Below are 57,671 nucleotides of genomic sequence, written 5' to 3' on the forward strand. Positions count from 1 at the left end.
AAAGGCTGTTAACCGAGCCACTCGATAAGGTGAAGACAAAGCAAGCACGACAAGACAACCAATAACAACAATCACCAAACCTATATAATAACGCAATTTTACGCCAGCCAAAAATAGCATCGCCATTACTGTACCGGTAATAACCACGGTAGCACCAAAATCAGGCTCCCTGAGCAATAAAACAGCAATTACACCTAAAATAATCATGGGCTTAATAAAACCTAAGATACTTCTTTGGACGCTCGCTTGTTGTCGCACTAAGTAGCCGGCCACATAAAAAATCATTGTCATTTTAGCCAGCTCAGATACTTGGATGCCTATTGGCCCTAAAGCAAGCCAGCGTCGACTACCATTCACCGAGCGACCAATACCAGGCACTAAAACAATCAATAACATTAATAAGCAAATCAACAATAGGGGCGTGCTTATTTTTTCCCAAACCGCACTGTCAACACGCATCACCGCAAGAGCTACTATAAATCCAGCAAATAAATAGCAGGATTGGCGAATTAAAAAATGAAAAGGTTGATGATAATATTTCGTTGATATCATGACAGAGCTTGAAGCAACCATCATTAGCCCAATAATTAATAAACCCAATACAGCACCCATTAACCATTTGTCATAGAGTGCGATGGGTTTATTCGTTGGTTTACCGCGTTGATTATAATGACGAGGCTGCATAAATACTCACAATTGCCCTACTAAGTTAGCGAATGATTCGCCACGATGATTAAAATCTTTGAACATATCAAAACTAGCACAAGCCGGTGATAATAAAACGACATCACCAGGCATTGCTTGCGATTTTGCGAGATTAACAGCGCCATCAAGTGAGGGCGCTCGCAGCACTGGTACAACATTGGATAAAGCAGCTTGAATTTTATCAGCATCTTCGCCAATTAACACGACCGAACGGACATAATCAGCCATTGGGGTGCGCAGTTCAGTGAAATCAGCTCCTTTTCCAATTCCCCCGGCGATTAATACAATCTTTCCTTGCATGGAACCTCCTATTCCAGAAATAGCAGAGATAGCTGCTCCTATATTTGTTCCTTTTGAGTCATTAATCCAATCCACTCCATTTAAATTTCGGACCCATTGACAACGATGAGGTAAACCTGAAAAAGTCTCTAATACTTTAATCATAAACTCAGGCTTAACACCAACCGCAGTTGCCAAAGCACAGGCAGCCAACGCATTTTGCCAATTATGTTTTCCCTTAATGCGCAATTGATCGACAGCTAATAAAAGAAAGCTTCCTTGAGCAAGATAATTAACACCCTGCTTTTCAGTGATACCCCATTCCCCTTCTGCGGGCGTATCTAGACCATAACTGATCGATAAAGCTTCATTTTTAGGATAGGTAACCCGATCGTCTCGGTTATACAAAATAAATTCTGCGTCTTGGTAAACCCGATGTTTTGCCTCGATATAAGCAGCCAAAGTACGATGTCTATCTAAATGATCAGGAGAAATGTTAAGAATAGTCGCAGCTCTAGGTTTTAGAGAATGCGTTAAATCCAGCTGAAAACTGGATAACTCTAGCACCCACAAATCATATTGAATTCCATTATCCAATAAATCCAGGACGGGTAAACCAATATTTCCAGCAACCGCAACGGATAACCCAGCGGCTTTTGCCATTTCCCCGACTAAGGTGGTGACGGTTGATTTACCATTTGTCCCTGTAATTGCTACCACAGGTACTTTTAGTTCACGCGCTAGGCATTCAATGTCTCCGTAGACAGGAATATTAAGTTGAAAGGCTTGTTGCAAAAAGGGCTCGTCAAGCGACACACCAGGGCTTGTAATGATGCCGTCTAACTGGTCAAACAGGACGGTAGGAAATGCGCCTAAAAACACTTCCACCCCTGGAAATTCGCTAGTAAATTCGGATAATCCCTCAACTTCACGCCGCGTGTCGAACACTACAAAAGGCTTATCGCGTCGGCGTAAATAATTGGCAATGGAATGTCCTGTTTTGCCTAAACCTGCGACTAAATAAAGTGGTTGGCTCATGATCGCACCTATCTTAATTTTAGAGTTGCTAACCCGCAAAGTACAAAGACTACCGTCATAATCCAAAAGCGCACAATGACCTTGGGCTCAGACCATCCTTTTAATTCAAAATGATGGTGGAGCGGGGCCATGCGAAATAAACGCTTACCACCCGTATATTTAAAATACCCCACTTGCAAAATAACGGACAGAGTTTCGATTACAAATAAACCACCCATGATGAGTAATACCAATTCTTGCCGGACTATAATCGCTACAATCCCGAGAGCAGCTCCGAGCGACAAAGAACCTACATCGCCCATAAAAACCTGTGCAGGGTAACTGTTATACCAAAGAAAACCCAGCCCCGCACCAACCAATGCTGAGCAAAAAATCGTAAGTTCCCCCGTGTTGGGTACATAAGGAATGGCTAAATAATGAGCGTACAAGGCATTAGAACTTGCATAAGCAAAAACACCCAGCGCACCAGCCACCATAACAATGGGCATGATTGCTAAACCATCTAATCCATCCGTTAAATTTACTGCATTAGAGCTGCCTACAATGACGAAATACGCGAGCAAAGGAAATAATGGTCCGAGATTAATCAATAAGTTTTTGAAAAAAGGGACTGTTAATTGTGAACTAACAGGAATATCGGGGCTTAAATAGAGGAAAACCACCGCAGCGAGCGCAATCACCGATTGCCAAAAATATTTCCATCGCCCAGGTAACCCTTTGGAATTTTTTCTTACTACTTTACGATAATCGTCAATCCAACCGACAAGACCAAAACTAGCGGTAACTAACATGACCAACCAGAGAGCAGGTTGGTGGAGATCGCCCCATAGCAAACTACTCACTAGCACAGCTAGTAAAATCAATACGCCCCCCATTGTTGGGGTTCCTGCTTTTGATAAATGAGATTTCGGCCCATCATCGCGTACCATTTGACCGATTTGTAAATTTCTCAGCCACTTAATCATCAAAGGACCGCAAAACAATCCGACAAGCAGCGCGGTTAAAGCTGCCAAAATAGAACGAAAAGTCAAATATTGGAACACTCGAAATGCATGATACTGCCCTTGTAATAGCTGTGTTAGCCAATAAAGCATCTTTTTTTACCTCTCAAAAAAGTTAAGTTATGCAATTAAAGTGTTCAGCACACCAATTGATGTACTATTTTTTCCATCGCAGCAGAGCGCGAACCTTTTACTAGAACCGTAGTGTACTTATTTAGTTCGGGGAGCAAATCTCGCGCCAACTCTTCTTGATTTTTATAATGTTTTGCTGCAGAACCAAATGTTTGAGCACTATATTCACTGTGCGTACCGCAAGTCATTAATCGATCAATACCGCGCTGCTGAGCGACACGCCCGATCTCTTCATGATGCTCTCTTGTCCAGGCGCCAAGCTCTCCTAAATTTCCCAAGACGAGAATTCGCTGCCCTTGTCGTTTTGCAAGCACGTCAATCGCGGTAAGCACGGAACGCAGATTAGCGTTATAAGTATCATCAATAATAAGAGAATTATTTTTGCCAGCAAGAAACGTCATTCGTCCCGCTACACCACGAAATTGGTTTAACCCTTGAACAATATCAGTCAAGGAAATACCTACCGCATGACAACAGCTGGCAGCCGCCAAGGCATTACGCACGGAGTGTTCCCCCGGAACTTGTAAACTGACTTGTGCGTGCCCGGTGGGTAATACAAGATCAAAGGAGGCATAACCTGCTTCATTAAACGAGAGCTCTTGTGCATAAACATCAACTGGTTTTGTTAAAGAAAATCGTAATACCTTTTTATCCCCTAGCGACTCATCCCAGAAATGAGCATAGTTATCATCATCATTAACGACTGCGGTACCATCAGCGCTGAGACCTTGATAAATCTCACCTTTAGCGCGCGCGACACCCTCAATGGAGCCAAAGCCTTCTATGTGGGCTGGCGCAATATTATTAATCAGCGCCACTTGAGGTTTAACCACCGCAACAGTATGAGCAATCTCTCCGATATGATTAGCGCCTAATTCAAAAACTGCATAACGGTGTTCGGGTAATAATTGCAGCACGCTTAAAGGAGCTCCGATATGATTATTTAAGTTTCCAGGGGTTGCGTGAGCAGGTTTAGGCAAAATAGAAGAAATCATTTCTTTCACAGTGGTTTTACCATTACTTCCTGTCAGTGCAATGACAGGACAGTGGAGAGTTAAACGATAATGAGTGGCCAATTTTGCTAATGCTTGTAGCGTATCTGTTACTTGGATTTGGGGAACATTTAGTTCAGCATTCGCTCGACTACAGATCACCGCGACAGCACCTTTTGCAACTGCATCTTTAATAAAATCGTGACCATCAAAATTTTCCCCTTGCAAGGCAACGAATAAATCGCCTGATTTTACCTTACGGCTATCAATGCAAACCCCATTAATTAATGGATCACTTGAAAAGGAACTATTAAATAGTTCAGCAATATTATTTAAGTTTAGGTTCATGATGTTTTTAATGGTTAAAAGAATAGTTTACTGATTATTCGCAAAACTCACCAGCGTAGAATTAAAATGAGTTATTGGCTCGCTCTAGTCCTTCGCCCGCGTGCGAAATTTAGGTAATTGATGATGTCTTTCGAGGGCACTGTCATGGGTTAAGCTCTTCGTTCGTTATCCTTCAGCTTGGCTGGAGCTATCTAGGTGCTGCCCTCTGCCGGTCAAGCCGGAATTAGTCGTTTCTCGTAACATTTTTACTCCCTCTCCCTTCAAGGAAGAGGGTTATGGAGAGGATTTTTAACTACCTGCCAACAACTAAGCAGGTTCATGCTCACGAATATTTAGCAAATCCCTATATCGGTCTAAACTTGCTTCCACTAAAGGTTTTTTTTGCTCATCGAGTAAATAAGTATCTAAGCCGTCTCGGAGTTGTTTTGCAGTTTCGTACATGATTGTTAACCGCTCAGCATCGATAGAGGGATTACCCGAAGACTGCATAAATAAGCAAAGTCCGCGGACACTAAAAGCACCGATATTCTGTAAATCGAAAACTCCGCTGGCTGTCGCTGCGGCTAAACTACAGAGGATAGGTCCCTGACCGTTAGCATATTGATGTCGGTGAAATAAATTTCCTTCTCCAAAACGCAAACCCGCCGCAAGAACGGTTTGCAGCAATTCATAACCTGCTAATTGGCGATTTTCTTTCGCTAGTAAAAACATCATTACGGATTTGCCTTTTTCAGCATGAAGAATCGGATCATTGTTTTCTTCAACCAGCCTATTTGGAATAGGATTTGCTTTGGTATTTGCCATAAGTGCATCGAGATGGTTATCTTCTGGCTCGGCTTCTGAATTGACTTTTCGAACAGCAATAATGTCATCAAAATGCTTGTTTTCAGTTTGCCCTAAAGAAGGTTGATAGCCTGCAGGAGTTAAACTGCGGCGTCTTGCTTTCATCAAGCGACCGATAGTAATCACAACCCCAATGAGTAAAAGAACATTAAGGATAAGACTCCAGTTTGCCTGCATGTTTACTCCTATATAGTTTGTCTGCCAGATTGGGAGAACTTAGACCCTGTTCCCAATTTATTTTAAGTCTCGGTCATTGCCAAGGCTTGCTCTACATCTACAGCAACAATACGTGAAACACCCGGCTCCCGCATTGTCACTCCAATGAGATGTTCTGCTAACTCCATTGTCACCTTATTGTGAGTGATAAACAGAAATTGCACGAATTGTGACATTTCTTTTACCAAATCACAAAAACGCCGGACATTAGCATCATCCAAAGGAGCATCCACTTCATCCAACATACAAAATGGCGAAGGATTCAATTGGAAAATCGCAAAAACCAAAGCCACAGCGGTCATTGCTTTTTCCCCGCCCGACAATAAGTGAATGGTACTGTTTCGCTTACCCGGGGGCTGTGCCATTACCACTACACCAGCTTCCAACAGATTATCACAAGTTAGCTCTAACAAGGCACGTCCTCCTCCAAAAAGACGTGGAAAAAGCGCCTGAAAAGCAATATTCACCTCATCAAACGTCGTTCTTAATCGTTGATGAGTTTCTTTATCCATTTTTTCAATGGCCGCATCTAATGTTGCTAACGCTTCGGTCAAATCGTTGTATTGCTCATCTAAATGCTGCCTTCGCTGAAATTCACTGTCATATTCTTCTATAGCAGCTAAATTGATAGCACCTAAGCGTTTGATTTTATCAACAATATCTTGTAATTGTTGTTCACGCAAATTTTGATTAACATCGGCAGGAATTGCGGCAAGCACTTGGTCAACTTGTTCATCTAATTCCGCTAAGGATTCGAGGATTCCACCGGCTCGAACAGCTAAAGCCTGCTCTTGCATTTGCTCTTGCTGAATTTTTTCTTGGACCATTTTGGCTTGTTTTTCTTCTGCTCGCATCCTTGACTCTAAAACTTCCAACTCGTTGGTCAATTTTCCTAGGTCATCACGTCTCAAACTTAATTCAGCTTCTAATTGCCCATGCTGGTTAATTTTCTCGCTTAAGGATTCATTCAAGGAGGCATCGGGCTTATCGAGTTCAACTAAGCGGTTTGCTAACCCCTCCATGCGCTCATTTAACGTTACCAACCGTGCTTGCTCACGTCTCAGATTATCAGTTAATTGTTGAATTTTGAGTTTTTCGCGATCCGCTTGTAATTGGCTTTGATGGAGAGCGTCTCTAATGTCTTCAAGGGCTAATTGGCAACTTTGCAGTGCGGTTTCTAGCGCTGTTTTCTCTTCCCTTAGATGTTGCTGTTCCTGTTCATATTGTTTTGTCTCTTGAGTCGTTCTCTGTAGCAATTGCTCCGTTTTTTCCTGTTGAATAATAAGATCTTCGAGATTGAGGTGAAGTTCTTCGCTTTCGTCTTCTAAGGCATTTTTCCGCAGTTGCAGTTGCTGTAGACTGCGTTCTTTATGACTGATCTCAGCTTGACAAGCGCGTAAATTGTCCCTCGTTGTTGCTAGTCTTTGCTTTATCGTTTCAAGCTGCTTTTCGTTTTCTTTGACCTGATTATGTAATAGATCACGTAAATCTTTTAAAGCACCTAATTCATCTTGAGCAACAGTGAGCGCCTCTTTGAGCTGAGTTAATTGTTCCTGACGCAGCAATAAACTGGGTTCATCTTGGGTTTGTTTGCCTGGAAATTTAATCCATCCATGGCCTAACCAATGTCCTTCAGGAGTGATTACCGACTCATCTGCATTGAGATGACTTAGACAGTCGCGCGCCTCTTCCAAGGAGGAAGCAGTATAAATCTTATCCAGATTGTGAATCCAATTTGGCTTGTATCCAATGATTTTCCCCGATAAGCGAGGATAGCTCATTTTGTTTTCAGTCGCTCGACTCGGCGTTAGAAAAAGAGCCGCCCTGTCTTGTAATTGCTTGATTTCAGGCCATAAGTCGTTAAACGAATCAAGGAGAATGGCCTGTAATCCTTCGCCTAAGATCAGCTCGCAAGCAAAGAGCCAATCTTTTTCGACTTGAATGGTTTCGACTAAACGCGGCTTTTCATCCCATTGGGCTAGTTGAGTCGGGGCGTTTGTATGTCGGCCTAAAGCGGTTTGTTGTGCGGCAAGCAAACTGGCCTGTTGGGTATTGAGGCGATGTACTTTATCTTGGGCTTGATGCAGCAGTTTTTCAGTTTCGGTCAATTTGTCGCGCAAGGTTAAACCCGTTTCTTGGAATTGCTGATGCTTTTCTTCTTCAGCGCGCAGGGTGGTTTGCAAATCCAATGAAGACCTTTGCTGTATTTTCAATGCCTCGCTGTCATTATCTTGTTCGAGTAATTTTAATGCATCAGCAATTTTTTCTAAGCGCGATAAAATCTGCTGCCGACGCTCGTTGAGATGTTGCAACCGCACTTGTTCCACTTGCATTTCACCCAAGCTTTTAGTCAAAACGGCTTGGATCTGCTGAGTTTTGCTATTCCAACTACTCTGCTCGGCTTGCTTTTCCTGCAATGCTTGCTGTTTGAGTTTGAATTCTTCTTGCTGGATGTGGAGCTCGCTTTGCAACTTAGCCAGCAAGCCCTCACTGATTGTTAAGGCTTTCTGATCCTGCTGCAGCTGATGGTCTGCTTGTTGCCAATCCACCTGCATTTGCTGTTGATCAATTTTTAAACGCTGTTTCTCGCGTTGATTTTGTTGAATGCTTTCTTCCAAACGAGCAATATCGGTCGCCAGTTGATAAAAATGGGCTTGCTGTTGTTGGAAGGCTTCGTTATTTTCATGAAAAGTTTCACGAACGGTCGTGCTTTGACGATAAGCTTCTGTCGCATTTGCCTGATGTTTTTCATATTCAAGCAATAAGGATTTGATGTCGACTTGTTTTTTTTGTTGCTCTTCGGTTAAAGATTGCCATTTCAGAGCTTGAATTTCTGCTTTATATAAACGTTCTTCCGTTTTGAGCTGCTTATAACGTTCAGCGGCTTTTGCTTGGCGCTCCAAGCGTTGTAATTGTTTATCCAATTCATCACGAATATCAGCGACCCGCGCTAAGTTTTCACGTGTATGTTCAATCCGCGATAGGGTCTCACGTCGGCGTTCTTTGTATTTTGAGACGCCGGCTGCTTCTTCAAAATAAGCTCTTAGTTCTTCAGGTCTTGCTTCAATGATGCGGGAAATAGTTCCCTGACCAATGATGGAGTAACCACGGGCACCGGCGCCCGTTCCTAGAAAAATATCCGTGATGTCTCGACGACGGCAGCGACTACCGTTGAGATAATAAGCGGATTCCCCATCGCGGGTCACCAAGCGTTTAACAGCAATTTCTTGATAACTAGCATATTGGCCGGTTAAACGCCCTAAGCTATTATCGAAGACTAATTCAATCGAAGCCTGCCCCACGGCTTTACGTTGGGAAGAGCCATTGAAAATGACATCCGTCATCGATTCGCCGCGCAGATTTTTGGCCGAACTCTCGCCCATCACCCAGCGCACTGCATCAATAATATTCGATTTCCCGCAACCATTAGGACCAACCACTGCCACCAATTGACTTGGGAAGGGGACGACGGTCGGATCGACAAAGGATTTAAAGCCTGCCAGTTTTAACTGTTTTAGATGCATTAGGAGCTAAGACAATAAAAGAGGGAATTATAGCTGAGAAAGCCGGTAAAGGAGAAGTTTTTGCGTCCCTGCAAAAATAAGTGGTCTAATTATGCTGCATGCCTAACTCTTGATTCATTGCTTGAGTTAATTCGGGATCAAATCCGAGTGATATTGCGAAATTATCGATTAAACTTATAGTGGTTGTGCGTACTAACGGAGAAAAAAGTCTCGTAAACCAGCCTTGTCCGGTATTCAAAACCTCATAATCTGATTTAGTCCAAGTTCCCTGATCGTTTTCGATAATTTTATTTTTACCAGCATAAAATTCTTGCAATACTTCTATAAGCTGTTCCTTTGTCTGTTGGCCTTCCAATTTTTTAATTAAATCTTCTAATGGTTTTACCTTATTCACTCTCAAATCAACGCAACAAAGGAAACTGTGATCTCGAGGATCATTCCTCAAATACTCAAGATACTCTTTTAATTTGCCTATCTCAGGGCTATCTAAGAAATCACCAACCACTTCCTCTTGTAAAAATTCATCATCAGAGTCTAAATTCAGGAAACCTCTTATTCCACCCTTTTTAGGAGCTGTTGCCTTAAGTTTTGCGTTGATCATTACCGCTTTTGTTCCATCAGCAAAACCATGCCCAAGTGGAACAGGATTTCCAATTGGGTTGGGAGCATAGAACTTTCCATTAGGATTAAGTTTTTTATAGGTAACTTTAAGTACATCCACATACTGGGTAATAGCGTCGTTCTCAGTTGAACTACATTTTTCGTTCCTGGCGTGAAGAAATGCTGCGAGATGTTCCACCGCCAGTGCATATTTTATTAAATTAGCCTGATTTTCCTGTTTCCTTAAAGCGTCTAGAAACAAATCAACTTGCTCTTTGTGTTGTTTATAAGACCATTTTTCACTCACCTTTACATCAAGGGGTCTCGCTAAACCTACTATATTGCTCGCATATTGGCGCACACTTTTTAATCGATAAGTCATCTTTATTACTCCCGACAGGTAAAAACACGACCATTATACTTTATTAAACTCCTATTTGTTGGGAAATTAAAAACAAAAAATATAGGAAAAGAGTAAAACTTTTTTTCATTTGAGAAATAAGAAGTTGCTTTTAGACTCCACACCCACTATTTATAAGTTATAAGTAGAATTGACGAAAGAGTATAAATCACGTGAAAATAGATCAATTATGCCCTTCAGGAGTTAGGATGACCCAGGATACCGAGCTTAGCGAAATCATGCGCTCAGTTGCTGAAAAAAGCATGCGGATTTTACAAGAAATTAGCCAGCAACCCGCCCAATTATCGAAACTTGTGAAGCAATACATGGACTTAACCAAAGACTTCCAGTTACTGGTTTCGGTTATCTTAAAAAATCCCGAGCAAGTATGGCAAATGCAAATCGCCTATTGGCAAGACGCGTTAAATCTCGCCCAGGAACAATTGAATCATTGGATGGAAGGCAAAGCCATGCCTATTACCGATCGACGTTTTAGTGGTGATGAATGGGTCAATAATCCCTTTTTCAATTTCATGAGTCAGCATTATTTGCTTGCCAGTGAACACATGAATTCTTTGCTAGAGCATATTGAGTACGGTGATAAACAACTGGCCAGAAGAGTTCAATTTTTTACCAAACAGTATTTGGATGCCCTCTCGCCTGCCAACTTCTTGCACACTAATCCCCAATTGATGGCAGAAACTGTCCAAAGTCATGGTAAAAATTTATTACGCGGCTTACAAAATCTCCTCACCGACATGGAAGCAGGATCTTCGCGACTAATCATCAAAATGACCGACACCGACGCCTTCAAAGTCGGAAAAAATCTTGCCACAACACCTGGCAAAGTTGTTTTCCGCAATGAGATGATGGAACTGATTCAATACACGCCTCAAACTGAGAAAGTCAGATCGATTCCCTTATTAATGATTCCACCCTGGATCAATAAGTTCTATATTCTTGATTTGAGCGAAAATAATTCACTAGTTGGTTGGCTGGTTAAGCAAGGAATTACGGTATTCATCATTTCCTGGATTAATCCTGATGCAAGCTATGCCCAAAAAGGATTATTTGATTATTTAAAAGATGGCCCGATGGCAGCAATCAAAGTCATGCAAGAACAACTTAATGTGAAGCAAGTAAATACCCTGGGTTTTTGCATTGGCGGAACACTGCTTGCCTGTATGCTCGCTTATCAAAAAGCTCATCATGAAAAGCCGGTACGTTCTGCAACTTTTCTTGCTTCCATGATTGATTTTAGTGATCCAGGCGATATTTCAGTGTTTATTGATGAACAGCAGATTGTGCGTATTGAAGAAGAAATGCATTCCAAGGGCTTTTTAGATGGCCGCTTCATGGCCAGTACCTTTAATTCTTTACGTGCCAATGATCTAGTCTGGTCATTTTTCATTAAGAACTACCTGCAAGGGCAAAACCCGGTACCTTTTGATATCTTATTTTGGAATGCCGACGTCACCAACATGCCAGCGAAGATGCACTCTCAATATTTACGCTGGATGTATCTTCATAATGATTTGGTTAAACCGGGGAAAATCCGTCTTAATCATGTTCCTCTGGATGTTAGACAAATTGATATCCCTACATTTTTCGTTTCGACTAAAAAAGATCATATCGCGCCCTGGAAAACCACTTATCTTGGTTTCCAGCACATGAGTGGCAAGAAACGCTTTTTGTTGGGCGGCTCGGGGCATATCGCTGGTATTGTTAATCCTCCTAGCAACGATAAATATGGTTACTATCACAATACAAGTGCGACACAAACACCTGACGAATGGCTAGAAAAAGCGAAAGAGCGTCAAGGCTCTTGGTGGCCTGAATGGTTAAAATGGCTGGAAAAAGAATCGGGGAGAATTGTTGATGCCCCTAGTTTTGCTCAATTACCCTATAAAGGGCTTATGAATGCTCCTGGAAAATATGTTCATAAAACTTACAAAAAACCTCCTGAGCCAAGCGAACCGGAGGGCGAAACTGCAGCAGTTGAGAAAGAAATTTCGACGCAGAGCAATAGCTCTGTTAATACGGCGGCTTAGCCTGATAGACTGCAAGCCCGCAATACACAGGCATGGTTATTGTAGGATGGCATTGTTTTAACCTTCAATACAATGATGAAACCTCTAGCAGGTTTACAGTTCTATCAATTAAGAATTAAGAATTAAGAATTAAGAATTAAGAATTAAGAATTAAGAATTAAGAGATAATACACTTACTATCAACCCCTCCGACAAGTCTAATTCCTGCCTTGCTTTGACATACTTATGGGGTAGGACAAGGCGGCCACGATGATACTAATTACATAGCAACGAGATCAAACGGCAAGTCTAAATAATATTAATTTAGTCGTCTTTTATTGGTTATTTAGGAAGGATTGATTAAGTACTAATAAAAAGGCTACTGCGAGGTAGCCTTTTTATGTTGAATCAAACTCAGTTGCCAATCATTTATATCTACTGGCTGCCGTCGGACAGACTGCGGCACGTACGCGGTAGGTGAAATGTCAACAGAACCTAGTGTTCGGCTGGATTTTGCTTTACTTCTTGCACAATAGAATGCATTGCTTTTTCAACGATCTCAAAAGACTTTTGCATATAATCTAAAGCCTTGTGAGCATTTTCAACAGCCAAGTTGATTTGTTTTTCCCATAATTCTTCAGGTTTTTTTAGGCTTGTTAGTTCTTCTGGTTTTAGATAATTAAAACCTTGTAAAGTTCTAACGTTGAGCTCAGCGATCTCTTGAAAAGGGGCTTGGATTTTTTTAGCGACATCGTTCAATTTTTCAAATGGTTGTTTCATGTTAATCTCCTCAAATGTTGCAATGCACAATAATAGATTAGTACTCGTGGGTCGACGTGTCAAGGGAGTTAAGCAAATTTTTTTTGCACTGCAACATGCATGGCTTAGGGAGATGCCTGAATACTGGGAGATAAGTTGGATTAAAGGAGCCAACACCTAAAAAAAAGACTACCTAGGTAGTCTTAGATTGTGGAAGTAAGATTAATGTTTTACTTCGGTATTGTTTTTAACTTCTTGGACGAATGAAAGCACCGCTTTTTCTAAAATGTCGAATGACTTTTGCATATAGTCCAATGCTTTATGGCCATTCTCAACAGCTAAACTTATTTGTTTTTCTAATAATTGTTCTGGTTTTTTTAAATTAGTTAACTCTTCGGGTTTTAAATAATTAAAACCTTGCAAAGTTCTCACGTTTAGCTCGGCGATTTCTTGAAAAGGGGCTTGCAATTTTTTGGCCATCTCACTCCACTTTTCAAAAGACTGGTTCATGTTAATCTCCTCAAATGTTGCAATGCACAATATTAGATTAGTACTAGGATTGTACAACTGTCAAGTGTTTTAAAATATTTTTTTGCGTTGCAGCAAAAATCTTGGTCAGGGTTTAAAAAAACCTTGCCATTGCTTCATCAGTTGTTGCATTTGTTGATTCCAGTCGTCTGCTGCTTTTTGATAATCATTGAGATAAACATTTTTTCCTAAAGATTTTTCCATCCCCGAAAACATTTGTTCCAGCATGCTCTTAAATGACTTGCTCATGGGATGATGCGACAAAATAATTAGCTGACGTAACATTTCATGAGTTAAAAACTGAGTAGGCCCACTTTCCATTTCCACAAAAATTTGTAGAAGCGTAGCAGTCGTTATATCGTTGCCAGTAGTTGAATCCTCTACGCGAAAGGGAAGACCATCAATGACATAAGTTTGCAATTCTTCGACCGTAATGTACTGGCTTTTCTCGGTATCATAAAGCCTGCGATTTTTATATTTCTTAATTAGTCTTGACATTATAGTCTCACACATGGCTCAAGCTGACACGCTTAGGCGAAGTAGCTGAATAATGGCAGCAACCTAATGACCTGTTGCTGCCGTGGATTTCACATTATCCAATTTAATACATATGCAATCCACCATTAACACTTAAATTAGCTCCAGTGATGTAACGACTTTTGTCATTGACCAAAAACTCCACTACCCAGGCAATCTCTTCTGGCTCAGCTAGTCGTTTTGCAGGAATGAGGTCGATGATGGATTGTAAAATATCCGGTCGAATTCCCTGCATCAACCGGGTATTCACATATCCTGGAGAAATACTATTGACAGTAATATTTTTTGCCATCAACTCTTGAGCAAGGCTTTTTGTGAATCCATAAACACCTGATTTGGATGCAGCATAATTCGCTTGCGAGTATTGACCCTTTTGCGCATTAACCGATGAGATATTAATAATGCGACCGCTTTCTTGATTACGCATGTATTCGACCACGTGTCGAGCGACATTGAACATGCCATCGAGATTCACACGCAAAACATCATCCCATTGCTGTTTAGTCATTTTATTAAATACAGCATCCCGCGTGATACCGGCATTGTTAATTAATACATCAACACGACCGAACTCTTGGACAATACTATCGATCACCACTTTGCACTGCTCAAAATCGGTGACATCCATTCGCCGATATAAAGATTGATGATAACCATGCTCGTTGAGTTCAGCCTGCCATAGCGACGCTTTATCACTAGCAATGACATCAAGGGCAATCACTTTGCCGTAAAGCGGATCTAATTGTTTCACAATGGCAGTACCGATATCCCCAGTACCACCAGTAATGAGTGCAACCTTATTTTTTTCCATTATTTACTCTCTTAGGTCACATGTACTGTCCGCCGTTAATGTCTAAATTAGCCCCTGTAATGAAACCAGCTTCACTTGCAGCAAGAAAAGCAACTGCCTCAGCAACTTCCTCAGGTCGCCCTAAACGTCCAACCGGAATATTTGCGATGATGCCTTTGAGTACTTCTTCTTTTACGCCTGCTAACATAGGAGTTTCAATATAGCCGGGAGAAATCGTATTGACCGTAACGCCTTTGCAAGCTACTTCTTGAGCTAGACTTTTAGAGAAACCGTAGAGAGCTGCTTTCGAAGCAGCGTAATTGCATTGTCCAAACTGTCCTTTACGACCGTTAATTGAGGAAATATTGATAATTCGTCCGTATCCTTTCTCTAACATGGAAGGGAGTATGTTGCGTGTCATATTAAATACTGAATTTAAATTAGCATCGATAACTTCTTGCCATTGCAGAGGAGTCATTTTTTTCAAACTCACATCAGCGGTAATTCCAGCATTATTCACTAGGACTGCAACCTGCCCATAACGCTCCATCACTAAGGCAGCCAGCTTTTCACAATCGGCAAATTTTGAAATATCGGCATAAACAATATCAATGTCATATCCTTCTTCTTTTTGCGCTTCTTGCCAACGCTTCGCTTCCTCATGCCTCCCATCCTTAAAATAACAGGCTACTACTCGATACTCCGCCGCAAGACGTTTACAAATAGCAGTACCAATTCCGCCCGTACCTCCAGTAACAACGGCTGTCATTCGCTCCATAAATAACTCTCCTCATAATGTAACTGGTTTACTATTACTTCAAAGCAAAACCAAACTAAAGTCAATCTTAATTTTAGTCTGTTATTTCATGATTGAAGTAATAATTGTTTTGAGGGCGTTTACTAAGCGAAATTTGAAAATTGTGGTTTTACCGGACTGAGCAGGTTGGGCCAGGACCCAACCTTCATTGGGATGGTTTAAACTTTGACAGGCTTCGGTACAAAACCTCTCATTTGCAAAGCAAATTGCCGCAAGACTTCTAAGCCAGATTCCTCAGCTTGCTTGCACCACTGCTGCAAAGCTTCCACTAATTCTTTCTGTGAACTTGCCGTTTTAAGCCAAACGTTTTGTAAAGACTGACGATAGTTGTAAACCAGACGGATTTGTTCATAACGCTCTAATAATGCCTGTAGACGAGTTTGCGCTCGTGGTGATAACAACGAATCTTGGCGACGTAATAAACTCCCAGCGCGCTGGAATAGACGCTTATCATCTTTATTCACTGTACTTGAACGCTCATGTTTTAGAATAGGACGTACAACTCGATTATAGTAATAAGACATAATTTGGAAACGATTACTCACGACAGCTTTCACTGTGTCGAGATCAATGTTTAATTTACCCGCGTCAAGCGCCAATTTGGGTGGTAATTTTTTAACTTTCGCAAGACCCAAAAAGGAGAGGCAACGAATATAGAACCAACCGATATCGAATTCCCACCATTTCACAGAAAACTTAGCAGAAGACGCAAAGGTATGATGATTGTTATGTAATTCTTCACCGCCGATCCAAAATCCCCAGGGGATAATATTGGTCGCAGCATCTGGGCATTCAAAATTTCGATAACCGAAATGATGTCCCACACCGTTAATTACACCGGCAGCGTGTATAGGAATCCACATCATCTGAATCGCCCAAATGGTTATACCTGGAAGACCAAACAGTACAAGATTAATGATGAACATTAATATAATGCCTTTGGAAGAAAGACGAGTGTAGATATTACGCTCCACCCAATCTGTAGGTGTACCATGAGAATACTTCTCAATCATTTCTTGATCTTGAGCAGCTTGCTTATAAAGCTCCGCACCTTGCCAAAATACTTTTTTCAAACCCAACACTTTAGGACTATGCGGGTCGCCTTCAACATCGCAGGTTGCGTGATGCTTGCGATGAATAGCTACCCATTGGGCGGTGACCATACCCGTGGTTAGCCAAAGCCAAAATCGAAAAAAATGGCTAACGATAGGGTGTAAAGTTAAAGCGCGATGTGTTTGATGGCGATGCAAGTAGATAGTCACTCCAGCGATAGTAATTTGTGTCAACACGAGTGTCGCTATCACATAACCCCATACCGATAGGTTTAGAACACCATAAATCATAAGCTACTCCACTATTAATGAGTTGACTTTGATGATAATAGACTAAAATTGGGTAAACGAGCCATTTGCAATCTAATCTTAGACTATTACAATCAGTTATCTGAAGCCTAATCATATCACAAAATGCACAATTCTCATTGCATCAATTTCACTTGTGAACGATAATTTTAGTATAACCTATAAATAGGACTCTGATCAGTTCCTTTAGGATTCTAAGCATGAATGGCAAAATAGAACGCTTGTTAGGTAATTTAATCCCTTTCCTGATAATAGGAATTGTAATCGCCCTTTCAATTGGATTGTTTATCATGTTTTCCTATGTCTTAATGTGGGGAATCTTAATTGGTGGTGTACTCTGGGCAATATATGCAATCAAAAATCTTCTCTTTCCACAAAACAAACGAAATAAAACACCTGTTAAAACAAAGAAAGGGCGAATTATTGAACATAACGATCAAGACTAATGCCTGAATTACCCGAAGTAGAAATTACCCGACGCGGTATTAGTCCGTTTCTGCTTAATCAAACAATTATGGGTACTATTATTAGACAGCGGCAATTGCGTTTAGCGATTCCGTCTGAGTTAAACAAACTTTGTGTCGGAAAGGAAATAATAACAATTCGCCGCCGGGCTAAATACCTATTATTGCAACTATCCGAAGGCTATTTACTTAATCACCTTGGCATGTCTGGGCATCTGCGGATAGTTTCGCAGGGTCTAGCACCCGGAAAACATGACCATCTTGATATTTTTTTAAATAATGGCCATACCCTGCGCTATAACGATCCTCGTCGTTTTGGACTGTGGCTTTACATTGAGAAAAATCCTGAGCACCATCCCCTTTTAGCCCATTTAGGTCCAGAGCCACTATCCGAAGAGTTTAATAGTGCGTATTTACTCAACCGTGCCCAGCGAAAAAATCAAAACATCAAAGCGTTTATTATGAGAAACGATATCGTTGTCGGCGTTGGTAATATTTATGCCAGCGAAAGCTTATATTTAGCTGGGATCCATCCGCAAACCCCGGCCGGTAAACTAAACCAACATGATTTTGACAAACTTGTCCCCATTATTAAGCAAGTGTTGCAACAAGCAATTGATGTTGGGGGTACAACGTTGCGGGATTTCTATGCGGCTGATGGTAAACCAGGATATTTTGTGAATCAACTACAAGTTTATGGGCGCAAAAATCTACCTTGTTATCAATGCAGCACTCCCATCCAAACGATAAGGCTAGGCGGTCGTAGTTCGGCTTTTTGTCCTAACTGTCAATCTAAAAGATAAATAACCTCCTCTTTCTCTTCGCAAGGTTAAACTCTTGCAGTATTATCAAACCATTATTTATTAGCCCATTATTATTACTATGAAAATAAGCAAACTCCGCACACAGTGGATTATGATTCTTTCTGCCCTCTATACTGTCAATGCGTGTGGACGCTCTGTGGTCAAATGGCTTTTTGGTAAAACGGATCGTGTTTGGGTTGATTCAACTATTCAAAGCTGGACCAATCGTATTCTCAATCTTGTAGGGGTACAATGTAAGATCATTAATCCTTATCAGGTGGAACCTGAGCCGGGTAAAGCAACGATTATCATGTGTAATCACAGTAGTCTTTACGATATTCCTATCAGTTTCAAAGCATTCCCCAATCATTCTATCCGTATGCTGGCCAAAAAAGAGTTGTCAAAGATCCCAATTATGGGCAAGGGAATGGCAGCAGCTGAATTTCCATTTATTGACCGACAAAATAGACATAAAGCGGTAAAAGATTTAGAAGCCGTCCGCAACCTTCTGGAAAGTGGCATAATTATGTGGATCGCTCCTGAAGGAACACGCTCTAAAGATGGCAAACTCGCTCCCTTTAAAAAAGGCGGCTTTATTACCGCAATTGCAGCAAAGGCGACGATTATTCCTATTGGTATTCGCGGTGCTTACGATATCCTTCCGGCTAGAACCACGCAATTTAATATTAATCAAACGGCCGAAGTTCATATCGGTAAACCGATTGATGCCTCTCAATATACCTTTGAGACTCGAAATATGTTAGTTCATGCAGTCTATCAATCCATGAAGAATTTAGTGGGTGAGAAATAGCCCAACACCTTGCTGATAGAACCCGTCCCTCCGCAAAGACCGGGGGCTCATAGGGTTAATCCTCAGAAATTCGCTATAACATAAAGTCTAAGATAGATTAGTATTTAAAACCATAACCCTCTTGCCGCTCAGAGATTGTAGCCGCTAGTCCAATACTTCTTGGGTCAGAAGCGGCAGTAATGATATTGTTTTCTTTGTCCCAAGTTATCGCTTGCATATTGCCATAATACTGTTTCAATAACATTAATTTGTATCCCATTGCCTTTAACCCTGCTTGTAAAGAAGGAGAAAAAGTTTCTGGCTCAACTTGTATCCAATCAGGTAAGTATTGATGGTGAAAACGCATCCTTGAAACCATCGTGATTGCGCCGTGGAAATCATGAAAAGCCAAAGCGGCAAGTAACACCATGGTAGGAATACGACTACCCCCCGGTGTTCCCACAATAGCCAAACGACCGGGCATCTCAAGAAAAGTAGGTGTCATGCTAGACAGTGGCCTTTTGCCGGGTTGAATGCGATTCACATCGCTCCCGACTATCCCGTAGACATTTCTCCCCCCTGTTTTTGTGGAGAAATCATCCATTTCATCATTCAATAAGACACCCGTACCCTCAGGAACCACGCTCGAACCGAAAATAAAATTCACTGTCATTGTCGCTGAAACACAATTTCCTTCTTTATCCAGGATAGCAATTTGGGTGGTATTTTTACTTTCTAGATTTGTTTTGTCGCCGCCGTTTAACACTTCGCTAGGTAGAGCTTTGTCTGCAGGAATTAATTGACGTAATTGTTTTGCATTTTCAGCAGAGAGGAGATGTACCAATGGAATTTTAGTGAAATCGGGATCCGCTAAAAATTTAGAACGCTGCCAAAATGAAAGTCGCATTGATTCAACTACGTAGTGGACCCATTGTACTTTTGTAAGTGACTGCAAAGGATAATCCGCTAAAATATTTAGCATGGTTATTAAAGACACACCACCTGCCGAAGGAGGTGGAGAAGTGATGATTAGCATGTTATGAAAAGCACCTTGTAAAGGCTCACGTTCCTTCACTTGATAGCGCTCCAAATCCTCTAGAGTCCAAATTCCTCCAGCTTCCCTTACTCCTTTTACAAGACGATTAGCTATCTCACCACGATAAAAACCGTCATGGCCCTTTTCAGCTATTATTTTCAAAGTGTTGGCCAGATCGGGTTGTTTTAAGCGCTCACCGATCTGGTAAGCTCTACCTTCATGTAAAAAAATAGTTGCAGTGTGCGGATAGCGCTTTAATATTTCAGGACGATCAGTCATGGTAGAATAGTAATTAAATTGCTTATCTATAGTAAAACCTTCCTCAGCCAAGCGAATAGCCGGCGCTAAGGATTTTGCTAAGGGAAGACGTCCATAATGCTGGGCAACATAGGCAAATGTTGCTGGCTCACCGGGAATCGCCGCCGCCAATCCGCCGTTTAATGATAATCCGGGAACAGGGTTTCCATCTTTTCCAAGAAACATATTTTGATGGGCAGCAAGAGGAGCTGTTTCACGTCCATCGATAAAAACGTTTTTTTTCTCTTTTTCAATATGCAATAACCAAAATCCTCCACCGCCTATACCTGAATGATAAGGTGCCACGACAGCAAGTGCTGCAGATACGGCGATTCCAGCATCAAAAGCATTTCCCCCAGCCGCTAAAATTTCTAATCCTGCATTAGTTGCTAGTGGATGAGCCGAAGCGACAGAGTAAGCTGGTGGTGTGGAGGGATAGTCAGCCCTACAGATTGTGTTGAGCCCAAAAAAAATAATGAGTACAAATAGAAAGCGAGTAAAGTTCATAAATTTTGCTTTCTCCTTTGATCAAGTGCACGAACGACTGCTGGAGGAACAAATTGCGAAACCTCTCCACCAAGAGAGGATATTTCCCTCACTAGTGTTGAGGAGATAAACATCAGATGCTCAGAGGGCGTTAAAAACAAGGTTTCGATTTCTTTTGCTAATTTACGATTCATGCCCGCTAACTGAAACTCATACTCAAAGTCATTAACAGCCCTTAAACCGCGCAAGATGATGCTTGCTTTTTGCTTATGAACAAAATCAATTAATAAAGTATCGAACCCAATGACTGAAACGCCAGCTAATGAGCTAACGGCCTCTTGTATTAAGGCAATACGAGTTTCCAAAGATAAATAGGGGCGCTTTGCGCTGCTGCTTGCTACAGCTACGACTACTTCTGGAAATAGTCTAGATGCGCGGGTAATAATATCAATGTGACCATTGGTCACTGGATCAAACGTTCCTGGATAAATTGCTTTATGTTTCATGATGACAAGCTTTAATTGCAAGTTTTGGCAGTCTAGCGTATTGTGGTAAGAAAAACTATTGTCTAGGGTCTGTAGACCAATTGAAGACACAACTCCAATGGGTCGAAAACCCTCCTAACATGGATGAATCGGAGGATTGCAATGATTGCCATTCGCAATATTTATATTGTTTCTTTTTTACTCCTCAGTGCCTGTGCTTCTCGTTCGGTGATCACTGAAGCACCGTTGAATCCCATTACACCTGCCACACCGGAAGCATCAGCAGAAGCTACCGAATCAACGCTTAGCAACCAACCATTGAATAATGGCAAAACTCTGACTGAGCTTAGCACCAATGAGAAAGGAGTTGCCGATGCGCAGGGTAAAACTGCTGAGAATAAAAAAGGGGCCAAAGACGCGTCCTCCACAGACAAAAAACAAGTTTCGGGAGCCTCTTCTGGCGCTTCAAGAATATCATCCTGGGATATCTCTGGAGCAATGGCAGCTCGCAGTAAAAACAAAGGTTGGAGCGCAACGGTCAACTGGGTACAGCGTGGGGCAAGCCAATATCAAATCCGTTTATCAGGTCCTTTAGGAAGTGGTACAGTACTTATTAGTCGAAGCGGGGGGGTAGTTACCCTTCGTGATGGACCGAAAACAGCAAGTTCGTCCAATGCCGAATCCTTATTAAAACAACAGACTGGCGTTAGCCTACCAGTTTCTAACCTTTATTATTGGGTAAGAGGCATCCCAGCCCCCGGTTCTGTTCAAGGGGAGAAACGTGATGCGGCAGGTCGCTTAGTCCAATTAAGACAAGGCGGCTATACTATTCAATACCCCCAATATAGTTCTGCTGGTGGGACCTCACTTCCAACAACCGTGAGATTACAAGGGAATGGAATTTTTATCAAAATGATTATTAAAAGCTGGAGAGTATGACGCTGCTTTTTAACTATCAGCCATCAACTCAAGAGAAAACTTGTTAATTGATGGCTATGGTAGATAGGTTAAGTCATATAAAACCTAGGTGAATAATTGCAAAAATAAATTTACTCCCCGTTGACAAGACTTTAAATACTCTGCAAAATACGCAGCACGTTACAGCTCTGCTGTACGAAAGTATTCATGGAAGAGATTAAGAATCTACAAAGCTTATTGGGGTGTCGCCAAGCGGTAAGGCACAGGGTTTTGATCCCTGCATACCTAGGTTCGAATCCTAGCACCCCAGCCACAATTCTTGTTGATTCAAGTAAACAGACGGCAGAAGATACCCGGGAAGGATGCGTTCACCGGATCGCTCAAATAATAACTATATCTTTCTGGCTGTCTTCTGCTATGTGTTTATACCTGATTAAACCCCTTTGAAGGCTATACACATGTCGACAATGATGATCTTTACCGGCAATGCTAACCCAGAGCTGGCACTTAAAATAGCTTCTCACCTGCAGATTCCTATCGGTCAAGCAACTGTGGGAACATTCAGCGATGGTGAAACCATGGTTGAAATCCTTGAAAATGTCCGTGGTCGTGATGTCTTTGTCATTCAATCGACTTGCGCTCCAGCAAATGACAACCTGATGGAACTTATGATCATGGCAGATGCCTTGAGACGTTCCTCCGCAGGGAGAATCACTGCTGTAGTTCCTTATTTTGGCTATGCACGTCAAGATCGACGCGTCCGCTCAGCTCGTGTGCCTATTACAGCCAAAGTGGTAGCCGATATGATGGCCTCTGTTGGTATCTGTCGTGTTCTTACAGTGGACTTGCATGCCGACCAGATTCAAGGCTTTTTCTATATGCCGGTTGATAACGTTTATTCAACTCCCGTATTACTTGAAGACATTAAGCAGCAAAACCTACCCAATCTCATGGTCATTTCTCCAGATGTAGGGGGGGTAGTTCGAGCAAGAGCGATGGCAAAATTGCTTAATGATGCAGAATTGTCCATTATCGATAAACGACGCAGCGGCCCAAATAAATCAGAAGTAATGCATATTATCGGTGAACCTGCGGGTAGACATTGTCTCATTATTGATGACATTGTTGATACAGCAGGAACCTTATGCTCAGCAGCACAGCAATTGAAACGTAATGGCGCAACGAGTGTAAGAGCCTACATCACTCATCCCGTCTTGTCTGGACCCGCTGTGGAAAACATTAAGCACTCTTCTCTGGATGAAGTGGTTGTTACTGACACTATACCTCTCACTGATGCTGCAAAGCGTTGTGAGAAAATTAGAGTGGTTAGTTTGGCAGATATGCTTGCACAAGCGATCAAGCGCGTTAATGTCGAGGAATCTGTCAGTTCTATGTTTACTGAATAGTAAGCACGTTGGGCCTCGGTGCAACCCCGAGGCATCTCAACAGGCTTTATCTGTTTTTTCGCTTTATATTTAATTCCCACTAAGTCGGGAATCTATTCATCAATTGCGTACTTCCCTTGAAGAATCCCCGCTTGCGCGGGGATTCGCTTGAGTATCTAGAGAGGAAAATCTATAAGGCAGTTCCAGTTCAATTAGCTTATCTACACATCTGCTCTAAAAAAAGGAAGCATTTAGCTTCCTTTAGATTTATCGACCGTGTCTGTGTAAGACATTAATCGCGTGTACCTACATATTTATCATCGAAATAACGACGCAGTTTAGTTCTTAATGTACCTCTGCTGATACCAAGCATGATTGCTGCGCGTGATTGGTTATACTTACAATGTTCCATGACAGCGCGAAATAATGGTGTTTCAATTTCTTCAAGAACAAACTGGTACAGATCAACAGGATCAGTTCCCTTCAGCTCGGCGAAATATTTCTGCACTGATTGAGTGACACTCGCGGCCAGCGATGCAGTTGTATCCCCGGCTTCATTACTGATTGTTGTCATTCTTATTCACTCCTCCTTTAAAAAGCTGCATCTTACCCAATTGAGTAATTCCTGACAAGTCTACTTTCAGAAATTTGACTTAAAAATCAGGAATTACCGAGTAGGTTAAACCCACTCAACTCATTCAATAACCTCTATTAAAACTCTTCTAAATAATTATTGAAACTTTAACATTCCAGGATTAAAAGGTTTACCATTAACCATTAATTGGCCTTGGTTAAGGTTCATTTCAATCACATAATCATTACCTTGTACCGCTAGCACTCCCGACTGAATCATGGTTGCTATTTGCTTATCTGCGGCCTCGCCTGCTTGTTGAGCCACAGCATTCATATCGGTTGTAGTCGCAGGCGGCGTAGCATTATTAGTGCTTCCAGTAGTTGTTACGCCTGTTTGTTGCTGCATTTGTTGCACTATACCTTGCTGAATAGTTTGCGGCTGCGGTGGTGCCAGCATCTTTTGTCTTATCGATTCAGAAATGAGATCTTTGACAACTACAGCGGGTACCTTCAACTTACCCTTGCCTTGAATTTTCTGGATTAGCTCAAAAGGATTCGATGTTTCAGACTTGGGTAGAGAAACAAGTAAGTTTCCTTCTATGGTTCCCTGCGGCATTACAAAATTGAGCTCTGTTACCTCAAACTCTGCTCCTTTACTGAATAACTGGGGTAGTTCTGGCAACATCGCTAACAATGCTTGCTGACGCTGCGCATCGGGGCCCTGCTGCAGTTGATTTGCTTGCTGATTAATTTTAGCTAGCGCATCTGCATCAAGGTTCCTTATTGCAACTTCCAAACGACCAGGACCATAAGCTTTATCGTTAGTCGTTATTTTCTCGATAGAGGACTTGAAATGCGAGTTAAATAAACCTTCTTCAATATTAGTGTCAGAATGGACATCAAATTGAGCAAGCTCAAAAATTTTCTTATCATTATTTGTGACAACTAATGATGGGAAAGATAAACTCGCATCACCAAGATACAATCCAGAACTTGTCTTATGAAGATTGTATTCACTGGTCACAGAGGACATATTCGTCTTTATCTGTTCTTTAACAATTCGCAAACCATCTACAGTAATATTACCAGTCACTTTTTTCATATCAGGTGAGAGATTAGTAGAAGAAGTCATACCCAACCAATCTAATTGTCCATTACCTTGCTTGGCGATTAATTTAAACGCTGGAACGGATGCATCGATAGTCGTATTTTGGAGATAGCTTACAAATAAGCTTAGGTCTAATTTAGGCTGAGTTGATTCGCCTGAAAAAGCATTATTAAACTGCTCAGCAAATTTCTCAGGTAGCAATAATTCCGTATGCGCATAACCTAAACCAAATTTGACAGTTTTATCAGCAAATATTACCGGTCCATGATGAATATTAAGTGGCATTTTCATTTGAAAATCTTGAGCAGCCACGGTTTCTGATTGACCGTCTGCTACAGTAACCACATGCTCAGGAATATGTAAGCCCCAATTAAGAATTGCTTTGGAGGTAAACCAACCTCGTTTGTATTCTTCAAGATTTGCAGTCAATCCGTTGGATTGATTCACTGCTCTGAGGTCTTCTTTTACTTGCTTTTCAGTGAGATACCCCATGCCATAATATGAACCGAGGACTAGAGCTACTAGGATAATCACTAATCCTGTGAATTTTTTCATTATTATCTCCGAGTTAATGTCAGACCACTGCAAAAACTAAAGCTGATTCAAATTTTCTGCAGAGGCACCGCACCAATTAAAACACGAGATTCACTAACTAGCAAAGAAATATGTGCAAAAAAATGTTAACTGACAGCGACTTACTATGATTTGCGAATAGGCTTACAGTAAGTCTCTTTAACAGTAAATGCGAGAAACAATGCGACTAATGAGCAGAGCGGTAAAATTTTTAATCCCGCTTGGAAATCTGAAAGCACCAAGGTTTCCACATTGTAAGCACGCGCGCCAGATACGGAGTCTACTAAATAGCCTACTAAAGGCTGCATAAGCGCTCCAACAAAAATAGAAATCATATTGGTAAACGCTATAGCGGTTCCGATTACATTGCCCTCATGAATTTCAGTCGAAACTGCATAAGCAATGGCGACTCCTGTATTGGTTAACCCAAAAATAAAAAATAGAATATAGGCGCTTGTCTTGTCTATCCCTGGGTAAAAAACATAGATCGAGGTTAATATGACTCCACACAACGCTGAAAAGATCATTATAGGCTTACGGCGTCCAATTTTGTCTGATATCCAACCTGAGATGGGGCCACTTATCCCCCAACCAATAAAGATTAATCCTGTTGCGAAAGCAGCAGCGTGAGCGGACAAACCTCGTCCATATTGCAAATAGGCAGGACCTATTGCTTCGCCAATTACAGCTGTGGGACCAAAGAGAAAACCAGCATAAAGTGCATTAAGCCAAGTCTGGCGATGTGACAGAATAATCTTCAAACTAGCAAGGATACTTATACTTTTTTCAAAGTGAATTTCGCGTCGCTTCGTGCCAGGCGCATCTTGGACAAATTGATATAATAGACCGGCCAGTGCGATAAACAAGAAGGCTATAATCAACATGCTATGACGCCAACCAACATTGGCAACTAAAAAGGACACTGGAGCTTCACCCGCTGCAGCACCCAACATGCCTAAGGCTTGGGTTAAACCTGCTAATAAACCGAGCATGGCTGGAGGGAACCAAGACGTCGCTAATCGCAAAGAACTCACAAACGCAAACGCCGCACTAAAACCGATAAGCATACGACCAACAGAAGCCATCATCAAACCATCGGCTAAACCAAAAACGCAACAACCCAAGGCGGTGATTAAGGACATCACTGTTAAAATTGCGCGAATACTTAGACGATCGACAGTTAATCCAACCGGAATTTGCATGAGGATGTACGGGATGTAAAAGGAGGCAGTCAGAATTCCGAATCCTGCTTCATTAATACCAAAATCCATTTGCAAACTGCGATGCATAACTCCTGGAGCCACGCGTGCAAGATAGTCAGAGAAATAAAATGCCGCTGCTAGTCCCCAAACTACCCAAGCAAAACCTATTTGGCTAATACGCCCTGTTTTTTTACTCTGAGACATTGCTACCATATTCATAAATTCACTACTCAGTTACTATTTCATCCTAGCTGAAGCTGAGACACGCGATCCGCCCGTAATCCAAGCAGAGCAATTGACTAATAAATTAGCAAAAACCAAACTATATTATACTGCTAGCGATGATTATTTCAACACATTGAACGATCTGAAACATATCATTTTTCTCAACCTCTGTACACTATTTAGAGGTAACTCAACAGCAAATCAGATATAATTCTGCTTTTTTATAGGTCTTGACTCCATGAATGCTCTCGAATTGGCAATAAAAGATGCACTTGATACCGAAGGAAACAGTAAAGAAGCGAACAAAGCCTATTTGGAATTTATAAAAGCTAATTTTATTATTCCTATTGATAAAAACTCCTCGGAAGAGCTGCCCGAGGTCCTCTATTTAGAAGAGGGCGGCTTATACTATATGCCGGTATTCACTAATATGGAGTACTTCGATAGTTGGGCCAAAGAGATTACAGGGGAAGTGCTACTGCTCAAATTATCAGGCGTTGACTTGCTAAAAGGCATTGGAGAGAACGTGAATGTTTGTTTGAATATCGGAGCAGATATATATAAAGAATTTAACCCAGCTGAGCTTGGAAGAATGAAATCAATGGTATTGAAATTGTTTAAGTAGATTGTTGAACAACAAAAGGATAGCTGATTTTTCTGTTTCCATCATGAAATCAGCCATCCTTCTTAAATTGCGTAAAGTCAAAATGAACCCCTGTTTTATAATTAAGCAACAAGTTCAAATACCTGATAACCTACTACAGCTGTCGCTGCGAGTGCACCAGTTATTTTCAGCATATTCGCTAAAAAATTGCTGCTTACTAAACTTGTAATGAAGTGATAGGTTTGATCATTCGCCGCTTCAGATTCACCTGTTGGCAAAGTCTCAGCCTCGATAGTCGGCTCATATAAAGGTTTCTCACCATAAAATCCAGCCCACCAGCCTTCTTGCCATTGCTCATGTTCAATGCTGCCTTCACGGAAAGGATTTTCATCTTCCTCCACCTCAGCTAAGGCGCACTCATAGCCATAAGAATAGCATTCTTCAAAACTTGGATGTTCAATATTAAAACGCAATTTAATATGTGGTAACAACTCTGTTGTGTCATTCATATTAGTACCCTCTCGTTAGCGTCTTAAAACTTATTTAAGTTAGATCTCACAAAGCATTTATCCTGCCAAGAAAATAAAATGTTTACTTTCGTCAATAAACGCCTTATTTAACATCATTCTACGACCATAAGAACGCTTATGCCTCAGAGTGGTTTTTTTTTACTCTTTCTTGACAATATGGAATCTTTCTTGACTTTTTTTGGACTTCCGTGCAGGGATAACTAGTTGATTTTAAGTAATTAAAATTAAATGGACTTTTGGGCAGAAAAACCCTGATAAAATACAAATTTGCGAGTTAGCAATGCAATAAGAGGCAAATCTTGTTTTCCGGCCATTTAAATGTTGTCATCAGCCACGCTTGCTAAGGCGCTAACTGGCAGTGGATCCAATGTCCTCTTTTTTTGTAAAAAAGAATCCGATCATGCAAGCGATTATCACGGCCTTGCCAAAACTCTATTTCGTCCGGAATAACCTTATATCCTCCCCAATATTTTGGTCGTACGACAACCTCTTGGCCGTATTGCGCGATTAATTGATTGAGTGCTTGCTCTAAAACATCGCGATCAGCAATTTTTTGACTTTGAGGGGAGGCAATCGCTGATAACTGACTTGTCACCGGCCTGGAGGCAAAATAAGTATCCGATTGTTTTTTTGATACGCGCTTAACTCGTCCGCGCACCCGCACCTGACGCGATAGCTGGGGCCAATAAAAATTTAAAGCGACATAAGGCGTATGCTGTATTTGTAAAGATTTTGTGCTTTGATAGTTGGTATAAAAAACAAAAGCGCCTTCATCTAGCCCCTTGAGTAAAACAACACGCGAGTCAGGACGCCCTTTCTGATCAACCGTTGAAAGCACCATTGCAGTGGGATCACTTTTCTCTGTCTTCAGGCCTTCTTCAAACCAAAGCTTGAATTGAGCGATCGCAGACTCTTGAAGAGTTCCTTCATTGATCTGCAAATCACCGTATTCGCGGCGAATATCCGCTATTGTTTTCCAATTACTCATAGTTCTATAAGAGATTAGATAAATGCTGCGATTATAATGCGAAAGTCCAAAAGATACCTAGCCATCTTCATAAAATAAAAACTTAGCAAAAAATTAACATCAATTAGTTGTGTTAATATTGCCTTAATAAAACTCCAGGTATAATGTGCACATTTTACTAAGGCTATTTAAACGTCAATGCTGGAATATTGTTTAAAAATGCTTGATGCATTTAAAGAGCGTCAAACTTCGAAATTCTTACTGAATATTCGCCAACAAATCCTTGCCAAAATTCAAGGTCCGCATTTTAGCGCGGAACTTCAGCCTTACTTTAAAAAAATCAACCGGTTTGGCGAGCCGTTTACGGATTTTTCGACCGAGCCCCTACAAGTCATTCAAATTAAAGAAATTATCAATGGAATTTACCATGCAGAACTTGCTTTCAATGATCTAGAAACCGTTAATTTACGTGATAAATTAAATTGGTTTCAAGATTTACAGAAGCTTTGGTTCCATACGGTTAAGCATGGCTATCATGCAAGTTTTCTTTTAACTCATCTTGGCATTGATTTAACTAATATTTTTTCTGAAGAAATAACAGCTGCGATTAATTTACTTAGTGTATTTAACGAGTTTACTGATCAACATGCTGACGATGCGGCTGCTTTTGCCGCCAAATTAAAAGAATATCCTATTTCCTATAATGGCGGATTGTTAGGTGGAATTGCTGTCGATCAAATGAGGGCAGGTAGCGGTAAAATTGATTATCATTTTTTAACACAATTTGGTGCTGCTTTACCTGGATATATTCAACAAATTACGAATTATGTTCAACAATTTTCACCACAATTGGCTTCTGTAAACTCTACCTTAGATCAAGCCCAGTTAGATAGGTTGCATAGAGAAGGACTAAGATTATTAGACTCATTAGATGTCTTGCAAAATGATAATGACCTTTTATTACCCGCTAAAGTAGTTTATTACGTCGATATACTACGCCGTGTTATTCATCTCTCACAAACTACTTTAGAGCAAGCTAAAAACTTTGATGAATCTTCCCAAGAAGTAATTCGCAATAATTTAGCTGAACTAAAATACAAGTGGTTAGTACTTTTATTCAATTTAGTCGACCGCATTGAAGAAGAAGGCTTACTCACCCCAGGTGAACTCTCCAATCCACTTTTGGGACAACTAAGACCGTTCTATAAAACACTAATCCATTATACCTCGAGTATCGTTAATTTTTCCGTGAAAGGAAAAGAACTTTTAGCGATTGAAGATGACCATTTTATGGAGTTACGACTCGAGCCAATACGACATAAAATTAACCAAGAAAAACGATGGTTAATGCATATTGGGCAAACCGAAAAAGCTTATAATCGCTTTTTCGGTTTACTTAGAAAATACTCAGATCAGGACTTGCAGAGTTTATCCGAATCGACACGAAAATTACTGGTACAAGATTATAAATTTTTACATCCTTTCATTCATCATCTTGACAAGAAACTCAACAACAAAATCATCAATATTTTAACAAATGACAGTCCTTGGTTGTCTCAATTGCCTTTTATACAGAGTAAAGTAAAAGTAAGTCAGATATTGTCATTAAAAGACAGCGTAGCAACATTAATTGCTAAAGATAAATCAACGCAACAATTTCATATTAAACTTCAAGAAGCTCAGATTGCATCTATCTATGAAAGCGCTGAAACGCATTTTTTCCCCTATGACGGTAAGGCAAATCATTTTTCGGTCGATGAAGCACAAGTTTTAGCAAAATCTAATCTGCAAAAAAGATTACAATTTACTGAAAATCCTCCGAATCAATTAGTGCTCCGCCCAGAAGTTTTAAGTGCTAATCAAAGTTTTATACTAGCTGAACATTATGCTGAAAGAATTGAAAAATTAAATAGAGCGGAAAAAGCTTATGATAAATTTTTTGTGATAATTCGGGCTCAGCATCCAAACCCTCTCAAGGAGCTAGATGACGAAATTAAAAAGGAATTGCTTGATTTATATAGTGTATTTCGACCTTATCTGATTGATCTTATTGTAGCCGCTCCTGATCTTCCTAATCGCGACCAAGAAATCATTGATGCCCTACAATCAACCAGTCCAGAAAAATTAAATGACCCAGAATTCGAAACTGTCAGTTCTATTTCAACAGGATATTTTCGGGGCGAAATTTTAAGAGGACAACCATCACTTAAAACCTGGTTTGCAAATACCGCTCCTACTTGGCAAAATAGAGCACAACTGCTGCAAAAATTAGCGCAGCAAAAATTAACAGTTGAAACGAAAGAATCTACACTCATTCCCTATACGGGCGAATCAGAAGAAAGACCAGATTTTTTAATTAAACATCGAAACTACTCTCAGGCGGTTGGCGAATTTAAAGAATCATTAATCAAACTCACCTCTTTATTTAATAGCACAATCCAAAAGGAGCTCGAGCCTGCTTCACCCTGGAGATTACCTTTTATCGATGCGGGAGCTCCCTTTCCAGAGTTACAAAACCACAATCAGGTACTTGCACAAGGTCAACAGGTTATAGGGATTAAACGCCTCATTAACTGCTTATATCATTTGGAAAAAATTTGCCAACAGCTAGAAAAATTAAATAATAACAATTGGGAAAGTACTTATGTTTTTCACTTAGTTCAGGCTAACAACCATGTGGGTGAAATTCTCGAATTATCAAAGAGCTTATATGAAGACCCTCTTTTAAGATTGCTAGCTGCTGATTTGGTCAGTAAAGCAAAACACATCTCAGAAACATTAATCACTAAAAGTGAACCTTACAGAAAAGACCCAACTACTGTTCCTATTCCAGAAAATAATAAAAAACTGCAGTATGGTTCAATCTGGTATAGTCTTAACGCATTAATGTATGCCCCTACTCATATTGCTACTCTTTTAAGGCAAGGAGAGGTACCTACTGAAGAACAAGAAAGAATTGCTGCACACACAAAGCAAGTCGCTCTCAATATTGAATCAATCATTGAAAACTCCGACTCTTATTTCAAGTTATTCCTTAAAACGCCAATGATGTACCAGTTGTTTAAAGAGCTCAAACACAAGGTTAAGCACTTTACTACTCTTTCACATGGCACAGTGATGAATCATTTGGAAGAAATCAATACAGGCATATTTGCTCAAATTTTACTTGAAACCGATCAGTGGGAAGATAGAGTTGGATTAAAACCTGGTCAATTATCCGGCCCCATGAAAACGATACTTGATGAGTTTTATAAAGGCTTAGTGGAACCCTTAGGATGTGTCTCCCAAAAACATATAGCACTTATCACTAACAGCAAACCAAACACTTTACGTCTTGATGCAGTAACAAAGAGAAAGGTGAATGCTCAAGAACAAAAAGTAAGCTGCATGGGTGACTTTGTTTGCTTAAAAAAGTTAATGGAATGCATTAAAATATATGAAGACCTTAGTACTCCCCGATTTGGCCACTCTCCTCAACCTGCCAAAATTATCGAATCAGCAAAACAGAATTTAGTTACAGCCTATAAAATGGCAATACCCGCTCTTGAAAAACAGAAAACACAGTTCTCTGCCCCCCCCCTGTTAAGTGAAGTCAAAACAAGCTCACAACTTGATGAATTGCTGACCTCTGAGACGCCCATTCATCTGATTCCACCAACAAAACCTGAAGCAGTGCGAAAAGAATTTTCAGCTGAGGAAATAAAGCAAACCTCGGAAAATCATGCCAAACTAAAAAATTTAATGGAAGTACTTGAACTCTATGATGAGCTCATGAATGGTTACCTCTTACCTCCCAATCATATTTTAGAGGAGATGCGAGCGAAATTACTCTCTGCATTTGCTGAAGCAATTCCTATTTTAAAGCAGCACAAAGAGCTAATGGACAAGCTGGCAGGTGAGATTAAAGTCAGTCCTCAGATTGATGAAATCTTGGGGCCTAAAGTCACAGAGCTATTTCCGTCTGAAGTTGATTTACCTCCTAGGGAAAAAGACAACGTTTCTGGCGAAAATCTAACTAATGAGTTCATGGCGGATACTCATATTTTGGCCCAATGCCGGTTTGTTTTTGAATATTACGACAAGTTAGTCAAGTCTACCCAATTAGAAGAAAAACCCACAGCTCAACCAAGAAAAATTGACCTTAAAGCACGATGTGAACTTGTCTATAGTTACTATAAAGGTGTTGTCAAAACTTGGGAATTAAGAGAAAAAACAGCCGAGGAAAAAGAAAGATTTTTAGCTGCTCAACGTGATCAGCAAACCCTAGTGAAAGAAAGAGTTACTTACAATTATCTTAACCATGTTTTCAAGAAGCAATTCGATTTGGCGTTAAGCAGAAAAACGGATTTGCATCTTATACATGACGAATATAATGATAAGTTGAAACACCATTTATTACACTGGAAACCTACTATTTTAGAGAACGCTAAAAATGCTCCCAATATCGATGAACTGGTTAAGAATATCGTTCAGGATAGGGTCAAAAATTTTGATAGGGAGTTTTATAAAAAATATGCACATCTCAATGAAATAATGGCAGAGCTTTCGAAATTTGAGTCTTATTTAAAAAAAGCTGAAATTGATGTCAAAAAGCAAACTTCTCGCTTTGAAACCAAAGAAACTTTGCAAAAAAAACAGCTTATCATTTCCAGACTGAAAAATATTGCTACTAATCCGCTAAAATCCACCAAAGCCCGAATAGAAGAGATGCGAAAAATTGTGCAGACTCCTCTGGAGTACAATGGTAAATCATATACCTTTGAACAAATTATGCTTGAGCATTCCAAGCCCTATCCTTTAACCTACAATTGGCTTGTGCATGCATTATGCTCTTTCTTGAAGCTTTTTGACCTTCTTAAGCCTGAGTATTGTGCAGAATATGAACAATTAAACGATGCCATTATAAATCCACCTAATCCGCATAGTATAAATCGCTATCGAATATTTACTTATACCCGTCCTAAGTATGAATTACCGAAACCGGTTGCTGCGAATTCTTCATCCTCCGAAAACGATTCGACTCCAGCTAGTTCACCACCATAACCCGTACTAAAATCACTAACTTTACTTGTGGGTAGCTTATGTTAGGGAATTTCTATAAACTTTTGCTCTCTTTATTGCTTTTAGGATTTCTAATGACTGAACAGCAAGCCTATGCCCTAAAAATTATTAGCGCTGAGCAACCAGCACACAACAAAGTTTTACAGACCCCAGCACAACTAGTCCTTTTCCCTCTAAATGAAGAGGATAAAGCGCTGATTGCGGCAATGAAAGAGAAACTCTATGAACTGAAGGGAGTTGGATTAGCTGCTCCACAGGTCAATCATCACAAACAGATTATCGCAATCTATATCCCAGAAGAATCGGCCTTACTTCGTAATAATGCCAAAGCCTATCCTATGCATATGCTTATTAATCCCTCCTATTTAGGCATCGATTCTGCAGGAGTGGATTCTGATTTTGAAGCCTGCTATTCGGTATCAAATAAAGCTGGGAAAGTTCCTCGATTTAATCAGATCTCCGTTCAGTTTTACGACGAACAAGGGCAGCATTATAACCGCATTGAAACTGGATTTTATGCTCGAGTTTTACAACATGAAATTGATCATATTAATGGGACCTTAATTATTGATCGACTTACACCGGAATGTGTGCAGGGTAGTATGGAGGAAATGACCAATTTGCGGCGTCAGGAACTTTCATCTATACAAAGGGAACTTTTCGATAGGTTAATGAAAGAAAAACAAGTAAAATCAAAGCAATGAAACCCTTCAGGTTTGCTTAAAATTTTCCTCTTAACCCTTTAATTTGTATATTCTTAAGATACTGAATTTTAGCTAAAAAAGTCTCGCTAAAAATAGCATTTTTAAATGGCTTGAGTATATAATCGGTTTCCCTATTTTTAACCATAATTAAAAACATGAAAAAAATTCCTCTATTTTTACTCAGCGGTTTACTTGCTTTCAATGCTCAAGCGAAAGAAAACTTTTCTTGCGGTTATAAAGATTATTTTCATTTAGACGATCAAATTCATCCTGGAATTTACATTGTTAGCGCCTATGCCAACGCAGAAATGGACTTACGTGTCATTAGTCCAAGGAGCTTTGAAATAAGAGATACTGACCGTTGTGAAACGGGTTATGGGCATGTCACAGTAGCTTATGATACTTATAATTGGTGCGTCCTGGATGTAAAAGACGGTCCCTATATGATGCACCCTACTATTAGTGCTTCCTGTAATGGTATGCGTTATGAGGGATTAACTTATGATGGATTCAATTCTTATTCTTACACTATTCATCTGAGTTAAATTTCCTGGCTCAGCGCTTTCGCCGAGAGTGACGGAAATCCTGTTCGCTTGAGGCGTTTACACGAGGTTCGTCAATCTCCGCCAAAGCAGGGAGTCCAAAGCGCTGGTCAAACCTTAGCGATTCGCTTGGCTAAGGTATTACCAAAACAGAGTCAATTTAGTAAACTAGGCGACCTGGAATTTAGATGGATAGGTTTTTCATGGAACAAAAAACAATTTTTATCACCGGCTGCTCCACTGGAATTGGTCATGATGCAGCACTTAGTTTATCTCGTCGCGGCCATCGTGTGATTGCTTCTTGTCGCAAAGCAGAAGATGTTAGCAAGCTTATTGAGTTAGGACTTGAGGCTGTAAGAATGGATATGAATGATGAACACTCCATTGCTTCTGCGTTTACCGAAGTTCTAGACAAAACATCTGGTCATCTTGATATACTCATCAATAATGCTGGTTATGGTCAAGCTGGTGCCTTAGAGGATATTTCTCGAGACGCGTTGCGCGAGCAATTTGAAACTAATGTTTTTGGACTGATGAATCTCACAAAATTAGCTATTCCTGTCATGCGTAAACAAGGACGAGGACGCATCATTAATATCAGTTCTGTTTTAGGCTTAATTTCCATGCCATTTCGCGGCGCTTATAATGCCTCAAAATATGCAGTAGAGGGTTTAAGTGATACTTTAAGACTTGAGCTTAAGCCCTCAGGAATCGAGGTGATCTGTATTGAGCCAGGCCCTATTGCCAGCAATTTTCGTGATAATGTAATCGATAATTCTCTGAAAAAGATTGATCAAAACAATAGCCATTTTCGTCAACAATACCATAGAATGCTGAATGGCTATCGCGAGCAAAAGGAAGACTCGATGTTTACCAAAGGTACAGATGCAGTCATTAGCAAACTAGTTCATGCTATTGAGAGCAAAAAACCTAAAGCTAAATACCCTGTTACTTTCCCTGCTCATTTATTTGCGATACTTAAACGTATCCTAACTGTAAAAATGCTAGATCGCTTTATAAGTTTTCTGTCTAAAAAAGAATTAGGGACAGACACTAATTAAACTGTCCCGATATATAAGAATCTTCCTGAACTGCAGAGCAATTAGCGAGCTCACCATTCTCGACCTTGAAAAATTTAGGCTGATAGGAGGAGGAATTTGATGCTGGCTTTTCCTGCCTAGCACCCTCAGATGAAGCGCTTCTCGGATAAACTTTTTCTTTGCCTTTGCCCTCTACTTCACCATCAATTTCCTGCTCGATAGTGTCACCCGATTTGGTAAACGTGCTGCTCATAAGTAATTCAAAATCAGTCGAGCACAACATGGCTTCTGACTCCGTCATCGTTGTAGGAACTCGGGGTGACGCAGCCCAGGGTCTAAGCCGATGCCAAAAATCGCTAACAAGACTCGGCTTTTCCTGGGCATTAGTTTCTAATGAAGCTTGAGCAGCAATGCCAAGCTGCAACTTATAAGCGTAGAGATCAATCGCGACAGCTTTTACTGTTGGCTCAGTCTCTAATTGGGCCTCTGCACTTACCAATGGTTCTGGGGATTCCTCAACAGCATCTAGTTTTAGAAAACTCATCTGAGCCTTTTGTAGGTTTTGTAAGGCCGCTACTTCTTGTTGTAAGTTTGCAAAAGCGCTTATTAAGCCCTCAAGTGAACTTGTGTAGCTATCCAAAGTTTCTCGTGCATCGTTAAACTTAATTTTTAAGATAGCATCCACTTTAATCATTTCTTCTTGCAATTGTTTTACAGTTTGCTCAATCGCTTTACTCTGATCAGTAATTGTTTTCTCATCTGCTTTTTTCTCAATAAATTTAATCTGCTGGTTGAGCAATTCTTTTAAATGGGTTAAATGTTCGTTTACCTTGTTTAACTGCGTTAACTCTTGTTCAACTGTTTCGCGTTTAGGCCAAAAGCGAAATGCATTGCGAATAGTTTCGAAAGTTGAAAAAGCTAAAAAAGTACTTAGTTTGGCAACGATAAAATCCGTAAAAATAGTTTTGGCTAGTGCTAACCCGAAACATTTAAGCACTAATAAGCTCATTTTTCCCATTTTCTGCGTTAAGGAAGGATTTTTATTGAGCTCTCGTAACTCATCCTTATGTTTATAAATTTCCATTCCAAATTTATAGGCTAGCCGCATTAACGCAACCGCTCCCACCGCTGCAGCTCCAATACCCGTTGCACTCGTCCCGACACCTATTGCAACCAAAAATCCTTGTAAAAAGCCTCCTGTCATTAAAGGAGAAATGATGGATACCCAGGTTGTGACAAAACTAAAAAGTTCAGCTAGTAAAAAAAATAGGTTTACAATTTTTCGAGAAGTAAACGATTTATGATATTCCCACTCCAGCACACTAAGACCCAATCTCGGCTCTGGTGATTTTAACAGCTCTTCATGATGAGCTTTTTGTGTTGCAAACGCAGCTTCCGCTTGCTTTAGTTTTGCTTGAACGCGGCGGAGCTGCAATTTGTTCGCACGATCATTAGCTCCCTTTAATGCCGAAATCATCGCATCCGAAGTTGCTTGATCTCTTTCCTCTTGGGTCTCCTCTTGAGCTGTATTCAACAGTTCAATTTTATTGAGTACCTTCGCTACCTTACTAATCGCTTGTTGTTGTAATTGATCTTGAACGGCAGAACCCAATTGTGATGAGGTATCCATCGTCATAATTAATAATCGATTCACTAACGCTAATTTAATTAGCTTATCGTTAGCTGGATCAGCCAGTTCGATGTGATCAATTAAAAATTGTAATTGCTGATTCGTTTCTTCAAGGGGTTCAGCAGTAGGAAAATCATCCTGAAATAAGTCATCAACTCTTGAAAAGGCTTCTGCAAGAGTGCCAATTATTATTTGCCTTTTATCCTCTTCTTTTTTAGCTAAGAGCTCAGGAAAAAGAAATTGAATCACCCCGTCTCTGTCGAACTCCATTCTATTTTTTCTGATTTCGCGATATTGCAAATAATACATAGCAAAAGAATCACGCTCTGTTTCATTTGCTTCGGCAGGATTCGTTGCATAATGAAAAGCATTAGCCTCAATTGTCTTTTGAATTTCTATTCCCAAAATGGGGTAAAGACGATTTTTTGCCAACTCTTTAAACTCTTGCGCTTTTTCTGATAGAGAGTCGCCATATTGATTCACCAAATAATTCATCACTGGCGCCATTTGCGCTTGCACAGCATCGCTTTGGATTGCTTGTAACGCTAATTCAACTAAAAATGGATAGGGTAAAAATCGAATAAGTTGCTCGCGAGTCATCTGAGCAGCAATTTTCTTTAAAAAATTGGTTCCCCAGGAAAAAGCTGTTTTACCACTAATTTCGATGAAACTATCGACAATAGCATCCATCATTTTTTCTTGACTAGGAAGAATATTGGCAATGGAAAGAGGATCATTAAGTTCCTTCATCAATGCAGGAATAGGATTTTGATTTAAATTGGCGGAATAGACGGCCTCTGCACTTCTGACTTCTTCTATTTCAGCATTACTTAGGTAGAAAGAAATTAGTTTGACTAAAAATTTCTCATCGATATCTGCCATATCCGGTGGCAATATATTCCAAACAAAATTGAATAGTCCTTTGGCAACGGATGAGATGGATAAATTTTCAAGTTTGCTTTCTATTGATTTTTGGGCAATCTCAGTGACCTTACCATTCAATAAAAGAATGAGGTAATTGTTTAACTCGGAACTTGAATCTTTTAAATCCATTTGAAAACTGAAAATTAACCCCGATAATGCAGCAATATATCGAAGCTTGCTATTACATAACTCAGTGATTTTTTCGTTCTCTGCAAGTTTTTTCAGTTCATTACAAGACTCCTCTTGCTTCATTAATCTTTCTTGTACTTTATTAAGAAAGGCATTAATCGTAGGCTCAACGTTTTTTATAGTTGCTCGAGCGCCTTCTTTACCTTTTACATTTGGAGTCTCATGATCTTTGGCAGGTTCTTGTTCTTTGTTATTTCCCAAGATTGTGGTTAGCTCTTTTACACTTGTCATTTGTTCTTTAAATTGATGAGCCGTCTCTTCTTCTAAATTGTTGTATTTTATCCAAGCCTCTTCAACAATGGTCAAATCAGAAACAGAAATCGCCAAATTTTCTTTATATTTCGCATAAATTTTACGCAGAGAAAAACCTTTTGAATTCAGCCTAGGATCCCGCGAATCAAGCATCTGCTCCAGTAAAGGAGCCAATTGATCGTTTTGATATTGAGCGAACATGCGCTGCATTGCCGGTTGAAAAAACTCTTGACGGAACACTGCATGAACAGAATGAGGGGATACAGCCAAGGCTTTAGCCGCTTTAGTTAACTCCAGAAAAACGGCTTTGGGTTCTTTGACATCAAGTTGTCTTTCTAAAGTCTGTAATCGATTGATTAATGCAAGAATATCGAGTTGTTGTGGTTGAATATTAAAAGCATCTTTTGTCGCAAGAACAAATGAATCACTAAAGCCATCTTCTCCTTCAGCAGCATATCCTTCAATGCGATCTGCAAGCGTTTGATAGACATCAAACTTCTGCTCATCTATTTTTTCTTCTAGACGCTGATAATGTTCAAAATTAAACGCCTCAAGTTTAAGTCTTCCTTCTGCTGCTTTCACGACTTCTTGCATGTAAGCCTGAAAAAACTTCGCTTTAAGTGAGCCTTCAATCTTTCCGTGTTTGGTTAATTCATAAAATTGAAAATAAGCAATTATTTTGTCAATTGGAAATTCATGTACGATAGCAATCTCATTTAATACTTTTGTCAATGCATCAGTTCGTGATAAATAATGAGAAACACTTTCCGGTATATAAGAAATTGCGTAATTAAAAAATGCGCCTAAGCCCTTTTTAGTCGCTTCTATAACAGCCTGAACTTTAGATCCACCCTCTTTTAATCCGATGTAATAACCATTTGCTTGCTGTAACCAAGCGGGGATCACATCCGCTTCTTCTAAGCTAGCACATAGAGATGCAATTTTGTCAAAATCCTTGAAGGCTTCGCTGATATAACCTAGTCGATTAAATAAATTATCATCTTGAGCAGCATTAGTAATTGCTACAGCGACATTCCTACCATTAGCGACTACTTCGTTACATTGCCTAATAGGCTCTAGTATGGTTTTGGTTAAAACATCGGTTAACGAATCAAAATCAACTTCTAATGCGGCCAACATTTGTTTGCGTGCCACCGCTACTTCTGAGTCAGAACCGTCATGATTCTTTGGAAAGATGACCTTCTTATGTTCTTCAAGTCTGTTCGTATTTTCTATGATTTTATTAAACCTAGGTAACTCCTCTTGAATTGCATCAATTAAATCGCTGTCCATAGGAACATCAGGCATAGTAATTTTAACAGCGAGTTTAAGTCCCTCGGTGAGTACATCTCTAGCAGTACTTTTATTATTAATACTCAAAGCAGCATTTATAGTGTCCAAGGACGCCGCCAGCATCTCGGCTGCTTTTCTTGGTTGATAGTTAATTCCTTTATTGTTCGCTAGTTTTAAACAGATTTTTTCCAGGACGAATGGCAATGCAGATAAGGAATCTAAATAGGCCGCCTGTGCTTCTAAGGTAGCTAGATATTGCTGAGCCATTTCTTCGTCAGCAATCATTGAGCCAATTGATGTTGAATTCTCTTCCGAGTTTTGATCTGTTCTATCTTTAATATGAGTTATTAGACGTTCACAACTCACGTAAACTCGATCTAGATTGTTTAGATAACTTGTTTTTATGAGCCTTACTGCCCAGTTATCTTGACTCGCCTCACTCACTTCGGTAACTATTGTCTGAGCAAATGCCACAATCCTGTCATGCAAAACTTTATTTTGTTCATCCCAATTAAGTGGGTTTCCAAATTCGCTTGCTAGTTCCACATCTCTGCAGATAGCATCCCATTCTTCCTCGCGCCAAATGGCTTGATGACGAAAAGCCACATGCAGATAAAATCTATAAACTAGAGGATCATAGCCCGCTCTATCCAGAGTAAAACCACATAAATCAAAGATAAATTGAGAAAGGGAACTTTTATCGCTTGCAATTAAATTCTTAATTTCTTTTTTAGACTGCATCTTATACTAGGTGTAAAAAATTGTGCTTCCAGTATAAATGCTTAATATTAAGGAAATATGATGCTTTTTAAAACATTTAAATATCTAAATTAGTCCGAAGCCTTGATGGAACGTAGTTGTCATCAAGGCTACTCTGGATAAGAATATTTGCTGGGCCAAGACCCAATCTACGAGCTATTTCCAGCCGGTCACTTCTGCAATTGCATCGCCTAAATCTGCAGGAGAGCGAACCGTTTTGACACCAGCTGCTTCCAAGGCTGCAAATTTTTCAGCTGCAGTTCCTTTTCCACCAGAAATAATTGCTCCAGCATGCCCCATGCGCTTACCGGCTGGTGCTGTTACCCCAGCAATATAGGAAACAACGGGTTTGCTAACATTGGATTTAATGAATTCAGCAGCTTCTTCTTCAGCCGATCCACCAATTTCACCAACCATGATAATTGCTTGGGTTTGCTCATCTTGTTCAAATAATTCTAGAACATCAATGAAACTTGTTCCTGGAATTGGATCACCACCTATTCCTATACAGGTACTTTGACCAAACCCTTTATCCGTTGTTTGCTTAACCGCTTCATAAGTCAGTGTACCTGAACGAGAAACAATACCGACCTTACCTGGTAGATGGATCGAGCCAGGCATAATCCCAATTTTACATTCGCCAGGTGTGATAATTCCTGGGCAATTTGGGCCGATCAGGCGCGCTGAAGTATTATTTTCCAGATAAACTTTCACCTGCAACATATCAAGCACAGGAACGCCTTCAGTGATACAAACAATTAATTCAATTCCCGCATCAGCAGCTTCTAAGATTGAATCCTTGCAAAAGGGTGCAGGTACATAAATTACAGTTGCTTGAGCACCGGTTTCTTCGACCGCTTCACGAACCGTGTTAAAAACCGGTAGACTCAAATGTTGTTGACCGCCTTTCCCAGGAGTCACCCCTCCAACCATTCGTGTTCCGTACTCGATTGCTTGTTCAGAATGGAATGTTCCTTGTTTACCAGTAAAACCCTGGCAAATGACTTTTGTGTTTTTATTTACTAATACGCTCATTGCTAGCCTCGAAATGTAGTTCTGCCTACTCACTATGAAGAAAGTAGGCTTAAAATAGTAATAATTAGGGCCTAGGCGATAGCCGCCACAATTTTTTTCGCTGCATCGGTCAAGCTATCAGCGGCAATTACGTTTAGGCCACTTTTATTCAAAATCTCTGCACCTAATTTTGCATTGTTACCCTCAAGACGCACGACCACAGGTACTATTACGTCAACTTCTCTTACCGCAGCAAGAATACCTTCAGCAATCAAGTCGCAGCGAACGATACCACCAAAAATATTCACTAAAATTCCTTTCACTTTTTCATCAGAAAGAATAATTTTAAATGCCTCCGATACTCGTTCTTTAGTTGCACCGCCACCCACGTCTAAGAAGTTTGCTGGTTCCCCGCCGTGTAATTTAATGACATCCATTGTTGCCATTGCTAGACCAGCACCATTAACTAGGCAACCAATGGAACCATCGAGAGGAATATAATTTAATTCCCAATCGGTAGCACGGTTTTCACGCTCGTCTTCTTGTGAAGTATCACGTAACATTTTCAACTTAGGTTGTCTGTAAAGCGCATTGCTATCGATATTAACTTTACCGTCCAGACAAAGCAGTTGACCTTTTTTGGTGACAACGAGAGGATTTATTTCTAATAAACTTAAATCGCATTCGACAAACATTTTGCCTAATGCCATCATCAAATGAGTGAATTGCTTCATTTGATCATCATTCAGATCAAGGTTAAAAGCCATTTCCCGACATTGATAAGGCATGATACCTACTAAGGGATCAACAATTGCTTTGAAAATTTTCTCTGGCGTTTCATGAGCCACTTTCTCAATCTCAACACCACCTTCAGTAGAAGCCATAATGACAACTCGGCGACTTGCACGATCAACTACTGCACCAAGGTATAATTCACGACCGATGTCACAGGTTTCTTCCACTAATACTGCATTGACAGGTTGTCCTTTAGCATCCGTTTGGTAAGTGACTAAACGTGTACCCAGCATTGACTTCACTGCGTTTGCTAATTCGTCTTTATCAGATACAATTTTGACACCACCTGCTTTACCACGGCCCCCTGCATGAACTTGAGCTTTTACCACCCACTTAGTGGTACTCAGTTGAGAAGCAACTTGCAGCGCATCCTCAATGTTTTGAGCTACTTGCCCATTGGGAGTGGGCAGGCCGTAGCTAGCAAATAACTCCTTGGCTTGATATTCATGTAAATTCATTGTATTACCCTTAAAAAAAGCAAAACCCGGCGTCGCGGGTCTTGCGGTTAATCATTATATTTAAATGTTTAAAAGTAACCGTGCTGGATCTTCGAGTAACTCTTTCACATTTACTAAAAACTGCACTGATTCTTTACCATCAATTAATCGGTGATCGTAGGACAAAGCAACATACATCATCGGACGAATAACAACTTGACCATTCTCAGCTACTGGTCTGTCCTGGATCTTATGCATACCAAGGATCGCTGTTTGCGGTGGATTAATGATTGGCGTTGCCAATAAGGAACCGAATACACCACCATTGGTAATTGTAAACGTACCACCTTGCATTTCCTCCATGGATAATTTGCCTTGTCTTGCACGAGTAGCTGAATCGTTAATGGTTTTCTCAATATCAGCCATACTCATTAGATTTGCATCTCTAACAACAGGCACCACTAAACCGCGCTCGGTTGATACCGCAATACCAATATCATAGAAACCATGGTAAACAATATCTTGACCATCAATAGACGCATTAACCGCAGGAAAACGCTTTAAGGCTTCAACCACTGCTTTGGTGAAGAAAGACATAAAACCCAATTTAACGCCATGTTTTTTCTCAAAGCTGTCTTTGTATTGAGCTCTTAAATCCATGACTGCTTTTAAATTCACTTCATTAAAAGTTGTTAACATCGCCGCATTGTGTTGTGCTTGAACGAGACGCTCTGCAATTTTAGCGCGCAATCTTGACATGGGTACACGACGCTCTTCACGAGGTCCAAATGCAACCTGCTCTTGTTTAGCGGCAGGTTTTGCAGGTTTCTCCCGATTAGTTTCGATGAAGGAGATCACATCTTCTTTGGTAAGGCGACCATCTTTACCCGAAGCTGGAATTTGGCTGGATTGTAGATCATTCTCAGCAAGCATGCGTCTTACTGCAGGACCGGTTGATTTTTCTCCAGCTGCGCTGACTTCTTCTTTGGGTTCTGCTTTTTCTTCGCTAGCTGCTGGTTTGGATTCCTTAGCGGGTTCCGCTGCGCCTTGTTCTATGCGGGCAAGCAGCTGACCTCCTTCCACGGTATCCCCTTCCTTAAATAGGATTTCTTTCAGGATTCCGTCAACTGGAGCAGGAACTTCAAGAACGACTTTGTCTGTCTCTAGATCCACAAGATTCTCATCGCGAGTTACCCTATCGCCAATTTTTTTATGCCAACCAGCAATTGTAGCATCGGCTACTGACTCAGGTAGTGCAGGTACTTTAACTTCAATAGACATAGTAATACCTTCTTTTTTCGTTATATGTTTTTAAATCGTTAATCCAATAGGGCCTGCTCAACTAACCCTTGCTGCTGTTGAGCATGAAGTATGGGGCTTCCAACGGCGGGGGCGGCAGCAAACTCTCTTCCGGCATAACTTAGAGATTGATCATCTCCTAAGCAATCCACAATATTATGCTGAGAGGCAAACCATACACCTTGATTTTGTGGCTCTTCCTGACACCAGATAATTTTTTTAGCATGAGGATACTTTTCAAGCTCCTGAATTAATGCTTTTTTCGGGAATGGATACAGTTGCTCAATTCGGATAATTGCGACGTGATTTAGCTTTTTATCCTCGCGGCGTCTTTGCAGCAGATCATAGTAAACTTTGCCGCAACATAATACTACTTTTGTAATCTTATCCGCAGCTAAATCGTCGATTTCAGGGATAACTGTATTGAATTTTCCTTTTGTTAAGTCTTCCAGAGAAGAAACGGCCAATTTATGGCGTAATAAACTCTTTGGTGTCATTACGATGAGTGGTTTACGGAATTTACGCAACATTTGACGGCGCAGCAAATGGAACATTTGTGCCGGAGTCGTTGGCGTACAGACCTGAATATTATGCTGAGCACATAACTGCATATAACGTTCTAAACGAGCAGATGAATGCTCAGGGCCTTGGCCTTCATAACCATGAGGCAAAAGCATGACCAAACCACACAAACGACCCCATTTTTGCTCGCCTGAACTAATAAATTGATCGATAACGACTTGAGCACCATTCGCGAAATCACCAAATTGCGCTTCCCACAACACCAAGGAAGTAGGCTCTGAGGCCGCATAGCCGTATTCAAAAGCAAGCACTGCTTCCTCTGAAAGCACAGAATCAATCACCACAAAAGGTTTGTTGGGATCCGTGGCAGTTATCTCAAGAGGTACATGGGTTTTACCTGTATTAAATTCGTGCAGAACGGCATGACGATGAGCGAAGGTACCACGACCAGAATCCTGGCCTGACAACCGTACCCCATAACCATCGTGAAGTAAACTGGCATAAGCCATGATTTCTGCATAGCCCCAATTCATGGGAATTTCACCCTCTGTCATCTTGTCTCTTTCAGAAAGAAGACGTTTAACAACTGGATGCAATTCAAAGCCTTCAGGTAGAACACTTAATTGCTTTGATAATTTCTGAATAGTACTTTTAGTGATGCTAGTATCGACTTTGTCTGTCCATTTAGCATTAATATAAGGTGTCCAATCGACAGAAACTCGCCCTTCATAATTACCATGAACTACATCAACAACCGGTTCGCCTTTGTCCAATTTATCGCGATAAGCGTCCATCAGTTTACTGACTTCTTCGTTATTGGTAATGCCTTTTTCCATCAATTGGTTGGCATAAATTTCTCGCAGTGTAGAGATGGTTTTAATTTTCTGATACATAATTGGTTGAGTTACTGCTGGCTCATCAGCCTCATTATGACCATGACGACGGAAACAAACCAAATCAATCACCACATCACGCTTGAATTTCATTCTGAACTCAAAAGCGATTTGCGTTGCAAAGATTACTGCTTCTGGATCATCGCCATTCACATGAAGCACTGGTGCCTGCACCATCTTAGCGACATCAGTACAATACAAAGTTGAACGAGCATCAAGTGGATTAGAGGTAGTAAAACCAACTTGGTTATTGATAACAATATGAATTGTTCCGCCAGTGGAATAACCTCTTGCCTGAGAAAAGTTGAACGTTTCCATGACCACACCTTGACCTGCAAAAGCAGCATCACCATGCACAACCACAGGAACAACTTTATCTTTTTTCTCTAAATCGTGTTGACGTCGCAAACGTGAACGGGCAGAACCCTCTACAACTGGGCCAATAATCTCTAAATGCGAGGGATTAAACGCTAATGCTAAATGAACCACTTTGCCATTATCCACACGTAAGTCAGAAGAATAGCCCATGTGATATTTCACATCACCAGTGCGATCTGATTTTACTTTTCCTTCGAATTCCTGGAATAAAAGATCAGGGGCTTTACCCAAGACATTAACTAATACGTTTAAACGACCACGGTGAGCCATGCCAATGACAATCTCTTTTACGTTAACATCGCCGCCTTGATGAATAATTTCTTTCAGCATCGGAATAAACGCATCGCCCCCTTCGAGAGAAAAGCGTTTTTGTCCCACATAACGTGTACCTAAATAGCGTTCAAGTCCATCCGCAGCAATTAAGTCCTTAAGAATGTTTAATTTTTTCTTCGCATCAAACTTAGGGCGTCCTCGCATGGTTTCCATTTTCTGCTGTAGCCACTCGGTTTCTGCATTATCTGAAATATGCATGTATTCAATGCCGATGCTTCCACAGTAGGTTTCGCGTAGAGCTTGAAGAATTTCACGCAGCGGCAGCATCTGCGCGCCATTAAAATATTGACTTCCGTAAAATGGGCGATCTAAATCGTTTTCAGACAGGTGATGGTAGCCCAATTCAAGACTTGGAACATGCATCCGCTCTGTCATCCCCAAAGGATCCAGTTTGGCTGCATGATGTCCATGTGATCGATAAGCATTAATTAAATGAGCGACTTGAAACTGCTTAGAGTCTTCAGTAGCAGCAATGGGCGCGGGTCTTTTATCCGCATTTTGTAAAAAATGATCACGAATGTCGCGATGTGAAGTTTCGCTTTCTGCACCATTCACTTTCGGTAATGCATCAAAAGCTGTGCGCCAATCAGCAGATACTGAATTGGGGTCCGCTAAATAATCTTCATATAAGCCATCGACATAAGCCATGCTTCCGCCCGATAAATAGGAAGAAGCCCATTGTTTTTGCAGATCAGTACCGCTCATCGTTATTCTCTCCAAAGGGACACGTCCCGATCATGAATATCGGGATAATAAGAAAATCGCTATTAAGTTTCCTCGGTTAACATTTGCTTGCGTATTTCAGCAATTGCTTTCGTCGGATTGAGTCCCTTCGGGCAAACATCAGCACAATTCATAATTGTGCGGCAACGGAATACACTGAAAGGATCTTGTAATTTATCCAAGCGGTGTTTCGTCGCAGTATCACGGCTATCTGCCAAGAATCGCTGAGCTTGTAACAACCCAGCTGGCCCTACAAATTTATCTGGATTCCACCAGAATGAGGGGCATGAACTTGTACAGCAGGCGCATAAAATACATTCATATAAACCATCAAGCTGAGCACGTTCCTCAGGGGATTGTAATCGCTCACGTGCTGGAGCAGGATCGTCATTTTGTAAGTAAGGTTCAATGCGCTCATATTGCTGATAAAATTGCGTCATATCGACCACTAGGTCACGGATTATCGGAAATCCAGGTAACGGGCGAATGACGATTTTGTCCGTTTTTAATTGAGAAAGCTTAGTAATGCAAGCTAATCCATTCTTACCGTTAATATTCATACCATCAGAACCACATACACCTTCTCGGCAAGAGCGTCTGTAGGTTATAGTAGAATCTTGCTCCGCTTTTAAACGTTCAAGCACAGGAAGCAACATTGGATCACTTTTAGCCGGAATTTCAATCTCATAATCTTTCATAAAGGGTTTAGTATCAACCCCAGGATTATAACGATAAATTGACAGGCTCAGAGTTCTGGTATCAGCCACGGCATATCCTCTCTAGTAAACGCGTTCTTTCGGCTCAAACGGCGCGATGTGTTTAGGTGATGTATTCACAGGGCGATACTCAATAGCGTCACCTTCTGGGAAATACAAAGTGTGTTTAATCCAATTCGCATCATCTCGATTAGGATAATCTTCTCGGCTATGGGCTCCACGACTTTCTGTTCGCGCAATTGCTGAATGAGCTGTCGCGTAAGCGGTTGCCATTAAATTATCCAATTCTAAAGCTTCTACCATTGCAGTATTAAATATTTTTGACTTATCTTTTAAATAAGCATTTGATAAACGCTCTCGTAATGATTCTAAGCGTTTTAAACCTGAAGCCATGACATCGCCAGTACGGAATACTCCGAAATCTTCTTGCATGATACGTTGCATTTCATCGTGAAGAGCGGCAGGATTCTCACCTTCTTTCGATTGGGCCCAGCGATTGTAACGAGATAAAGCAACATCAATATCGTCATCGGAAACATAGGGCATTTCTGGCATTTGGTCAGATTGCCATAATTCTTCAACATGCAGACCAGCAGCTCTTCCAAAGACAACTAAATCCAGGAGCGAATTACCGCCTAAACGGTTTGCACCATGTACGGAAACACAGGCACACTCTCCTACGGCATATAAACCTTCGACATGGTGGTCTTTTCCATCTCGGTGAGTTAACACTTGCCCATGCATATTGGTAGGAATGCCACCCATACTATAATGGCAGGTCGGCACTACAGGGATGGGTTCAATAATAGGGTCTACTCCAGCGAATTTCATGGACAATTCACGGATACCTGGAAGACGCGCTTTAATGAGGTCAGCACCCAAATGGTCAAGTTTTAATTTAACGTAATCAACGCCTTGCGGATCAAAACCTTTACCTGAGCGTAGTTCAAGAGCCATTGCGCGCGCAACCACATCTCGAGAAGCCAAGTCTTTAACTCGAGGCGCGTAACGTTCCATAAAACGCTCGCCATCTTTGTTGATCAGATAGCCGCCTTCACCGCGGCATCCTTCAGTTACTAAAACACCTGCGCCAGCAATACCGGTAGGATGGAATTGCCACATTTCCATATCTTGTAATGGAATACCAGCACGCAAAGCCATACCAAAACCATCGCCAGTGTTAATCAGTGCATTGGTTGTCGATTGGTAAATACGACCTGCACCACCCGTGGCTAAGATACACACGCGAGTTTGATAAAAAACAATCTCGCCTGTTTCAATGCACATTGCCGTGACACCCGCTATACGACCATTAGCATCTTTAACCAAATCAAGCGCATACCATTCGCTAAATACATGAGTCTTCGCTTTTAAGTTTTGCTGATAAAGGGTATGTAAAAGTGCATGCCCAGTTCTATCCGCCGCAGCACAGGTACGCGCTGCTTGTTCGCCACCAAAATTTTTAGATTGACCACCGAATTGACGCTGATAAATTTTCCCATTATCCATGCGCGAAAAAGGTAAGCCCATATGCTCTAATTCATAAACTGCTTCCGGGCCTGTCTTACAAAGGTACTCAATACAGTCTTGGTCGCCAATATAATCCGCCCCCTTAACTGTATCGTACATGTGCCAACGCCAATCGTCCTCGTCAGCATTACCAAGTGCAGCAGTAATACCGCCTTGTGCGGAAACAGTATGTGAGCGAGTAGGAAAAACTTTTGATAGAAGTGCAACTTTTAAACCAGAATTGGCCATTTGTAATGCAGCTCTCATTCCTGCACCACCTGCACCAATAATTACTGCATCAAATTTGTTACGTGCAATTGCCATGCTCATCGTCCCCACACAATCATTAAGCCCCAAATAAATTGCCCAAGCAGCCACAAAATAACTAAATACTGCACAGTGAGTCTGATAGCAGTACATTTTATGTAGTCAGTGGTGACGGTCCAAATCCCTACCCAACTATGTAAACTAAGAGTGAATAAGGCAATTATGCTAGCAACCTGAAACCAACCATTATGGAATAAGGCATACCATTGCATATAATTTATTGGCGGTGTAAACAGCAAATAAGCCAACATAAATAGGCAGTAAACCATAAAATACACGGCCGTAAATCGCTGAATCAGCCAATCTTTTAGTCCGTTACCTGTTAAACTTGTGACATTCGTTACCATATCCAAATTCCTAGAAAAATTGTCAGAATCACAGCTAGTGTGATAACCCATATGGCTGTCTGGCGTCCTGCTTTAACTTCTTCACCATAGCCTAAGTCCATAATCATATGACGAATACCAGCTAGTAAATGGTAAACAAGAGCCGCACTGAAGGCCCATAACAGCAATTTATAAAAAGGACTTTGAAGGACAATTTGCATCTGCATAAACGATACAGCACTAGTAAGTGACATGCTCAGAAGGTAGAGGATAAAAGGTAATAACAAAAATAAAACAAGCCCTGAGATACGATGCAGAATCGATGCAATGGCCATAGCGGGAAATTTTATGGTTCCCAAATCGAGATTCACTGGTCTTTTTTGATTCACTGTCAAACTCTTCCTTAAAAGAAAATGTTATTACCTCTTCAAATCGACGAGGCAGCTTTTTTAGGCAAAACCAATTTTGCCAGGTGTTTTTGAAAAATGCGAGTCATAGAACTATTTAATTTTTGAATAATTTTTCAGAAATACTAACACTTTAATTACACAATAAATCCCGTGTTCAATTTTAAATTCAATTACTGACACGTTATAAAGAACAAAAGCAGAAATACTATCGCAGTATAGCACTCAGTTTTTTTGGCGCAAAGTATCAAAGCGAGGGATTAGATCACTTAGCGAGTAAATCCAGGTGCAGTAGGGACATGGCGTCGATCTCGTGGAGCAGGTGATGGGTAACCATAACCTCTATCGGCCAATCGTTTTACAATTTGCAAATAATTTTCACCCCAGTCGCCTGGATCAAAATTCGTCACGACGACGTTATAAGTTAGGTTAATTATTGACTCAAACGCTTTGCGTTGCGCAAGAATATGTCCGCCAAAGGCAACCTGTACTTCGGTCTCTTCATCAACCCCACCAGATCTTAAACGTTCGATCAGCAAATAAATCATCTTTTCGATAGTATTGAATAATTTGCACATCGACATGCCGCTGGTATACATGTCTTCGCCTTTAGATGTCACTAATTTGAAACCATGATCATCAATGTTATAGACAAATTCACGTTCATTAGTGCCCGGTAAAATTTCAGGTTCGAGAATAATGGGCGGGGAGATGGGAGTAATCGAGGGAGTAACAATATATAGCTCAAAATTAGCCCAATGCCACCATAATTGGTAGACTCTCTCGACGATGGCAACTGGATCATCATCAATAGTCATCCCTAAACTAGCTCCAGGAATTTCATTAGCCATATCACTACTCACATACCGTTGTTCTAGATATTACTATCTTAGCCCAAATTACCTAGCCGAGCACAGTTCTAGAACATTAAGAAAGTGTAAAAGAAGCGACTACTCAGCAAGATTCTAAAAATTGATAATAAACAGGTGGCTGAGTTTTGCATTTAAAACAGCGACTTTGACAGGCTGATTTCGCTTGGCAACAGACAATCACACCTTTGCGTAGCCAAAGATCAAGCATGGGTTGAAGGGCATGCAGATCAAGCTGGAACTCTCTTGCAATTTGCTGATTGCTAGCAACTCGTTCGCGACGTAGATATTCACGAATTTGTAGTAACATGTGCCCCTCCTAAATTGAAAGTTCTACCCCGTAAGCCCACAAAGGCTAAGCCTGCAGAACCTAAGATCACTAGTACCCAAGTTATTGATTGCTGCGGATGAACAGCAAAAGTGGCTAGTTGATAAAATAAAACTGCAGTAGCATAGGCAATAATAAAGGACCAAATGATAGAAAACCACATCAATTTACGGCTTGCTTCTTGGCGAATTACTGCCATCGTTGAAACACAAGGAATATAAAGTAAAATGAACAGTAAATACGCGTACGCCCCTGCTTTCCCATCAAAACGTTGCACCATCATTCCATACACTGATTGAGAAACTTCTCCCTCTGGAGCACTAGCAATAATTGGATTGACTAACGCGCTTCCCAATTGGGACAAGTTGTGCGGAATTGACCAGAGCGCCTCTTGTAATGACGTCCAAAAATCAAAATGGGCAACTGACATTTGTCCCACCTGCCCAATTTGCGCATACAGAGAATTTAAAGTACCAATGACAACCTCTTTGGCTAACATTCCGGTTAATAAGCCTACTGTAGCCGGCCAATTGTCTTGATGTAGTCCCATGGGTGCAAAAACAGGGGTTAACCATTGACCTAATGCTGATAAAACAGAATGGGTACTTGCTTCCGCGTGGCTTAGCCCCCCATAAACGGTCATTGCGTTCAAACCACCTAAAATGACACAAATAGGAATAATTAAGCGACCGGCACGAATAACAAAATGGCGCAATCGCAAAGAAGTTTCTTTTATTAAACGCTTTAATGAAGGCTTATGATAGGCAGGCAACTCTAAAATCAAGGGCGAAGTCTGTCCCTGTAAACTGGTTTTACGTAAAATAAATCCAGTCAATACGGCCATCAAAATGCCAATCAAATAAAGTGAAAAGACAACATTCTGCCCACCCGTCGGGAAAAAGGCCGCAACGAAAACAGCATAAATGGCTAAGCGGGCGCTGCAAGACATGAAAGGACTCATTAAAACAGTCAAGACTCTATCTCTTTCCGAGTCAAGTGTTCGGGCCGCCATAATTGCCGGAACATTGCAACCAAAACCCACGATCATGGGCACAAAGGATTTACCCGGCAAGCCCAGCGCTCGCATTGCTTTATCGACAACAAATGCTGCGCGCGCCATATAGCCAGAGGCTTCCAATAATGATAAAAAGAAAAACATGGCTGCAATGACAGGGATGAAAGTCAAGGTGGTATTAATTCCTTTTCCTACTCCATTCGCGATTAAGGCAACAAGCCAATCGGGCGTATTGATCTGTTCCAGCAACTTAGCACTGCCTTGGACGAAAATAGTATCAGTACTAATATCAAAAAAATCTTGAAAAGCTCCACCAATATTAATTGCAAATAAAAACATCAGATACATCATGGCAAAAAATATGGGAAATGCCCAATAGCGATGCAAGACAATACGATCTAACTTAGCAGTAAAATGCTCGCTCGCATCGCTGCCTTTTTGCTGTGTAGTTTTAACAATCTGATGTATTTTTTGATACCGCGCATCGGCCATGATAATGTCTAAATCTTGTTCAATAGATTCGCTAATTTCATTCTCTTCACCTAAGAGCTTAATCCGTAAAGCATAATCGCCCTCCAGAATACGACGAGCATAATAAGCTACAAAGCGCGATTCAATAGCCTGGGATCGCAATTGCTGTTCTAGTTGCAATAAAGAGTTGTGAATCGATGCGGGGAAATTGAGGTCGAGCAGCTTACTCGTTTGACCAGGATTTTTTATGGCTTGTTGTAGCTCTGCTAATCCAACTTGCTTATGTGCTTCTATGCCAAGGACAGGACAATCTAATTGTTTGGATAATTGCTTGATATCGATCTCAATACCTCGTTGCTTAGCAATATCCATCATATTGAGAACAACAATGACTGGTTTACCTAACTCAAGAATTTGGCTCGTCAGATATAAATGGCGCTCGAGATGACAGGCATCTACCAAATTGATAATTAAATCCGCCTCAAGGCTTACGATTGCTTTTGCTGCAATTTGTTCATCCAGGCTTGAACTATTGCCGGATGAAGCGAGGGAATAAATACCAGGTAAGTCAGTGACCTGAATTGTTTGCTCTTCTAGAATAAAACTACCTGTTTTCTGTTCTACCGTCACACCAGGCCAATTGCCTACCCGTTGATTTGCGCCAGTAAGCGCGTTGAATAAGGTTGTTTTACCGCAATTTGGATTGCCTACTAATAAAAGCTGCCTCATATCCGTTCCCACTCTAATTCACCTGCTTCTTCTTTGCGCAAAGTCAATGCGGTACCACGAACTTCTACTTGAACTGGACAGCCTAAAGGCGCTACTCTTACAATTTGCAATTCCACACCGCGAGTAATACCTAAAGATAATAAGCGTCGTCGATAAGCTAAATCGGTTAAACCAAAATCAACTAAGCGTACCCGATCACCCTTAACTAGTTCAGTAATTCGCATGGTATCCAATTCAAAAAAACAGCTAGTATAAAAGTTTAGCACAAATGATATCGAGAATCATTCTCAATTTTGAAAAAAACGGTGTGGGACTTCGAGACAGCGTATATGCCGCCTCGTTCGAACTTGGAGTATCTCTTCAATTTGGTTGTCAACCCTGCGAAGGCAGGGATGACAATTCGAGCATCGAGGCCTCTCGACTCAGCCCAAACAGTGTTAATAAGATCTAAACTTAACCGCTTCTTCCGAACCGGCTGTCGTATTTCCGGCAGTATAAGAATGCGCGCCCGTACCGGCGAGATGCCCTTGATCGACGATAAGATAAACATCTCGAATAGGACGCTCATCGAGCCAGCATTCTAATATTTCGCGTGTTCCGGCAGCATAACGAGTCTGTGCGGAGAGCGAGGTCCCTGAAATGTGGGGAGTCATGCCATGATGGGGCATGGTTCGCCAGGGATGATCTTTGGGCGCGGGTTGGGGAAACCACACATCTCCTGCATAGCCTGCAAGTTGTCCTGTTTCACAGGCTTTTACTATCGCCTCACGGTTGCAAATCTTACCGCGGGCTGTATTAATAAGGTAGGCGCCACGTTTCATTTTAGAAATTAATTGCTGATCGAATAGATTGTCTGTTTCTGGAGTCAAAGGACAGTGAATAGAAACCACATCACACACCTTGACTAAAGACTCTACATTATCATGAAACACTAAACCTAATTCTTTCTCAACTTTTTCAGGTAATCGATGACGATCGGTATAATGCAATTTAACATCAAACGGTTTTAAGCGTTTTAATACTGCTAAAGCGATACGGCCTCCAGCAACAGTACCTACTGTCATGCCTTCAAGGTCGTAAGAACGACTGACACAATCAGCAATATTCCAACCTTTATCAAGGACCCACTGATGAGAAGGCAGATAATTTCTCACTTGCGATAAAACCATCATAACGACATGCTCAGCAACACTAATACTATTTGAAAAAGTGACCTCAGCAACAGTAATATTTTTATCAATAGCAGCTTGTAAATCCACATGATCTGAGCCAATTCCTGCAGTGATTGCTAATTTTAATTTCTTTGCTTTGGCAATGCGTTCTGCAGTTAAATAGGCCGGCCAAAAGGGTTGTGAAATGACAACGTCGGCATCGACTAATTCCTTTTCAAAAACCGAATTGGGGCCATCTTTATCCGAAGTAACAATGAACTCATGACCTTTGCTTTCTAGAAACTTGCGTAAACCAAGTTCTCCGGACACACTACCCAACATAGTCCCTGGTTGAAAATCGATAGCTTTGGGTGTGGGAACTGTCTGGCCATCAGGATAATGTTCTATTTTAGGTAAATCATCGCGCGCATAAGTCTGTGGATAGCCATCAATTGGATCATCGTAGAGAACACAAAGAATTTTAGCCATAATTTTTTCCTTAAAATAAAGCAATGTTAATAAATCACCCCTCGTTAAGCTGTCGCTGAACAACCTTTTCTGATTGGGCAGCTTACAGCACATTGAGTTGAGCAAGCCCAACCACCACCTAAAGCTTTAATAAGCTGTACACTTGCGAGTTGACGACGCGTACGTATATTAACCAATGCAAGCTCAGCTTGTAAGGCTATATTTTCATTCACTACTACATCAAGATAGTTAGTAATACCACCCACATAACGATTTTTTGCCTGAGTTAAGGAACGACTGGCAGCCGCTGCGGCAGCGATTTGGCTATGCTCCTCCCTATCTAACCATCGAACCGCTGCAAGACCATCTTCGACTTCTTGAAACGCGGTCAATACCGTTTGGCGATACAGAGCGACTGTTTCGTGATAGCTGGCTGTAGCCGATTTTAGTAGGCCTTCTAAATAACCACCATCATATAATATGACCGTCGCAAGGGGGTTAGCAAAGATACCACTGGGCGGCCCCAAAGACCAAAATATACTTGGTTTGGTGAATAAATTTGCTAAAGAGCGACTTTCAAAACCCGCTATTGACGAGAGAGTAAATTGCGGGAAAAAGGCAGCACGAGCAACACCAATCTCTAAGTTCGCTGCTTGCACACGTTGCTCAGCCGCAGCAACATCAGGTCGGCGCTCTAATAACGTGGAAGGGAGTTCAGGATCAACAGAAACCAGTTTCATCCTAGTTACTTCGGGTGGCATATTGAAATTGGCGGGGATGTCCCCTACTAATACAGCAATCGCATGCTGAAGCTGCGCCTGTTGTAAGCGAGTATCGCTGGCTAAAGTCTTGGCATTTTCCAATTGCTCTTCTGCTTGATCAACATCGGAAATAGGTGAAGCCCCACCGGTGTAACGTTTACGGGTTAGGAATAAGGCTTTTTGATACGCAATGACTGTATCATCCAAAACACGTTGTGCTGCCTCTGCTCCTCTTAAACTAAAATAATCGCTGGCTAATTCCGCACGAATACTCAAAGTGGCTGCAGCAAGATCAGAGGCACTGGCTTCCGCAACCCTTTCGGTGGAGGCTACAGAATTACGAACGCGCCCCCAAACATCCAGCTCATAAGTCAAATCAGTGCCTACTAGTAAATCACTAAAGCGTCTTATATTATTGGGATTTGCGACATGTTTAGAAGTTTGTTGCGTATTGGCATTG

Annotated in this window: 46 protein-coding genes and 1 tRNA gene (2 of these 47 only partly in view); 12 read left to right on the forward strand and 35 right to left on the reverse strand. The window is 40.9% G+C overall.

The features are described 5' to 3' along the window. From ftsW to Ldro_RS07635, 7 genes are all read right to left on the reverse strand, one after another. Positions 1 to 684: the 5' portion of a putative lipid II flippase FtsW gene (ftsW, locus tag Ldro_RS07605; protein ID WP_058495799.1), read on the reverse strand. Its footprint begins 492 nt before the window's first position; only the first 684 of its 1,176 coding nucleotides appear in the window; the start codon lies at positions 682 to 684; the stop codon falls past the left edge of the window. A gap of 6 nt (positions 685 to 690) precedes the next feature. Continuing rightward, entirely contained in the window at positions 691 to 2,022 is a 1,332-nt protein-coding gene (gene murD, locus Ldro_RS07610; RefSeq protein WP_058495800.1) for a UDP-N-acetylmuramoyl-L-alanine--D-glutamate ligase, read from the reverse strand. 8 nt (positions 2,023 to 2,030) lie between these two features. Beyond that, positions 2,031 to 3,116, reverse strand: coding sequence for a phospho-N-acetylmuramoyl-pentapeptide-transferase (gene mraY, locus Ldro_RS07615; protein WP_058495801.1), 1,086 nt, complete (start codon positions 3,114 to 3,116; stop codon positions 2,031 to 2,033). Between the two features lie 44 nt (positions 3,117 to 3,160). Further along, a complete protein-coding gene (locus Ldro_RS07620; RefSeq protein WP_058495802.1) occupies positions 3,161 to 4,495 on the reverse strand; it encodes a UDP-N-acetylmuramoyl-tripeptide--D-alanyl-D-alanine ligase in 1,335 nt (444 codons plus the stop codon). A 306-nt stretch (positions 4,496 to 4,801) separates the two neighbouring features. Further along, positions 4,802 to 5,515, reverse strand: coding sequence for a cell division protein ZipA C-terminal FtsZ-binding domain-containing protein (locus Ldro_RS07625; RefSeq protein ID WP_058495803.1), 714 nt, complete (start codon positions 5,513 to 5,515; stop codon positions 4,802 to 4,804). Positions 5,516 to 5,577: 62 nt separating this feature from the next. Next, the gene (smc, locus tag Ldro_RS07630; RefSeq protein ID WP_058495804.1) at positions 5,578 to 9,078 is read right to left on the reverse strand and encodes a chromosome segregation protein SMC; all 3,501 of its coding nucleotides are present in this window, start codon (positions 9,076 to 9,078) and stop codon (positions 5,578 to 5,580) included. 85 nt (positions 9,079 to 9,163) lie between these two features. Then, complete coding sequence (locus Ldro_RS07635; protein WP_058495805.1) at positions 9,164 to 10,060, reverse strand: hypothetical protein; 897 nt, start codon at positions 10,058 to 10,060, stop codon at positions 9,164 to 9,166. Between the two features lie 227 nt (positions 10,061 to 10,287). On the opposite strand from Ldro_RS07635, the gene Ldro_RS07640 reads away from it, so the two are divergent. Next, positions 10,288 to 12,129, forward strand: coding sequence for a PHA/PHB synthase family protein (locus Ldro_RS07640; protein WP_083497915.1), 1,842 nt, complete (start codon positions 10,288 to 10,290; stop codon positions 12,127 to 12,129). Positions 12,130 to 12,603: 474 nt separating this feature from the next. On the opposite strand, the gene Ldro_RS07645 is transcribed toward Ldro_RS07640, so the two are convergent. The 6 genes from Ldro_RS07645 to Ldro_RS07670 all read right to left on the reverse strand — a co-directional run bounded on the left by Ldro_RS07645 (position 12,604) and on the right by Ldro_RS07670 (position 16,882). After that, positions 12,604 to 12,888, reverse strand: a complete 285-nt coding sequence (locus Ldro_RS07645; RefSeq protein WP_058495806.1) for a phasin family protein — start codon at positions 12,886 to 12,888, stop codon at positions 12,604 to 12,606. Positions 12,889 to 13,089: 201 nt separating this feature from the next. Further along, positions 13,090 to 13,377: a phasin family protein gene (locus Ldro_RS07650; RefSeq protein WP_058495807.1), complete on the reverse strand. Its 288-nt coding sequence runs from the start codon at positions 13,375 to 13,377 to the stop codon at positions 13,090 to 13,092. A gap of 105 nt (positions 13,378 to 13,482) precedes the next feature. Next, a complete protein-coding gene (locus Ldro_RS07655; protein WP_058495808.1) occupies positions 13,483 to 13,893 on the reverse strand; it encodes a polyhydroxyalkanoate synthesis regulator DNA-binding domain-containing protein in 411 nt (136 codons plus the stop codon). A gap of 103 nt (positions 13,894 to 13,996) precedes the next feature. Continuing rightward, complete coding sequence (gene phbB, locus Ldro_RS07660; RefSeq protein WP_058495809.1) at positions 13,997 to 14,743, reverse strand: acetoacetyl-CoA reductase; 747 nt, start codon at positions 14,741 to 14,743, stop codon at positions 13,997 to 13,999. Positions 14,744 to 14,759: 16 nt separating this feature from the next. Then, the gene (gene phbB, locus Ldro_RS07665) at positions 14,760 to 15,500 is read right to left on the reverse strand and encodes an acetoacetyl-CoA reductase (RefSeq protein WP_058495810.1); all 741 of its coding nucleotides are present in this window, start codon (positions 15,498 to 15,500) and stop codon (positions 14,760 to 14,762) included. 197 nt (positions 15,501 to 15,697) lie between these two features. After that, complete coding sequence (locus Ldro_RS07670; protein ID WP_058495811.1) at positions 15,698 to 16,882, reverse strand: DesA family fatty acid desaturase; 1,185 nt, start codon at positions 16,880 to 16,882, stop codon at positions 15,698 to 15,700. Positions 16,883 to 17,100: 218 nt separating this feature from the next. Between Ldro_RS07670 and Ldro_RS07675 the strand changes: the two genes are divergently transcribed. The 3 genes from Ldro_RS07675 to Ldro_RS07685 all read left to right on the forward strand — a co-directional run bounded on the left by Ldro_RS07675 (position 17,101) and on the right by Ldro_RS07685 (position 18,978). Further along, the gene (locus Ldro_RS07675; protein ID WP_058495812.1) at positions 17,101 to 17,346 is read left to right on the forward strand and encodes a hypothetical protein; all 246 of its coding nucleotides are present in this window, start codon (positions 17,101 to 17,103) and stop codon (positions 17,344 to 17,346) included. Further along, entirely contained in the window at positions 17,346 to 18,167 is an 822-nt protein-coding gene (gene mutM, locus Ldro_RS07680; protein ID WP_058495813.1) for a bifunctional DNA-formamidopyrimidine glycosylase/DNA-(apurinic or apyrimidinic site) lyase, read from the forward strand. The genes Ldro_RS07675 and mutM overlap by 1 nt, the downstream gene beginning before the upstream one ends. Before the next feature lie 79 nt (positions 18,168 to 18,246). Then, positions 18,247 to 18,978: a lysophospholipid acyltransferase family protein gene (locus tag Ldro_RS07685; RefSeq protein ID WP_058495814.1), complete on the forward strand. Its 732-nt coding sequence runs from the start codon at positions 18,247 to 18,249 to the stop codon at positions 18,976 to 18,978. 97 nt (positions 18,979 to 19,075) lie between these two features. Here the strand turns inward: Ldro_RS07685 and ggt are convergent, their stop codons facing one another. Both ggt and coaD read right to left on the reverse strand, forming a co-directional pair. Next, on the reverse strand, positions 19,076 to 20,797 hold the full coding sequence (ggt, locus tag Ldro_RS07690) for a gamma-glutamyltransferase (RefSeq protein WP_058495815.1): 1,722 nt from the start codon (positions 20,795 to 20,797) through the stop codon (positions 19,076 to 19,078). After that, entirely contained in the window at positions 20,794 to 21,282 is a 489-nt protein-coding gene (gene coaD, locus Ldro_RS07695) for a pantetheine-phosphate adenylyltransferase (protein WP_131764234.1), read from the reverse strand. The genes ggt and coaD overlap by 4 nt, the downstream gene beginning before the upstream one ends. A gap of 141 nt (positions 21,283 to 21,423) precedes the next feature. On the opposite strand from coaD, the gene lolB reads away from it, so the two are divergent. The 3 genes from lolB (at position 21,424) to Ldro_RS07710 (ending at position 23,585) form a co-directional block, all read left to right on the forward strand. Then, entirely contained in the window at positions 21,424 to 22,200 is a 777-nt protein-coding gene (gene lolB, locus Ldro_RS16065; protein ID WP_083497916.1) for a lipoprotein insertase outer membrane protein LolB, read from the forward strand. Between the two features lie 217 nt (positions 22,201 to 22,417). Continuing rightward, positions 22,418 to 22,492 (forward strand) — tRNA-Gln (locus Ldro_RS07705). Positions 22,493 to 22,637: 145 nt separating this feature from the next. After that, on the forward strand, positions 22,638 to 23,585 hold the full coding sequence (locus tag Ldro_RS07710) for a ribose-phosphate pyrophosphokinase (protein WP_058495816.1): 948 nt from the start codon (positions 22,638 to 22,640) through the stop codon (positions 23,583 to 23,585). A 271-nt stretch (positions 23,586 to 23,856) separates the two neighbouring features. On the opposite strand, the gene Ldro_RS07715 is transcribed toward Ldro_RS07710, so the two are convergent. The 3 genes from Ldro_RS07715 to Ldro_RS07725 form a co-directional block, all read right to left on the reverse strand. Further along, positions 23,857 to 24,138, reverse strand: coding sequence for a helix-turn-helix domain-containing protein (locus tag Ldro_RS07715; protein ID WP_043872510.1), 282 nt, complete (start codon positions 24,136 to 24,138; stop codon positions 23,857 to 23,859). Between the two features lie 156 nt (positions 24,139 to 24,294). After that, entirely contained in the window at positions 24,295 to 25,800 is a 1,506-nt protein-coding gene (locus Ldro_RS07720; RefSeq protein ID WP_058495817.1) for a YdgA family protein, read from the reverse strand. Positions 25,801 to 25,943: 143 nt separating this feature from the next. Continuing rightward, entirely contained in the window at positions 25,944 to 27,239 is a 1,296-nt protein-coding gene (locus Ldro_RS07725) for an MFS transporter (RefSeq protein WP_058495818.1), read from the reverse strand. A gap of 244 nt (positions 27,240 to 27,483) precedes the next feature. Between Ldro_RS07725 and Ldro_RS07730 the strand changes: the two genes are divergently transcribed. Next, positions 27,484 to 27,870 (forward strand): SseB family protein, encoded by a 387-nt coding sequence (locus tag Ldro_RS07730; protein ID WP_058495819.1) that lies wholly within the window; start codon positions 27,484 to 27,486, stop codon positions 27,868 to 27,870. A gap of 101 nt (positions 27,871 to 27,971) precedes the next feature. Here Ldro_RS07730 and Ldro_RS07735 read toward each other — a convergent pair whose 3' ends face one another. Together Ldro_RS07735 and pdxH are read right to left on the reverse strand one after the other, a co-directional pair. After that, complete coding sequence (locus tag Ldro_RS07735; RefSeq protein WP_058495820.1) at positions 27,972 to 28,358, reverse strand: hypothetical protein; 387 nt, start codon at positions 28,356 to 28,358, stop codon at positions 27,972 to 27,974. 361 nt (positions 28,359 to 28,719) lie between these two features. After that, entirely contained in the window at positions 28,720 to 29,367 is a 648-nt protein-coding gene (gene pdxH / locus Ldro_RS07740) for a pyridoxamine 5'-phosphate oxidase (RefSeq protein WP_058495821.1), read from the reverse strand. A 198-nt stretch (positions 29,368 to 29,565) separates the two neighbouring features. Between pdxH and Ldro_RS07745 the strand changes: the two genes are divergently transcribed. The 4 genes from Ldro_RS07745 (at position 29,566) to Ldro_RS07760 (ending at position 36,714) form a co-directional block, all read left to right on the forward strand. Continuing rightward, positions 29,566 to 34,389, forward strand: coding sequence for a hypothetical protein (locus Ldro_RS07745; RefSeq protein WP_157066474.1), 4,824 nt, complete (start codon positions 29,566 to 29,568; stop codon positions 34,387 to 34,389). Positions 34,390 to 34,481: 92 nt separating this feature from the next. After that, positions 34,482 to 35,111: a peptide deformylase gene (def, locus tag Ldro_RS07750; protein ID WP_058495823.1), complete on the forward strand. Its 630-nt coding sequence runs from the start codon at positions 34,482 to 34,484 to the stop codon at positions 35,109 to 35,111. A 155-nt stretch (positions 35,112 to 35,266) separates the two neighbouring features. Next, a complete protein-coding gene (locus Ldro_RS07755) occupies positions 35,267 to 35,656 on the forward strand; it encodes a hypothetical protein (RefSeq protein WP_058495824.1) in 390 nt (129 codons plus the stop codon). 200 nt (positions 35,657 to 35,856) lie between these two features. Beyond that, complete coding sequence (locus tag Ldro_RS07760) at positions 35,857 to 36,714, forward strand: SDR family NAD(P)-dependent oxidoreductase (protein WP_058495825.1); 858 nt, start codon at positions 35,857 to 35,859, stop codon at positions 36,712 to 36,714. Here Ldro_RS07760 and Ldro_RS07765 read toward each other — a convergent pair. The 15 genes from Ldro_RS07765 to Ldro_RS07835 form a co-directional block, all read right to left on the reverse strand. Next, positions 36,707 to 41,722, reverse strand: coding sequence for an AAA family ATPase (locus Ldro_RS07765; RefSeq protein WP_058495826.1), 5,016 nt, complete (start codon positions 41,720 to 41,722; stop codon positions 36,707 to 36,709). The genes Ldro_RS07760 and Ldro_RS07765 overlap by 8 nt on opposite strands. Before the next feature lie 174 nt (positions 41,723 to 41,896). Then, positions 41,897 to 42,775, reverse strand: coding sequence for a succinate--CoA ligase subunit alpha (gene sucD, locus Ldro_RS07770; protein ID WP_058495827.1), 879 nt, complete (start codon positions 42,773 to 42,775; stop codon positions 41,897 to 41,899). Between the two features lie 71 nt (positions 42,776 to 42,846). Continuing rightward, positions 42,847 to 44,007, reverse strand: a complete 1,161-nt coding sequence (sucC, locus tag Ldro_RS07775; RefSeq protein ID WP_058495828.1) for an ADP-forming succinate--CoA ligase subunit beta — start codon at positions 44,005 to 44,007, stop codon at positions 42,847 to 42,849. A gap of 60 nt (positions 44,008 to 44,067) precedes the next feature. After that, positions 44,068 to 45,267: a 2-oxoglutarate dehydrogenase complex dihydrolipoyllysine-residue succinyltransferase gene (gene odhB / locus Ldro_RS07780; RefSeq protein ID WP_058495829.1), complete on the reverse strand. Its 1,200-nt coding sequence runs from the start codon at positions 45,265 to 45,267 to the stop codon at positions 44,068 to 44,070. Between the two features lie 38 nt (positions 45,268 to 45,305). After that, positions 45,306 to 48,116, reverse strand: a complete 2,811-nt coding sequence (locus tag Ldro_RS07785; protein WP_058495830.1) for a 2-oxoglutarate dehydrogenase E1 component — start codon at positions 48,114 to 48,116, stop codon at positions 45,306 to 45,308. Between the two features lie 62 nt (positions 48,117 to 48,178). Then, positions 48,179 to 48,901, reverse strand: a complete 723-nt coding sequence (locus Ldro_RS07790; RefSeq protein ID WP_058495831.1) for a succinate dehydrogenase iron-sulfur subunit — start codon at positions 48,899 to 48,901, stop codon at positions 48,179 to 48,181. 12 nt (positions 48,902 to 48,913) lie between these two features. After that, positions 48,914 to 50,683, reverse strand: a complete 1,770-nt coding sequence (sdhA, locus tag Ldro_RS07795) for a succinate dehydrogenase flavoprotein subunit (RefSeq protein WP_058495832.1) — start codon at positions 50,681 to 50,683, stop codon at positions 48,914 to 48,916. Between the two features lie 2 nt (positions 50,684 to 50,685). Continuing rightward, positions 50,686 to 51,033: a succinate dehydrogenase, hydrophobic membrane anchor protein gene (gene sdhD / locus Ldro_RS07800; RefSeq protein WP_058495833.1), complete on the reverse strand. Its 348-nt coding sequence runs from the start codon at positions 51,031 to 51,033 to the stop codon at positions 50,686 to 50,688. Then, on the reverse strand, positions 51,027 to 51,401 hold the full coding sequence (gene sdhC, locus Ldro_RS07805; RefSeq protein ID WP_058495834.1) for a succinate dehydrogenase, cytochrome b556 subunit: 375 nt from the start codon (positions 51,399 to 51,401) through the stop codon (positions 51,027 to 51,029). Before sdhC ends, sdhD begins: the two co-directional genes overlap by 7 nt. Before the next feature lie 287 nt (positions 51,402 to 51,688). Further along, positions 51,689 to 52,270, reverse strand: coding sequence for a hypothetical protein (locus tag Ldro_RS07810; RefSeq protein ID WP_058495835.1), 582 nt, complete (start codon positions 52,268 to 52,270; stop codon positions 51,689 to 51,691). A gap of 103 nt (positions 52,271 to 52,373) precedes the next feature. Next, a complete protein-coding gene (locus Ldro_RS07815; protein ID WP_058495836.1) occupies positions 52,374 to 52,598 on the reverse strand; it encodes a FeoC-like transcriptional regulator in 225 nt (74 codons plus the stop codon). After that, positions 52,579 to 54,831, reverse strand: a complete 2,253-nt coding sequence (gene feoB / locus Ldro_RS07820) for a Fe(2+) transporter permease subunit FeoB (RefSeq protein ID WP_058495837.1) — start codon at positions 54,829 to 54,831, stop codon at positions 52,579 to 52,581. Before feoB ends, Ldro_RS07815 begins: the two co-directional genes overlap by 20 nt. Then, complete coding sequence (locus Ldro_RS07825) at positions 54,828 to 55,055, reverse strand: FeoA family protein (protein ID WP_058495838.1); 228 nt, start codon at positions 55,053 to 55,055, stop codon at positions 54,828 to 54,830. The genes feoB and Ldro_RS07825 overlap by 4 nt, the downstream gene beginning before the upstream one ends. A gap of 213 nt (positions 55,056 to 55,268) precedes the next feature. Then, a complete protein-coding gene (locus tag Ldro_RS07830; protein ID WP_058495839.1) occupies positions 55,269 to 56,471 on the reverse strand; it encodes an NAD-dependent formate dehydrogenase in 1,203 nt (400 codons plus the stop codon). A gap of 44 nt (positions 56,472 to 56,515) precedes the next feature. Further along, positions 56,516 to 57,671: the 3' portion of an efflux transporter outer membrane subunit gene (locus tag Ldro_RS07835; RefSeq protein WP_238583990.1), read on the reverse strand. 335 nt of this gene lie beyond the right edge of the window; 1,156 of the gene's 1,491 nt are visible here — the last part of the coding sequence; its start codon lies off the right edge, out of view; it ends in the stop codon at positions 56,516 to 56,518.

Source organism: Legionella drozanskii LLAP-1 (assembly GCF_001467585.1).
In the GTDB taxonomy this organism is placed as follows: Bacteria; Pseudomonadota; Gammaproteobacteria; order Legionellales; family Legionellaceae; genus Tatlockia; species Tatlockia drozanskii.

Excerpts from the sequence above, each read along its gene's own strand:
- Ldro_RS07735 (WP_058495820.1), bottom strand. The coding sequence starts at position 28,358 with ATGAATGACACAACAGAGTTGTTACCACATATTAAATTGCGTTTTAAT.
- odhB (WP_058495829.1), bottom strand. The coding sequence starts at position 45,267 with ATGTCTATTGAAGTTAAAGTACCTGCACTACCTGAGTCAGTAGCCGAT.
- sucC (WP_058495828.1), bottom strand. The coding sequence starts at position 44,007 with ATGAATTTACATGAATATCAAGCCAAGGAGTTATTTGCTAGCTACGGC.
- Ldro_RS07760 (WP_058495825.1), top strand. The coding sequence starts at position 35,857 with ATGGAACAAAAAACAATTTTTATCACCGGCTGCTCCACTGGAATTGGT.
- sucD (WP_058495827.1), bottom strand. The coding sequence starts at position 42,775 with ATGAGCGTATTAGTAAATAAAAACACAAAAGTCATTTGCCAGGGTTTT.
- Ldro_RS07635 (WP_058495805.1), bottom strand. The coding sequence starts at position 10,060 with ATGACTTATCGATTAAAAAGTGTGCGCCAATATGCGAGCAATATAGTA.
- Ldro_RS07655 (WP_058495808.1), bottom strand. The coding sequence starts at position 13,893 with ATGTCAAGACTAATTAAGAAATATAAAAATCGCAGGCTTTATGATACC.
- phbB (WP_058495809.1), bottom strand. The coding sequence starts at position 14,743 with ATGGAAAAAAATAAGGTTGCACTCATTACTGGTGGTACTGGGGATATC.
- Ldro_RS07755 (WP_058495824.1), top strand. The coding sequence starts at position 35,267 with ATGAAAAAAATTCCTCTATTTTTACTCAGCGGTTTACTTGCTTTCAAT.
- ggt (WP_058495815.1), bottom strand. The coding sequence starts at position 20,797 with ATGAACTTTACTCGCTTTCTATTTGTACTCATTATTTTTTTTGGGCTC.
- Ldro_RS07710 (WP_058495816.1), top strand. The coding sequence starts at position 22,638 with ATGTCGACAATGATGATCTTTACCGGCAATGCTAACCCAGAGCTGGCA.
- phbB (WP_058495810.1), bottom strand. The coding sequence starts at position 15,500 with ATGGAGCGAATGACAGCCGTTGTTACTGGAGGTACGGGCGGAATTGGT.
- Ldro_RS07640 (WP_083497915.1), top strand. The coding sequence starts at position 10,288 with ATGACCCAGGATACCGAGCTTAGCGAAATCATGCGCTCAGTTGCTGAA.
- feoB (WP_058495837.1), bottom strand. The coding sequence starts at position 54,831 with ATGAGGCAGCTTTTATTAGTAGGCAATCCAAATTGCGGTAAAACAACC.
- coaD (WP_131764234.1), bottom strand. The coding sequence starts at position 21,282 with ATGAAACATAAAGCAATTTATCCAGGAACGTTTGATCCAGTGACCAAT.
- Ldro_RS07645 (WP_058495806.1), bottom strand. The coding sequence starts at position 12,888 with ATGAAACAACCATTTGAAAAATTGAACGATGTCGCTAAAAAAATCCAA.
- Ldro_RS07785 (WP_058495830.1), bottom strand. The coding sequence starts at position 48,116 with ATGAGCGGTACTGATCTGCAAAAACAATGGGCTTCTTCCTATTTATCG.
- sdhD (WP_058495833.1), bottom strand. The coding sequence starts at position 51,033 with ATGGTAACGAATGTCACAAGTTTAACAGGTAACGGACTAAAAGATTGG.
- Ldro_RS07715 (WP_043872510.1), bottom strand. The coding sequence starts at position 24,138 with ATGACAACAATCAGTAATGAAGCCGGGGATACAACTGCATCGCTGGCC.
- Ldro_RS07765 (WP_058495826.1), bottom strand. The coding sequence starts at position 41,722 with ATGCAGTCTAAAAAAGAAATTAAGAATTTAATTGCAAGCGATAAAAGT.
- Ldro_RS07650 (WP_058495807.1), bottom strand. The coding sequence starts at position 13,377 with ATGAACCAGTCTTTTGAAAAGTGGAGTGAGATGGCCAAAAAATTGCAA.
- Ldro_RS07830 (WP_058495839.1), bottom strand. The coding sequence starts at position 56,471 with ATGGCTAAAATTCTTTGTGTTCTCTACGATGATCCAATTGATGGCTAT.
- mutM (WP_058495813.1), top strand. The coding sequence starts at position 17,346 with ATGCCTGAATTACCCGAAGTAGAAATTACCCGACGCGGTATTAGTCCG.
- Ldro_RS07670 (WP_058495811.1), bottom strand. The coding sequence starts at position 16,882 with ATGATTTATGGTGTTCTAAACCTATCGGTATGGGGTTATGTGATAGCG.
- Ldro_RS07815 (WP_058495836.1), bottom strand. The coding sequence starts at position 52,598 with ATGTTACTACAAATTCGTGAATATCTACGTCGCGAACGAGTTGCTAGC.
- lolB (WP_083497916.1), top strand. The coding sequence starts at position 21,424 with ATGATTGCCATTCGCAATATTTATATTGTTTCTTTTTTACTCCTCAGT.
- def (WP_058495823.1), top strand. The coding sequence starts at position 34,482 with ATGACTGAACAGCAAGCCTATGCCCTAAAAATTATTAGCGCTGAGCAA.
- Ldro_RS07725 (WP_058495818.1), bottom strand. The coding sequence starts at position 27,239 with ATGAATATGGTAGCAATGTCTCAGAGTAAAAAAACAGGGCGTATTAGC.
- pdxH (WP_058495821.1), bottom strand. The coding sequence starts at position 29,367 with ATGAGTAATTGGAAAACAATAGCGGATATTCGCCGCGAATACGGTGAT.
- Ldro_RS07685 (WP_058495814.1), top strand. The coding sequence starts at position 18,247 with ATGAAAATAAGCAAACTCCGCACACAGTGGATTATGATTCTTTCTGCC.
- murD (WP_058495800.1), bottom strand. The coding sequence starts at position 2,022 with ATGAGCCAACCACTTTATTTAGTCGCAGGTTTAGGCAAAACAGGACAT.
- Ldro_RS07620 (WP_058495802.1), bottom strand. The coding sequence starts at position 4,495 with ATGAACCTAAACTTAAATAATATTGCTGAACTATTTAATAGTTCCTTT.
- Ldro_RS07675 (WP_058495812.1), top strand. The coding sequence starts at position 17,101 with ATGAATGGCAAAATAGAACGCTTGTTAGGTAATTTAATCCCTTTCCTG.
- Ldro_RS07625 (WP_058495803.1), bottom strand. The coding sequence starts at position 5,515 with ATGCAGGCAAACTGGAGTCTTATCCTTAATGTTCTTTTACTCATTGGG.
- mraY (WP_058495801.1), bottom strand. The coding sequence starts at position 3,116 with ATGCTTTATTGGCTAACACAGCTATTACAAGGGCAGTATCATGCATTT.
- sdhA (WP_058495832.1), bottom strand. The coding sequence starts at position 50,683 with ATGGCAATTGCACGTAACAAATTTGATGCAGTAATTATTGGTGCAGGT.
- Ldro_RS07810 (WP_058495835.1), bottom strand. The coding sequence starts at position 52,270 with ATGGCTAATGAAATTCCTGGAGCTAGTTTAGGGATGACTATTGATGAT.
- Ldro_RS07825 (WP_058495838.1), bottom strand. The coding sequence starts at position 55,055 with ATGCGAATTACTGAACTAGTTAAGGGTGATCGGGTACGCTTAGTTGAT.
- Ldro_RS07720 (WP_058495817.1), bottom strand. The coding sequence starts at position 25,800 with ATGAAAAAATTCACAGGATTAGTGATTATCCTAGTAGCTCTAGTCCTC.
- Ldro_RS07745 (WP_157066474.1), top strand. The coding sequence starts at position 29,566 with ATGCTTGATGCATTTAAAGAGCGTCAAACTTCGAAATTCTTACTGAAT.
- smc (WP_058495804.1), bottom strand. The coding sequence starts at position 9,078 with ATGCATCTAAAACAGTTAAAACTGGCAGGCTTTAAATCCTTTGTCGAT.
- Ldro_RS07730 (WP_058495819.1), top strand. The coding sequence starts at position 27,484 with ATGAATGCTCTCGAATTGGCAATAAAAGATGCACTTGATACCGAAGGA.